We start from the raw sequence: 57,475 nt of genomic DNA, 5'->3' as shown, positions 1-57,475 counted from the left end.
ATATACGCATCTTTAATATTTCCCGCATGCCCGTAGAAATCGGCCAAATTGGTATAAGTCCAAATTCTTAACCCATCACCTCCGCGTTGTTCTGCAATAGTTTTGGCCTTTTCGAGATATTTAATTGCAGCCTCTAAATCGCCTTTATAATCGCTCCATTTCGCAAGGCGTATTAGGTAATTATAATCTCCTGTATTCTTTATTCTCCCCAAGAGAGTATCTGCTTTTGCATATTCCCCCAATTCCATATACACATCGAATAAAATCATTTCGGTGGCGCGTTTGTTCGAAATTCCTGCATAGCTTTCCTCTAATATTGTTTTAGCCTCTTTAAACCGGTGTTGTGAAATATAGTTGCGCGCCAATCCTCTTACGTACCCATCCTTGTTGTTTGCCGAAATTGCTATGGCTTTTTTGTACAATCTTTCGGCGGCATACAGGTTTTGTGCATCTCCCGTAGTAGTAAAAATAGTGGCATATGCGTTTGCCAAAGGTCCCAGCTCTCCTACTCCGGTACTATCTGCATCCAATCTATTATTCCAGAAGTTCATTTCTGTTACGGCTTCGGTATAGGATTGGTTATTGGATGTATTTAAAAATGAATTGTAATCCTGTGAATGGGTAACTTGTTCGTTGTGTTGTTTGTCACATGCAAAGCATAGTGATAAAGCTATAAATGATAGTAATAGTCTCATGTTAGTTATTTTTAAAAACAAGAAAAGAGCAATCGCTTGCCCTTTTCTTTCAAATTCTTGTGAATATTAATTATTAGGCGTTTCCAAATAAGGGAATCCCAGCGTAAAATCACGATCTCCGGAATCTACACCATCACTGGTAAGTTGTGGAGTACCGTTATTTCCGTCAAAACGAGTCCCGCTCATTCCACCAAACATTAATGTTAATGATATATCAATAACATCGTCGCTTAAGTTTCTACCCGTTAAGGCATTGGTACCATCGTAATACGTGGTAGGAGCATTTGGCGCTACTTGTATGGCATCAAATTGTGCCAATACTGTTGTAAACGTCGCTGCATCCAATCCTAAAATATTGGTTTCATAATCTAAATCGGCAGGATCGATACCCAGCGAAGCTGCGTATACATCGTGATAAAACTCTAATCTTTCCTGAAATCCAGCCTGGAAAGAAGATCTCCCGCTTACAATCGATCCGTTAAAATTATTCTTTATAGCGTTGCTACCTCCAAATACGGTATTAATACCGGGTCTTCCCATTATATCTTCCTGACTGTAGTTTCCGCTGAAATCTAAGGCTGTCACACAGGGAACACAAGCCGTTCCTCCACAGTCTACACCTTCTTCATCCTGATTTTGGATACCATCATCGCAGGTCTCCTGTAGGATTACATTTCCGTTGTCATCATCATCCGAACATTGTACAAAAAGTAGTGACGTGCAGATGGCAACAAATAGTATTCTAAATTTATATGTTTTCATTGTTTTCGTTTTTTAGTATTTTAATTATTGCTTTCTTTTTGCACTTACCCATACATTATAGGCGTCCGGTAATGCCCCCGGAGGAAATAAACCTGCGGCTACTGCAACGTGAGTAGGAGCTGTACCTAACATAGAATTAGGAATTTCAACAGCGATAGCCAATACATTTAAATCGGCGAAAAAGTCACTGGCCTGCCCCGGAGGTAGAAACCCTTCCGGTGCTACGGCTCCTGAAATTACCAGGTTAAAGCGATTAAAGTCGAAATAGAAAGCATCTCTACGCGGACCGGCAAAGTATTTAACACCACCAACATTTGCAGTTTGAACATCTGTACTCGTAGAAATCTTTACGGCAACCGGAGCTACTGAAGTTTCAACCACACTCCCTAATCCCGCTTGGGATGGAGCTACAGGGCCAAAAAAGTACATAGAGTCGCCTCTTTTGATGGCTTGAATTACCAAATCTTCTATAAAATCTCCGGTGTTATCGATATTGAATTCTATCAATACGTCTTCATCAAATTGGGCATTTTCGGTAACAGGACCCGGAGTTAAAGGGCCTTGAAGTGTCGCAATGAATACGGTTTTATTAGCATCATCACCTTCGAATGCATAGAAATCGGCGATATCCGTTGTGGTACCGGCAACATCTGGTGCATCAATGTGATCTGCAGCAATTAAAAATACAGAAAGCACGGCTAATCCCATCCCTCCTATCGCTGCAAAAATTTTTGTTCTTTTCATAATTGAAGTTTTTTAATTAATTATTTTTACTCGTTCATATTCATTTACGACGAAAGTACATAGTTGGTTTTTTAACAACAGTTAATCTTTTGTTAATGTAAATTTACAACTTAAAAGTTGACACAAAGTTACCAAAACACATGAACCCTTCCGCAATAGATTGGATTCCGAAGTATCTAAATGGCATTGAGCAAAAAATTCTCATTTCCTCTCATAAAGATAATGTACAATTTTACAAAGCATTAAAACACTCCGGCTTTATATACGGAGTGTCTGCCGATGCGGTTTTAAAAAAATCTGTTAGTTCCTTAAAATTAACCAAAGAAGAATACACCAAGATTAATCTCTTTCACACCTTACTGTTTACTTATTTTCAAAATAATCCCGAGGATGATTTTTCGAAAGCGATAGACACTATAAACGAGTTTTATAAAAAACTGGAAAAAGGAAAAACAGGCTTTTTAAAAAAACTATCCCTTTCTCAAAGTGCAACACAGCAGCTTGAAAACATATTGTCCTCCCGAATTCAGGAGACGAATTACCTCATTAAGAAAAACAATATTTCCTTACTTACCTATGCCCTGTTATATATAGATGTGTTGGTTTTTTCGAAATGGTTAACTACTGCCAAATCCATTAAGGAATGCGCCAAGCACCTGGAAAGTATGGTGATCTCATTTTCCTTTTTGGCCTTAAGATCCAAAAAGAAAAAGAACAAGTACGACCATTTGTTAATCGATTTGTTTGAATCGTCTTCCGAATATTTAATTGAAGAAGGCGCCAAGAAAGATCCGGTCACCCTTGAAAGCATGACCAACTTTGCTGCCTTGACACATCTAGAAAAGAAATACATTTTAGATTTATGTACGCTGGCCGTGTGGGATGATTATGTGATGGATGAAAACGAATACCAATACTTACAACAGCTGTCCGAAAAATTACAACTCGATAAGGGGGAAGTGACCGAAAGCTTGCAAGATTTGAAGCGCTTTTCAGAAAAATATACCGAAAGTATAAAGCTATTCGAGTACTCCAATCCGGTTAAACAGTTTTACAAACAATCTGCCGCCACAGTGAAACTCCTTATTTTACGTAATAAGAACCGTTTAATTAAAGAATTGGAAGAAAGTGGAGAGTTGTTGGTGCTATTGTCACATTCGACGGTTCGCGACCTCAACGCCGAAGAAAAGATAAAAGTTAAGGAGCAATTACTCGATATATGCAAAACTATTCCTTCGCTCACCATTTTTTTACTTCCGGGAGGAGCTGTATTATTACCGTTGTTGGCAAAATTTATTCCTAAGTTATTGCCTTCGGCTTTTAATGAGAACAGGATTAATGAAAATGATAAGAAATAGATTTACTCTAACCACACTTTAAAATCTTTTACACGCTCTCTCGCCACAATCACTTCTTGGTCTTTGTAGCTGTTCAGCTTTAATTGAAGTCGCGAATTGGTATACGAAATGATATCTTTAATGGCATTGATGTTAATAAAGTACTTTCTGCTTATTCTGAAAAAAGTTTGGGGTTCCAGTTCTTCCTCCAATTCTTCAAGGGTAGTATCCAGTAAATAATCACGTCCCTCTACAGTATGCGCATAGGTTCCTTTATTTTCACTGTAAAAGCACTCTATTTCATCTACAGAAATCATTTTAATATGCTGCCCAATTTTGGTTGTGAACCGCTTTTTGTATTCGCGTTCAACCGGATTGGAAAGTAGTTTTTTAATATCCTCGAAATTAAGTTGAACGTTATTGGCCTGTGGCTTTACTTTCTTATACTTTTCCACCGCGGCTTGCAACTCGTCATCGTCTATAGGTTTCAGCAGATAATCAATACTATTCAATTTAAATGCCTGAAGTGCATATTCATCGAAGGCAGTTGTAAATATTATGGCACTTTTCACTTCAACCGCATCAAATATTTCGAAGGAAAGTCCGTCACTTAACTGAATGTCTAAAAGAATAAGATCGGGGTGTGTGTTGTTATTAAACCATTGGATTGCTTCCGAAACGCTGTGAAGCATATGCTGCGTGGTCACGCCCAACTTTTCCAGCATACGCTGTAAACGCCTGGCCGAAGGTTTTTCGTCTTCTATTATTAGTACTTTCATAGCTATTGTTTGTTCCACTTATTGGTTCGTTTAAGTTCTTCTTCGTCTTTTTCCATAAACTCACGTATTTTTCGTTCTTCCCAGTTTTTAAAAAAACTGAATTTGTCTTGAAAAACATACAACCCGTGAAACAAGAGTCCGATTCCCCAAAAGAAAGGAGTGGTAAACATGGGCCAGGTAGGAACTTCAAAATTGAAATCAAAAAATCCATTGTGAAAAAGCCCCATATGCATTAGCAAAAGCAGGATGTTAATGACTATATAAACGGTTAGGTGAGAATAAAATCCTTTTATCTCTTTAATCTTTTTCTTTGCGCGTTTGTATTTAATTTTGTCTAAATCTTCCATTGTATTTGCATTTAATTCCAACGTTGGTCGGATTCATTTTCTTCCTTGGTGATAATATCTTTAATTTTCTTTTTCTCCCATTCCCTTAAGAAATCAAATCGGAATTTAAACACGAGTATCCAATGAATTAACAAACCAATTCCCCAGACAAATGTAATTCCGTAGGTATTCCAGTCCAACCAGCTTTGGAAATCGCGATTCTCAGTATAAATTTTAAAAATAGGAATGGTATTGGTCCTTATTAATAGCAATGGGATATTAAAAATAAGGTAGACCATCAAGTGGTTATAAAAACCCTTTAAACAACTCACGTGCTTTTTAGCGCGTTTGTATTTCAGCCTTTCTGAATCATTCATCGGTTCGAAATATTAGCTCCAGCGGTTGCCGGAAGAGGATTCATCATCCTTTTCCATAAATTCTTTAATTTTTCGCTCTTCCCAGTCTTTGCTCATATAGGGAAGCCATCCAAAAGCTTTAAATGCCTGAATTGCAATTCCAATTCCCCATCCAAAAGCAGCCCATAAAAACCAGGGATAGCTCCACTCGTTTGTGTAGTAATTTAGCGCTGCCAAAAAGCTTATAAATACGACATAAAACATCAGGCTGGTATAGAATTTCTTTATACAGGCAATTCGCTCTTTGGCTTGTAAAAAGCGTTTCTCTTTGTTAAAATCTTCCATTGTTATAATTCTTTAAAATCGTCTTTGTCCATTAATTCCCGCAACTTTCTATCTTCCCAATTTTTACCTAAAAACGGATTGTAATTAAACACCTCCATGGCATGACCCATCACTCCAAAGCCCCAACCGGCTATGGGAAATATAGCCCAAGGAAATCCGGTAGACTTGTAATTGAGAAAGATAAACACCGGAACCATAATTAAATAAATTGTAAGATGGACGTAAAATCCTTTTAACTCTTCTACCCTCTTTTTGGCGCGTTCGTATTTTTTTTCTGAAATATATGTCTCTTGTATATGCATGGCTTTTGTTTCTTGTGTTAGCATTGGTATTGCAATACTAAACTCTTTGTCATTTTCTTTTATCTGAACAGCTCTGTTGGTCAATAAAAAATACCGTTGTCTTATATTTCTAAGGCCTACTCCGCTGCTTTCTTTTACAACCTGTTTTGGCTGTACATTGTTCTTAATTACCAGATTGCCCTCCTCTTCAAAAATGGTGATATGCAGCTTCTTTGAGGGTGTCACCATATTGTGCTTTACGGCATTTTCCAACACCAACTGAAGCGCAAGCGGAATCACCTTTGCTTCAGGATTCGAAATATTGTTGGATATAGTAAACACAATACTGTCTTCAAATCGCATTTTTAGCAATGACATATACAATTCGGCAAACTTCAACTCTTCGGCTACCGTTACCAACTCTTTGTTCTTTTGTTCCAAAACGTAACGATATACTTTAGAAAGTGAGGTGGTGAACTTGGTAGCGGCTTCAGGGTTTTCTTCAATCAAACTGGTTAATACATTCAAACTATTAAAGAGAAAATGCGGATCCAACTGATTTTTTAAGGCGTCAAATTTTGCTGAAGCCGTTCCGGCAATGATTTTCTGTTCTTTTACCTTTCTTTCCTGTGTAAATCGGTAGTAATAAACTGCGTAAAAGATGGTAGTAATTACCGCCGAAATAATAAACGACACGTAATAATATTGCAATTTTTCATTCGTCAAAAACACCGAAAAAGTCTTCCCTTCTATAATCACTTCCGTAGTAAACCGAAGGAATAATAAACAGAGAATCGTAATTCCAATTCCTCCTAAAATACCCCGTGTAAGGTGGTGCGTTTTAAAAAGTTCTCCCTTGTATTTCTTCATTAAAAAGAAGATAAAGAATGCATTTGCCATATACAGCACCACCGAGTACAATTGGTTGTATCCAAACTCGGTAAAAAATTGTTGGATACTGTTTATACGGTACCCATTGAGATATTGTATAATTTCCAATACAATAAATATGAGGATCCCTAAAGAAAATGCTTTTCCAAACTCTTTTATTACTAACTTCATTTTGCTTATTTACACGTTTTTTCTGCCAGCATTTTGGCACGATCTTCCCCATAATTGGGATGAAAATCACTCTCAGGTTTAAAGGTACTAAAAAGTTCTATCGCTCTTTGCAAATCCTTGCAGTAGGGCTCCACAGATTGCCCGAAAAATTGCGCAGCTCCCATATCCCATTCTGCTTTCCCAAATAGGACATGCGGATTGTCGGGCGCTATTTGCAGAGCCTGCTGATACAACTGAGCTACTTTTCCGGAATACTTCATCCCGTATTGTTGTCCGTCATAGGCAATCCAGGCTGTGTACCATAAGGCTTCCATTACAAGAATCTCGGGATTGTCTTTTGAAATTCCCTTAGCAATACCCAGATATTCCTGCGCTTTGGCTAATTGGCCGGTGAATTTTGTCTTGTCCTTCTCTTCGAAGCTATAGATTGTATTAATCTGTGCTACATAATAGGAAGGTAACCAGTTATCCAGTTCGGCATTAGAGATGCGCTCAAATAAATTGGCTGCTTCCCAGGGTTTATCATTGCTCCAAAGCTCGAATGCCTTTTGCATTCCTTCTTCGTATTTGGTCTGACTAAATCCTGTGATAGAAATCACAATCGTAAAAAGTAAGGTGAGGTAAGTAATTACAGTGTGCATAGCTTGTTAGTTTAAATTATTATTCAAATATCTTTTAGATTGTACTCTTTTAAAAAAGGGAATTACCCAATTGTTGTTTTTAAAGGATGAAGTGTAGCATGTCGCTAAAGATTGTCCAACTGATTCTCGTTTCCGTCTTCGCTAATCGTCCAAAAGAAGCCTACAAAAAAGAATTGATCGGCTGCAGGTTGCAGGGCTCTTCGGCTAAAATTACCGCTGGCATCGGGTGTATTTGCATATTGGTATCCATTTACATTTTTAACCGCAAACACATTGTTTATAGAAAAATAAAGTATTTTTTGTGCCGAAATAAGATACGCCCAGTTAAGACTGGTACTGTGGTAATCCCTTGTTTTATTCTGAAGGAATCCCGATTCGTTCGGATTGGTATAAGTACGTCCGCTTGCGTACTGATGACTAAACCCTATCTGACTCTTCCAATCGTTTATCCAGTATTTTCCTACCACCGAAACATTGTGGGTGTTGACAAAGGAGGGAGTTGCAGCTATTGGATAATTCTGATATTCCCGTTCTGTGTCGAGCAATGAATAACTTATCCAATAATCTACATTCTTAATGCTTTCGTTATCGCGCCAAAAAAGATCAATTCCCTGTGCATAGCCTTCACCGTTGTTTGTGAAACTACTATCAAAGGATGGAAATTCGGTGTCGTAGGCAACTAAACTATTGTATTCTTTGCGGTAGGCTTCGGCTCTAAAAATTCGATTGTTTGCCGAATACTGATAATTTAAAATATAATGCTGCGTCTTTTGAGCTTCCAGATTGTTTTCAAATTTTAAAATATCACTATTGGGCTGCTGAAAGAAATCGCCGTAGGCCAATGACAACTGACTATTCTTCCCGGTTTTATAAGCTATCGAAGTTCTTGGCGAAACGGTAAGCGCTTCAAACAATTGGCTGTATTCCCCACGTAAGCCTAGTTTTACAGCAAACTGCTTCGAAAAAATAATATCTGTTTCGGCAAAGGCTGCTGTTATATTATTCTGAAAACCGAGGCGTGCATTAGTTGAAGGATCGTTGTATTTTTCAGAAAAATCTGTGCTAAATTGTTCGGCTCCAAAACTTAATTTCACACGATTGCTAAAACGTTTACGAAACTTAAGCTTAGCATGTACCGAATTTTCAGTATCATTTATTTTTAAATCAAAAATTCCAATTTTACTTTTCGAAAAAGTATAACTTCCGCCTGCAAATAGCTTCCAACTGTCTCCCAGCGGACTGCTATAACTGGTGTTTACATAAAAATTATTGTTATTCAATTTAAAGTGTACTCCTTCAGGCAGGTTGATGTCTTCCTGAGTCAATTCAAAATTAGTACCGTCGAAGGCAGCGTACATTTTAAAAAGTCCGTTTTTGGTTTTTTGCCTGAATACAGTCTCTCCCGCATAGCCTTCGAAAGGTTTTTCCCAGGTATTTCTATCGGGGAATAGCGCAACATAGGGTGCCAGGTTAATATAGGTAGCATTTACGCTCAGGGAGCTCTTGTCCCATTTTTGAGTATTGCCCAAACCACCACCCACTGTCATTACTGCTATATCGGTTTTTTCCTGATCGGGTTCGTCTATGGTATTCAGCAATAAGACAGAGGATAAAGCTTGGCCGTATTCGGCAGAATATCCCCCCGTTGAAAATGTAATTCCATCGAATAAAAACGGGCTGTAACGCCCGCGAGTAGGAATGTTATTGGTGGTGGGTGAATAGGGAGTAAAAACCCTGATTCCGTCAATAAATATTTGTGTTTCATCTGCTTCTCCACCTCTAACAAAAAGACGGCCGTCCTCCGAAACCGTAGTGGTTCCGGGAAGCGTTTGCAGTGCGCCTACAAAATCTCCCAAAGCACTCGCCGTTGTTACCACGTCCAGCGGTTTTAAAACAGAGACCTTGCTGTTGTCACTGGCTTCAAAGGTACCTGCCGAAACGACAACAGTATCGAGAGAATTTACATCTCCCCGAAGCTTTATGGAAAGACCCTGCATTTTGGAAACATCACTTGTAAAAATAAATGTTTCGAAAGATAAAAATGAAACTACTAGATTGTGGATTCCTGTTTCCGAAGTTTCAAAACTGAAGTTACCCCGTTCGTCGGTCGAAACTCCGTCGTAGGTTCCTTCCAAATAAACATTGGCGCCGGGAATTGGCGTTCCGTTGTTTTCCATAACCTTTCCGGAAATTGTAGTTTGACCGAGGACCGTATTTGGAAAAATTGAGATTAGTATTGTAAGGATAACAATTACGGTTATATATGATTTTGACGCTTGCATGTATTGGAAGGTTTTAGTTTACACAGCAAAAGTGAGTCTAACCGTTGTAATTTCAGAAAAAAGAAAACCCAGTTGTAAAATAAAAGGGATGAACTGTAAAAATTGAATTATAACGTTTCTTTAAAAAATTTGACTTTTAAAAACAGTATCTTCGAGGGTAGTTTTTAATAGAATTACCATGACCGATTCGCAAAAGATAGATACATACATTGCCAAGCATTCAAAGTGGAAACAAGAACTTCAGCAATTGAGAGAAATGTTTCATCAAACCGAATTAAAGGAAGAGGTAAAATGGGGCAGCCCAACCTATACCCTTAATGGTAAATTGGTAGCGGGTATGGCGGCATTCAAAAATCATTATGCACTTTGGTTTCATCAAGGTGTATTTTTAAAGGATTCTCACGGAAAATTAGTAAATGCTCAGGAAGGGGTTACTAAAGCTTTACGACAGTGGCGTTTTGAAAAAGAGGATGTCATCGAACCACATATTGTTTTACAGTATCTACAGGAGGCAATTGTAAACAGTATTGCGGGAAAAAAAGTAAAACCACAGCGAAAAAAAGGTGTGACTATCCCTCCTTTTTTAAAATTGGAGTTAAAAAAAAATACTACTCTGGACGCAGCTTTTAAGGCACTCACTCCGGGGAAACAGCGTGAATATGCCGAATATATCGGTGAGGCAAAGCGGGATGCTACAAAGCAAACGCGATTAGAAAAAATTACACCCATGATACTTGAAGGTGTAGGGTTACATGATAAATATAAAAACTGTTAATCGTTGAAAGCACCAAGGTTTAGGCAATATACTTTAAGGCAATTGTGGTTTTACACACGACGTGCGTTTTGGATATTGATTGCCTGGGTGATTATTGCCAATGCCCTTTTCTTTTACGAGTATTTTACGCTTATTAGTCATAACGTTCTAAGTTCCTCCTTCGATTTTAATCAGGCGTTTATCGCAAATTTGATAGTTGCCGTTTCTGCGGGACTTATTGGTGGTATAGTAACGGTAAATCTTATGGAGCGTTGGCTTCGTAAAAATGCTTTTTGGAAAGCCTTGGTATACATTACTATTGCATATTGCGTAGCTGCGTTGCTGGTGAGTACGTTTGGGGCGTTGTATTTTTATAGTGAGGAGCTTTCACTTCCTTTTTATCATACCGATGTGGTGTATCAAGTACAAATTTTCTTTGGCACCTGGCTGTTTATTAAAAATTTCATCGTTTGGCTTGTTGTGGTAATCGTCACACTTATTGTTTTAATTGTAAACGATAAGTATGGGCCCGGGGTGTTTCCGGATTACTTGATGGGACGCTATTTTATGCCAAAAAACGAACGCCGGATCTTTATGTTTGCCGATATTAAAAACGCCACCGGAATAGCGGAAGATTTGGGGGAAGAAAAATATTTTAATTTTCTGAAAGATTTCTTCAGGGATATAGCTCCCGCCATTGTTCAAACTCAAGGAGAAGTATATCAGTATGTAGGCGATGAAATTGTAGTTTCCTGGAAAATGAAATCGGGATTAAAAAACGGGAATGCACTGCTCTGCTTTTACAGCATGAAACAAATTATTAAGTTCAAAAAACGCAGATACCAGAAGAAATATGGTGTAAAACCCGAATTTAAGGCAGGTTATCATTTTGGTTCGGTAATGGTAGGAGAAATCGGCCAGATTAAACGCGAAATTGCATTTTCGGGAGATGTGCTTAATACTACTGCTCGTATTGTTTCTTTATGTAATGAACTAGGGGTAGATATTTTGGCCTCAAAGGAATTTGCAAATATGGCGTATAAATTACCTAAGGGAGTTTCGATGCAAGAAGTAGGTAAGGAAAAACTTCGCGGAAAAGCAGAAGAAATGGAACTGGTTACTTACAGTAGGAATGGTTCTTGATAGGCTATCTTCACTTAGTCATTGTCTCATTAAATCCTTTTACTATGAAAACAGATTTCTACACCAAAGCTGTATTAACTATTATTGCACTTTGTCTTACCATCAATGTTGTCAAAGAATTTGAATTAATTCCGGCTGCCTACGCTTCCGAAAACAAAGGAGCTGTCGAAACCTCAACAAAATACAGATTAGTCCCCATAAATGAATTTGACACCATGGACGTTCGCATTGTGGATATCAATACTTATGACGAGTTGAATGTCAACTTGAAAAGTGTAGATACCTACGACGAAGTAAAGGTGAATATTAAGAGTATTGACACCAGTGATGAGCTCGATGTCAACATCGATGAAATTGGTGGTGGATGGGTTAGCAACGGCGGTCCCATACGCGTAAAGGTAGAATAGTCTCAGGTACTACTTTTTCTTATTAAACGGACGAATAATTAAACGTGCGGCACGGTCGTAGTTAATATAGTTGTAGGTCCAATTAAAGAATGTCACTACCCTGTTTCGGAAACCCACCAAAAACCAAAGATGTACAAACATCCAGATAAACCAGGCAAAGGCACCACCTATGTGAAACTTGCTAATGTCGGCTACCGCCTTGTTTCGTCCAATCGTGGCTAAAGTCCCCTTGTCGAAATACGAAAATGGAAGCATTTCCTTATTTGCAAGCATACGTTTTATGTTTTTCCCAAGATGCTTTCCCTGCTGAATAGCGGGTTGGGCAACCTGAGGATGACCGTAAGGATATTTTTCTGAAGTCATTAGTGCAATATCGCCCAAAGCAAAAATTCCTTTGTATCCGTCAATTTCATTAAAAGTATTCACCTTATACCGATTGGCTTTTGCGACTACACCAGCCTCTATCCCTTTTACCGGCGCACCGGTAACACCGGCAGCCCAGATAAAGGTTGCTGTGGTAAAGCTTTTACCATCTTTGGTTGTCACTACCGTTCCGTCGTAATTTTCCACAAACGTATTGAGGTGTACTTTTACTCCTAACTTTTCTAACGCATTTTGAGCTTTTTTTGAGGCCTGCGGACTCATGGGCAACAGTACCCTATCTGCACCCTCCAATAAGTGCACGCACATATCGTTTTCATCAAGTTCGGGGTAGTCGTGTTTTAAAATCCCTTTCCTAAATTCGGCCAAGGCACCGGCCATTTCAACACCGGTAGGGCCTGCCCCGGCTATTACAAAGTTTAAAAGTCTCTTTTTTTCTTCGCTATTGTCCGAGATATCGGCTGCTTCAATGTTTTGCAACACCAAACTGCGAATGTCCAATGCCTGCGGAACGGTCTTCATAGGCATGCTGTTCTCTTCAATATTTTTATTTCCGAAGAAATTGGTACGCGTTCCCGTTGCGAGGACCAGATAATCATAAGAAAGTTTACCTATTGAAGTTTCCACATACTTTTCTTCAGCATTAATTGAGAGGACTTCAGCCAGTCTGAAATGAAAATCGGGATGCTTCCTGAATATCTTCCGAAGCGGATACGCAATAGAATCCGGTTCCAAACCTGCGGTGGAAACCTGATATAAAAGCGGTTGAAAAGTATGGTAGTTGTGGCGGTCAAAAAGAACGATTTGCAGGGGTGACTTTTGCAGTTGTTTGATAAGTGAAATACCTGCAAAACCGCCGCCTATGACAACAATTCGCGGAAGCTGTGATTTGGGAATATTCATGAAGATGTCTTATACTGCAAAGGTACGATTTGTGCGTTTAAAGGCCTATAAATCCTTTAATTTTTAGGATTTTTGTAACAAAGAAGAAAAGAGAAACACTAATTCGATAACCAACCAAGAACCATTGACCAAAGAACTTGAACATAGTTTTGTAACCCAGCTGGAAGAGAATCAAAACATTGTGCATAAAATATGTCGTTTGTACACCAATGACAGTGATTCGCACAAGGATTTGTTTCAGGAAATTACCATTCAATTATGGAGGGCGTTTCCGAAATTCAGAGGAGATTCAAAATTTAGTACATGGATGTATCGAGTTGCATTGAATACTGCGATTACGCTGTACCGAAAATCGAAACGATCTATCAAAACACAGGATTTTGAGGGTGTAAGTTTTAAAATTACATCTGAAGCCTATGACGATACCGTAGAAGAGCAACTTAAATTGATGTATAGTGCGGTAAAGGATTTGAATGATATAGACAAGGCCTTGGTATTTTTATATTTAGAAGACAAAAACTATAAAGAAATTTCACAAACACTGGGTATTACTGAAGTAAACGCCCGCGTAAAGATGAACAGAATAAAGGAAAAATTAAGAACAATTTTAAATCCGTAACCCCGATGGATGAATTAGAGTTATTAAAAAAGCAGTGGCAGACTAGGGAGATGGAATTCCCAAAATTATCCTACAAGGATATATACCGAATGTTATTAAAGAAGTCCTCTTCTATCGTAAAATGGATTTTCTTAATTAGTATAGGTGAAATTATCTTTTGGACCATTTTGGCATTTTTAGTCCCCGAATCCAGCAAAGAGCTTAACGAAGCCATCGGCTTAAAGACGGCCTTTCTGGTCATTAATATTATTAATTATACGGTTTTTGCCTTTTTTATATTTCTTTTCTATAAAAATTATCGCACCATACAAGTAACCGATTCGGTGGGAGGGCTTATGGAAACCATCTTAAATACCAGACGTACCGTTAAATACTTTGTAATTTACAATGTCGGAGTTTCTGTATTATTACTTATTGGGGTAAACCTGTTTTATTACACCAAGAAAGATGAATTGTACCAATTAATGACTGAGACTTATAAGGGCTACGCCGCCATTCCACCGGAAAGCTTTACGTCTGTCTTTTTTATTAGTCAGTTAATAGGTGGTATTATTATGATAGCGCTATTATTACTTTTCTATCGGTTAATCTACGGAATACTACTGAAACGTTTGCGCAATAATTACAGTGAACTTAAGAAGATTGAAATGTAGTTGGATGGTAATGAGTAATGAGTAATGAGTAATGAGTAATGAGTAATGAGTAATGGGTAATGAGTAATGAGTAATGAGTATTGAGTACTGAGTATTGAGTATTGAGTATTGAATAAAATACACTATTTTCTAATCGCTATTCGCAAATTACAGTCTACAGTTTTAAGTTTACAGCTTAAAGTATTCACCTCACGGCTCACAGCTCACAGCTCACTCTTCACGATTTGGGATTTGAAAACTCTAAGCTGTAAGCAAAATATTTTCCCTTTTTGGCTTTTCCTCTCTCCCTATTTCCTTTTGCCTAGTAACGCCACTGCCGTTCTTTGTTCAACTCCTCTTCGCTTAAAATTTCTTCCCTCGGAATTACCTTTAAAAACGAAGGATGTTGCTCGATAGCATATTCCAGCTTTTCGACGATCTGATCCATGGTATCATTTTCGTAGTCAATATCTAAGGGTTCTTTAATTTCCATGGATTGAAGAATTCCTTTCTTTTTGGTACGCAGCCCTTTTTTATCGAACGAACGTCTAAAGCCGTCTATAACTATAGGAACCACCAATGGTTTGTTCTTTTTAATAATGTGGGCAGTTCCGCGTCTTATAGGTTTCCATGGCTTGGTCGTTCCCTGCGGAAATGTAATCACCCAGCCGTCTTGCAATGCTTTTGAGATATTACTTACATCGCTCATCTTTACCTGCTTGTTTATATCCTGTCCTTTTTCACGCCACGTACGTTCAATACTAATAGATCCCGCATAGGCCAATAATTTAGGTAAAAACCCGGACTGCATAGTTTCCTTTGCCGCAACATAGTAAATGTTCAACTTAGGGTTCCATAGATAACCGATATTCTTAATATTGTCTTCACGGCCGCTCAACGCGGCATTAAACACATGAAACATGGCCACTACATCTGCAAAATAGGTTTGATGATTGGAAACAAACAATACGTTGTTGTCGGGGAGATTTTTGATGATTTCACTGCCGTCTATTTCAAGCGTATTGAATCCCTTAAAACGTCTGTGAGTAAGCGCCCCGAGAATACGAATCAACCATCGTTTTAAAAATAAAATATGTCCGAATGGATTTCGTTTAAAAAGCCCCATAAAAATTATTCCTTGTGAGTATTATTCAGTTTCATTAAAAAATAACCGAACTTCAAAGATACTAAAATTAGCCCTTTATTCCAGCTGCTTTAACAATTCACGCACCTCACTCAGCATCATGGCAGTTGCTCCCCACACCACGTGCCCGTTTAGCAAAAATGCGGGAACTTCAATATCGGTTGCGTAAGAAGTAGACAAAGTTTTGGTAATCAAAACACTGTCATCCATAAAATGCTTAAAGGGAACTTCAATAATGGCTTCTACCTCACTGGCTTCGGGTACAAAATTTGGGGTAGTAGTTGTAAAGCCCAAGAAGGGTTGTACAAAAAAGTTACTTGGCGGGATATAAATTTCGGTGAGTTCTTTTAGTACTGAAATGGCTTTGGCCGAAACACCAACTTCTTCCTCTGTCTCTCGTAACGCTGCTTCGAGCAACGACGCATCCCCTTCTTCCATTTTACCACCGGGAAATCCCACCTGCGCAGAATGCACGCCTTTATATGTTTTCCGAAGAATAAGCACCAAATAGGTTTCCATGGCTTCAGAAGGATAAAATAATGCCATAACACCCGCCTTTCTTGGATTTGTTTGCTGTCTGGCAATCTTTTTTAACTCCAATAATCGCTCAATGGGAGCCATTTTAAGCTGAATGGCTTCTCCCGGCAATTCCAAATTTGTTACTTTTACAATCTGTTTTTCAAAATCGTGAAAATGCATATTATGAGGTATCTACTGGGATTAGCAATTATATGGGTTGGTTTGTTCGCAAGTTGTGAAGATACTAAAAAGGCTTCCGAAGAAACAACTTCAATCGCTTCAAAAAAAGAAAAGGACAGTGTTATATCAAAAACAGAAAACGATAGTGTGCTATTAAAAACAGATTCCGTAGCAATTTCACAAAAATCTTCAAAAAATCCTCAAACCGAAATTACCAATGAAAATGCCGTTTCCTTTTTTACCGATTACGGCAATAATAATCCTGAAACATCTGCGACCATTCAGACCCAGCACGGAGAAATTGAAATCGCACTTTTCAAAGACACGCCTTTGCACAGAGCCAACTTTATTTATTTGGTAAAGCAGGGTTATTTTAATGGGACCTACTTTCACAGAGTGGTTAAAAATTTTATAATTCAGGGCGGGAACAGCGATAATGTAGCCACGGTACGTAAGCGCAATAAAATTGGAAAAACGTATCTACTACCGGCCGAGATAATTCCCGGAAGAAATCACACCTATGGCACATTAAGCGGTGCTAAAGAATACCGTGAAAACCCCGATAATCGCACCATGCCTTACGAATTCTTTATCTTTCTGGGACCGCAAACTTCCTCCGCACACCTCAACGAAAGCTATACTATTTTCGGGAAAGTCGTCCGAGGGATGGAAGTTGTGGAAAAAATTGCAAACCTACCCGCCGATGAAGGCGACTGGCCCTTGCAAAATGTCTATATAAAAGGGATTATTCTTCGGTGAGTTCTTTTTTGGTGTAAATACTGGGCAACGACAATTTAAAGACCACTGCCAGTAATCGAACAGTAATCACAATACTTCCCGAAATAATTACCACAAAATCTTCGGTTAGGGTCGTTTTCAGCAATAAAAAATAAGCGATTCCACCTAAAATACAGGCAGTGGCGTAAATTTCCTTTCTGAAAATAATAGGAATCTCATTACATAAAATATCCCGAATTACCCCTCCGAAGCAGGCCGACATAGTACCCAGAGCAATACAAATGATGGGTGGGAATCCCGCCGCTATCCCCTTCTCTACTCCAACTACCGTATACAAAGCAATTCCAATGGTATCGAACAAAAACAATGAGCGGCGTATATACCCCAACCACCTTCTTAATACAACAGCAAACACAGCCGATCCCAGAATAACATACACAAATGTAAGATTGCGCATCCAGGTAATGTCGGCATCTATCAAAACATCTCTAAGCGTTCCTCCACCCACCGCTGTGACAAAGGCAATGATTAATATCCCAAAGGGATCCATTCGTTTTTTTAGGGCAGTTAACACGCCCGAGATTGAAAACGAAATTGTTCCTAAAATGTCTATGATTAAAAATAAACTCACATGTTTCGTGTATAGTAGGTATAATCTTTAATGACCTTGTCCAAAAAACTAATTGGCGTTTCATCGGCGCTAAGGTCCATAACTTTTGCTACCTGATTGGATAATTTTAAAATTATATTGTGATTGCCGTTAAATTTGGCCTGGGTGAACACATTTTTTATGGTCTGCATTTCATGATCGGTAAACACAGTAACCTGCGGATAGGTAGGTTTGTAATCCTCCGGCAAATCCATCAACAGTGTTTCGGCAAAACTCACGGTTTTCTTTTCGGTAATAACGGTAGTAGTTGCGGCAATGTCTCCCAAACGTTGTCCTTTTCCGTTTAATAAAACCGTAACTACCGCCAATGCTCCACTGGTAATGCTAACATCGATAAGTCGCAGCAACCATCTTATAAAGTAATTGGAAAATGCCGGTTTAGATCCGTCCATCTTTACAACCCGTAGTTTCATCGCTGGTTTTCCCGGACTACGCCCGTTCCAAAAGGTTTCCCACAGCAAATGATACAGGAAAATTGGCAGTCCGAAGGTCATAAAAAGGATGAAAATAAATTCATCATCCACAAGATCCATCCATGAGAATAAAACAATAATCAAAATCACATAAATAACAATAATCGCCGAATCGATCAGGTAGGCCAAAATACGCTCTCCCACGCCTGCCACATTTTGCGAAATGTTGACATTTTGAGCGGTTTCTATTTGAAAATTATCCATTAAATATGTTTCTTTGAGGCTAAACAATTGCTATCCGATGCGCGAAGCTGCCTTTGCGAAACAAAATAAAGACAAATGGTTAAGATTTGAAAGTGTTCTTCGGAATAATGTTCAAATACATCCCGACGAACTGAGTGCGTTGTATATTGAAATTACAGATCATCTAAGCTACGCCAGAACATTTTATCCGCAGAGCAACACATTGCGCTATTTAAACGGCCTTTCGGCGCTGGCACATCAAAAAATATACAAGACTAAGCGCGAATCCAGAATGCGTTTTATAACGTTTTATACCAAGGAATTTCCCTTGTTTTTTTCACAATACCACAAGCAGTTGCTTATTGCCTTTATCACCTTTGTATTATTTGCGGTGATTGGAGCTTATTCTGCTGCGACAGACGGTAATTTTGTTAGACTCATTTTAGGCGACGGTTATGTAAATATGACGCTGAACAACATTGAAAAAGGAGATCCCATGGCGGTCTATAAAGAAATGAGCGAGGTGAACATGTTCCTGGGCATTACCATTAACAATATTAGAGTTGCGCTGTTGGCTTTTTCCTTCGGACTCTTTCTGAGTCTCGGAACATTGTTTATTTTAATGCGAAACGCGATAATGTTGGGATCGTTTCAGTATTTTTTTTACGATCAGGGTTTACTATGGGAGTCGGCACGTACTATCTGGATACACGGAACCATCGAAATTTCGGTAATCATTATTGCAGGTTGCGCCGGATTGGTGTTGGGTAACAGCATATTGTTTCCGGGAACCTATACAAGACGACAATCCTTTATTAGAGGTGCCAAAGACGGAATTAAAATTTTGTTGAGTACCATTCCGTTTTTTATCATTGCAGGGTTTTTGGAAGGTTTTGTAACTCGGCATACCGAAATGCCCGACTGGTTGGCAGTCCTTATCATTGGCGGATCTTTATCCCTTATTTTATACTATTATGTTATTTATCCTATTCGGCTAAAAAAGAAATATGAACGAGAAAGTACAGTTTAAGAAACAACGTGAGTTAGGAAATATTTTAACCGACACCTTTGCATTTTTAAGAGGCAGCGGCAAACAACTCTTCGGGCTCATTTTTAAAATTGCAGGTCCGGCCTTGTTGGTTTTGGTAATTGCCTATGTGTATTACATGCAGTCTACGCTGGGAAGCTTGGGAGGTATAGGATTAGGAGGATCTATGGAAAGCTTCACAGGGAATTTTATCCTTGCATTATTTCTGTTGTTGGTTTCAGCAATGGCCTATTATGCGTTGTTATATGGTACTGTTCTCCATGCCATAAAATCGTATGTAAAAAATAATGGGGTAATTTTAAATGAAGAAGTAACTGCTGGCGTAAAAGAAAACTTCTGGAGTCTCTTAGGGTTAAGTATTCTTGTCGCATTAATGGTTGGAGTTGGTTTAATTTTTTGTCTAATTCCCGGGATTTATCTGGCGGTAGTTTTGGCACTCACCTATTCTATTCATGTTTTCGAGAAACGAGACGTTACCGATAGCATCAGCTATAGTTTCAAACTTATAAAAAGCGAATGGTGGATAACCTTTGCTACCTTTTTGGTTATTGGAATCTTATACTATGTGATTTTATTAATCTTTCAGGTACCTCAATATATTTACTTCTTTATAAAAGGTTTTGCTATGTCCGAAACCGTATCGGCAGATACTGGTGAAATGTTCGATTGGGTATATATGGCGCTGAGTTCCATTGGAATTATCGCACAATACTTATTGCAGTCTATTTTGGCAATAACCACCGCCCTTATCTATTATAATTTAAATGAAAAGAAAAACTTTACCGGTACTATTGAAACCATTGAATCTATAGGCGATAGGGAGGAGTAATTATATGCTGAATCGAATTCTTTTTTTGTTTTTGCTCTGCTGTTTTTCTGAAGGACATGCACAGGATTCGCTTGAAGTGCCTCAGCCAACAAACTTAGCCGAAGCTTCGGTTGAAAAGAAGGTGCAATACGATACAGATAGTGAGGTAACTCCCATGGATTTCAATAGAGAAACCCTCGAAAATTTTAAAAATGACGAGGCCTTTGACTATACCGAGATTAAGCCAGACGAGGACAATTGGTGGGCACAATTTAAGCGGTGGCTTCGCGAATTATGGTATAAATTCTGGGATTGGTTGCTTCCCGATTATGCAAACAGCCCTTTTTGGTTTGCAGTAATTAAAGCCCTGCCTTACCTAATTATAGCAGGAATTATCTTTTTTGTTGTATGGTTGTTTTATCGCCTGAACCCGGGTGCCAAAATTTTAAAATCACAGGCAGCTCCCGACGTCTTTTTTACCGAAGAGGAGGAAATCATTAGGACCAAAGACATCAAAAATCTTATTCAAAAAGCCTTGGAAAATCATGATTATAGGCTTGCAGTGCGGTATTACTATTTATTAATTCTGAAAAAACTGAGCAACGCCGAACTCATTGAATACGAATTCGACAAAACGAATAGCGATTATATAGCTGAAATCCTTTCGGAAGACATCAACTTTCAGTTTAGAAAGGCAACGCTGCTGTACGATTATATATGGTATGGTAATTTTACTGTAACTGAAACCGACTACCAAAAGGCGGCACAGACCTTTACCAAACTCGAACACCAAATCCCTGAAGCCCTTGACTAAATTTCAAAAAATAGCGTTTTTGGCTCTCTTGCTTATGGTGGGAGCTTTGGTGTATTTGGAAGCAACCAAACCGGTTCCCGTTAACTGGTTTCCCAGCTATCACAGCGATGATAAAATTCCGCTTGGGACCTTTGTTATGTATAATTTGTTGGAAGATAGGTTACAATCAGATCTGCACGATGTAACCCAATCCCCTTTCGAAAAACTACAGGATTCAGGATTGAAAGGAACCTACCTATTTATTAATAATCAGCTAAATTTCGAAGAAGCCGAAATGGAGCGTCTGCTCAATTGGGTTTCAAAGGGAAACACCGCCTTTCTTTCCGCCAATTACCACAGCCGGGTATTATTGGACACCCTGCAGTTGGAAATGCAAAACGCATGGATTCCAAGCAGGTTGGGTACCAAACCCATGCTTCAGCTTGTAAATTCAAATTTCAAAGAAGAAAAACCCTATCACATTCCGCGTGACTTTCCGGTGCGGTATTTTAAAGAAATCGATACCCTATCCCACACCGTTTTAGGAGTTTCACAAGCTTTCAATGACACGCTTGAAATTACAAAACCACTGGTCAATTTTATCAAAGCTCCGGTAGGTAAAGGAGCGTTTTATATTCACAATCAGCCTGAAATATTTTCCAACTACTTTTTGCTTTCTGAAAATAATGCGACTCATACTCAAAATGTACTGTCGTATATTAATAATGACACCACAATTTTTTGGGACAAACACTACAAATCGGGGAAACGTGTAAATCTTTCACCGCTCTATCTCATCTTTAACAATAAATACCTCAAGTGGGCTTACTATTTTGTGCTCCTTGGAACCTTTTTATTTGTGCTTTTTGAAGGAAAACGCAAGCAGCGCAGTATCCCAATAATAAAACCGCTTACCAACAAGACCTATGAATACACCCGAACCATAGCAGGTATGTACCTGGACAAACGTGAAAATCATGAAATAGCCCAAAAACAGATTGCGCTATTCTTTGAGTTTATAAGAACCCGATTACGAATTTCTACTGAACAATTAAACACCCGTTTTTTTACGGCAGTAGCCGCACGTAGCGGCAATACTGTGGAAGACACCAAAAATCTGTTTACATTTATCGAAAAAATAAAACATCAGGCTACTACCTCACAGGAGGAACTGCTAAAACTGAACAACGAAATTACATCCTATAAAAAGAAAATCGATGGAAAATCCTGAAACACAAAACGAAGAACTTCACTTTAACAACCGAATTCCGTTGGACGAATTAAAAGCTGCCGTCGATGCCATCAAGGCACAACTGGGTAAAATAATTATCGGGCAGGAAGATTTTATCGAATTGCTTATTATAAGTCTGTTGGCCAGAGGTCATGTGCTTATTGAGGGCGTCCCGGGGATCGCAAAAACCATTACGGCCAAGCTGTTTGCCAAAACATTGAAAACAGATTTCAGCCGAATTCAGTTTACACCGGATTTGATGCCGAGTGATGTTTTAGGGACTTCGGTGTTGAATATGAAAACTTCAGAGTTTGAATTTAAAAAGGGTCCTATTTTTTCGAATATTGTCTTAATCGATGAGATTAACCGGGCACCTGCCAAAACGCAGGCTGCTTTGTTTGAAGTAATGGAAGAGCGGCAAATTACCATGGACGGACACCGTTATCTTATGGAATATCCCTTTATGGTGTTAGCCACACAAAACCCTATAGAACAAGAAGGTACGTACGCCTTGCCTGAAGCACAATTAGATCGTTTTCTTTTCAAAATAAAAGTGGGCTACCCTACTCTGGAAAATGAAATATCCATTTTAAAGTCGCACCACGATAGAAAGTTTGCTATTCCCGAAGATTTAATCGAAGGGGTTCTTACTCCGGAAGCATTGAAAACGTTCCGTGCGCAGGTGCAGGAAATTTTAATTGAAGAGAAAATTTTTGGCTATATCGCTCAAATTGTTGACAAAACTCGTAATCATCCACATTTGTACTTAGGCGGCTCCCCCAGAGCATCCTTGGCGATTATGAATGCTGCAAAGGCCATGGCGGCGATCAATGGTCGTGATTTTGTTACTCCGGACGATGTTAAACGAACTTTGGCGCCGGTACTGCGTCACCGGGTTATTCTTTCTCCCGAGCGTGAAATGGAAGGTATGACGCCCGAAACAGTAATCGATATGATAGCTCAATCCATAGAAATACCTCGTTAAGTGTTTAAAGCAATCAAATCCCTATACCTAACACCACGATTCTTTTACGTGCTGGCTTGCCTTTCGGTGCTGTTTTTGGTGTCTTATTGGTTTCCCGGATTGTACGGAATAGTTTGGGTACTGGTTCTAATTTTGATTGTTTTAATGATACTCGAATTAAGCATGCTTTACAGCATTCATGGCTTAAATGCCGAGCGAATACTACCCGAAAAATTTTCGAACAGCGATCAAAACGAGGTTTTGATTCAATTGAGTAATTCATATGCTTTTGTGGCTACAATTTCCATCATAGACGAATTACCGGTACAATTTCAGAAGCGGGATTTTTTCAGACAAATTTCGGTTCAGGGGAAGCATAGAAATACGTTTCAATATTCGGTACGTCCTGTAGAACGGGGTGAGTATGTTTTTGGGAATTTAAACTGTTATGTTTCCACTGTTTTAGGTCTCATTCGCAGACGCTATACCTTTAACAAGGCGCAAATGGTAAAGGTGTATCCTTCGTTTGTACAAATGAAGAAGTACGACTTTCTGGCCATCGACAACCGCTTATCTCATATTGGTCTTAAAAAAATAAGGCGAATTGGGCATACCATGGAGTTTGAGCAAATTAAGGAATACGTGATTGGTGATGATGTGCGAACCATCAACTGGAAAACTACAGCAAAACACAATCGGTTGATGGTGAATCAGTTTCAGGATGAAAAGATGCAACCTGTGTATTCCATAATCGATACAAGTCGTGTGATGAAGATGCCTTTTAACGGATTGAAATTGATTGATTTTGCAATTAACAGCGCGTTGGCCTTTTCGAACATCGCTTTAAAAAAAGGGGATAAAGTAGGTATGGTGGATTTTTCGAACAAAATTGGAAGTTTTCTTCCGGCGCAAGCCAAAAAGACCTACCTCAACACTATTCTGGATACCCTGTATAATGTGGATACCAAGTTTTTGGATTCAGACTTCGGGGTGTTGCAGTCTGTTGTAAAGCGAAAGATTACACATAGAAGTTTGTTGTTGTTGTACACCAATTTCGAACATATCTCATCCTTACACAGACAATTGCCCTATTTACAGGCCATATCAAAAAAACATGTGTTGGTTGTTATCTTTTTTGAAAATTCCGAATTACAACAATTAAGTGAAGCCGAAGCGACTACCATTCCCGAAATATTCGACAAAACCATCGCCCAGCAATTCGAATTCGATAAAAAACTCATGGTTCGAGAATTACAACAGCGAGGCATTCAAACCGTCCTTACATCTCCCGAAGACCTTACTGTAAACACCATCAACAAGTATTTGGAAATAAAGGCGAAGGGGATGCTTTAGGGATTTTAGAATTTAGAATTTAAAAATAGAAGTTAAATTAAACGATTCACTAATCACGGTTCACGCTTCACTGATCACTGCTCACTATTTGCGATTTTAGATTTTAGATTTTAGATTTTAGATTTTAGAAATAAAAGTTTAATTAAACGATTCACTAATCACGGTTCACTCTTCACTGCTCACTGCTCACTGTTCACTGCTCACGATTTACGATTTACGATTTGGGATTTGGGATTTGGGATTTGGGATTTGGGATTTGGGATTTGGGATTTGGGATTTGGGATTTGGGATTTGGGATTTGGGATTTGGGATTTGGGATTTGGGATTTGGGATTTGGGATTTGGGATTTTTATAGACAAAAACTTATTCTTAAGATAAATCAATAAATTTTATTTATGAATATTGTATTTTTGTCGAAACGATATGCGACATGACAATCACACAGCTTAAATATGTCCTGGCAGTAGCCGAGCACCAGAATTTTACAAAAGCAGCTCAAAAAACTTTCGTAACACAACCTACGCTGAGTATGCAAATCCAGAAGCTGGAGGAAGAATTGGATATCCAAATCTTCGACCGAAGCAAAAAACCTATAGAATTAACCGCAGTAGGTGCAAAAATTGTGAATCAGGCGAAGCATATTGTAAACGAAGCCGATCGTATGCAGGATGTGGTAGATCAGGAAAAGGGATTTATTGGTGGGGAATTTAAACTGGGAATTATACCTACAGTAATGCCCACTCTGCTTCCTATGTTTTTAAAAACATTTACCAACCGATATCCAAAGGTTCAATTAAAAATAGAAGAGCTCACCACAGATGAAATAATTCATAAAATTATAGACGGCCATTTGGATGCCGCTATTGCGGCAACACCCTTAAATCATGACAAGATCAAGGAACGGGCATTGTATTACGAGCCCTTTGTGGGTTATGTCCCGGAGAGTCACCGTTTGTATTCAAAAACGAAAATAGAGGGTTCCGATTTAGACTTGGGGGATATATTATTATTGGAAGACGGCCATTGTTTTAGGGACGGAGTAATTAATTTGTGCAAAGCCTCTAAATTAAATAAAAGTGATACGTTTCAGTTGGAAAGCGGGAGTTTTGAAACGTTGATCAAACTTTCCAACGAAGGGCTGGGAATGACGCTCCTTCCCTACTTACATACTTTGGATATTTCAGAAAAGCAAAAAAATCATTTACGCTATTTCAGCGATCCGTCACCGGCAAGAGAGGTTAGCTTAATTTACAGTAAGAGTGAACTAAAGCTGCAAATTATCAATTCGTTATACGATGTGATAGCAGCCGTTATAAGGGGTGCGATTGCCTTCCAGGACGTTAAGATTATAAGTCCGAGAAAGTAGTGCTACACTATCTAATTAAAAAACCCTCCTCGATTATCTCAAGGAGGGTTTTTTTATGGATTTAAATAGATTAAACACTGATTTAATTGGGGGTTCTGTTTGATTAGAGAATCAACCCAGATTTTAAGCTCCTCTATCTCGTAGGGAAGCAATCTAGTCATCGCCTTTTTCAACTCCTTACAGAACAAATTTACATCAAAACTTACTTTTGCAAGTACAGCCTTGGTGTAATCATACATTGCTCTAGCCATAGTTTAATTGAATTAAATGATAGGTTAAGTAGTGTTTGTAATAGGCAGTATTTTTAGGATTAAGCTGTCTAAAGATAACAAAAAAACCTATTGAAATGTCTTATAACTCTTAAAATTATCTTAAAGAAAATGTTAAAAACCAATCAAAAACGTGGTAAGTAGCGCAAATAAAGCCATTTAAATAAGTATTAAGATCTAATTTTAACAGTCCATTCAAATTCAAAACCGGAAACAATGTCTCCTGCCGCATCCTTACCCACAGATTTCATCCAACAGGTTTGACCTTCGCCCGACGCAATGGTTGCATTGATGGCTTCTTTTATTAGGATGCCATCTGTACATTCAAAAGTGATTCTTCCTTTTGCTTTTTTATTAAAAGTGGCTTTATTATTAGCCACCAGCATAGAAATTGGCTTGTTACATTCTTTTATATAACTCATTACCAAAGCGCCTGTGCTCAATTCGGCTGCCATGCCTTGCACTGCCCAAAAAATAGATTTAAACGGATTCTGATTGATCCAGCGATGTTTTACGGTGGTAGTACAACTTGTTTCTGAAATACTTTTAAGTCGGACCCCACAAAAAAAAGCCGAAGGAAGTTTGAGGAATAAGAAAGTGTTTATCTGACTAGGTTTTAGAGGCATTTCAGGAGAATTTCGGCTAAGATATTACATTTCTATTACTTCACCTAAATGTTAACATTTTGTTAAATTTCAGTACTATGCGTAACATAATACCTTTTTTTAAACATATATTTGTATAAGATTATAATGAACAATGGAAACAACAATTTCAGAAAATCAAAAAAACGTAGGAGCTTTAATACATCTCTCTACCTTTCTTAAGTACTTTTTTCCTTTTGCCAATTTTTTTGCGCCACTCTTATTGTGGACCTTTAATAAGGAGAAAGAATTTGTGGACAGTCACGGAAAGCAGGCAATTAATTTTCAGTTGAGTATCCTAATGTACACTGTAATTATCGGGCTCATTTGTCTCCCCTTCTTTATAATATTTGCCACCGATTTTATTTCGCTTATTGATGTAATCGATCACAGAGCACATGAAATTAGATTTTCAGAAATAAAAAACCTTGGCGGATATGCATTACTTTTTTGCTTAGTTGCCTTATTACTATTCGGGCTATTCGTTTTAGAATTATACGCCGTAGTATCTGCAACAGTAAAAGCCGCAAAAGGAGAGTTGTACAAATACCCTTTAAGCATACCATTTATTAAAACAACCATCGAAAATCAATCAAAAGATGAGCACACTAGTTAGTATTTTGTTAGCGGTAGTAATGAATCTACTATCGGGAGTAGGGTTTTCCAATGCAACTGTTGAAACTTCTAAGGCAGAAATAATTCACTGTGAAAATGGTTTACCCACTATTGAAGCGTATTACATCATCAAAGACGAACAGTTATTTCAAACAAATTAAACAAATGCAGAAGTACGCGATTTACCACCACAACAATGGAAATTCGGTAATTTGTATTTGAAAGATTAAAAACAAGTAAGACAGATGAAAATCGAAAACACAAAAGCGCAAATGCGAAAAGGAGTACTGGAGTTTTGTATCCTTTCCATTCTAAAAGATGGAGAAGCCTATACAAGTGACATTCTGGAAACTCTTAAAGACGCAAAATTGCTTGTTGTGGAAGGGACAATTTATCCGCTGTTAACCCGCCTTAAAAATGCAGGGTTATTAGCGTATCGCTGGGAAGAATCGACCGGCGGACCGCCACGCAAGTATTATGACCTTACCGAGACCGGTAAACTATTTTTAAAAGAATTAAACACAACCTGGAGTGAATTGCAACAGGCCGTAGATAGAGTAACTAGCGAAAAAACTACAAAATGAACAAGACAGTAAACATAAATTTAGCAGGCACATTTTTCCACATCGACGAAGATGCTTTCGGAAAATTATCACGCTATCTGGACGCGATAAAGAAATCGCTATCCGATCCACAGGGCGGTGACGAAATATTGCGAGATATTGAAGCGCGTATTGCCGAACTTTTTTCAGAAAAACTGGAAAGTAGTTCTCATGTTATCACCCTAAAGGAAGTGGATGCCGTCATTAAGGTGATGGGACAACCCGAAGATTATATGGTAGATGAAGAAATCTTCGAAGATACTCCTTCAACTGCCAAAACCAGAAAAAGCACATCGCACAAGCAACTTTTTAGAGATATCGACAATAAATTTATCTCGGGTGTATCCTCCGGTCTTGCACACTATGTAGGTATAGACGCTATTTGGATCCGACTTTCATGGGTGTTACTTACGCTATTAACCAGTGGAATTTTTATTGTAATCTATATCCTCTTTTGGATTCTGGTTCCTGCTGCTGAAAGTACTTCAGACAAGCTAAAAATGACAGGAGAACCCATCAATATTTCGAATATTGAAAAAAAGTTCAAGGAAGGATATGATACAGTTGCCGATAAAGTAAAAAGCGTTGACTATGACAAATACGGGGAAAGAGTAAAAAGCGGGACAACCGGTTTTTTCGATGCCCTCGGTAGTATCCTTCTAACAATCCTTAAAATATTTGTCAAATTTATTGGAGTGATTTTAATTATAATCTCTTTATCGACCCTCATCGGACTCATTGTTGGTTTATTCACCTTTGGCTCCATAGATCTTTGGGGACATGGAGAAGTAATGGATTACATTGCATTGGTAGATACCACAAATGCCCCAATCTGGCTTATTTCCTTATTAGTATTATTGGCGGTAGGTATTCCATTTTTCGTCCTCTTTATTTTGGGACTGAAATTGTTAATCGATAATTTAAAATCGATTGGCACGCCTGCAAAAATAATCTTACTGGCAGTTTGGTTTTTATCCATTATTGGACTGGGGATTTTAGGAATCCGTCAGGCAACCGAACAGGCGTATAACGGAGAATTTGTTGAAGAAACAGCCTTATCCATTCACACCGGTGATACCTTGAGATTGGCTATGGTCGCCAATAAGCACTACGAGTATAACGTGCGAAGAAGCGGCGGCGTGGAAATTAAGTACGATGAAAATGACGAAAAGATTATCTATTCCAACGATGTTCGACTTATAATTCGTTCCACTCGTGATTCTATTGGAAAAATAGTTGTGGAAAAAACAGCCGAAGGGAAAAGTTTGTTAGAAGCCAAGAAGAGAGCGGAAGCCATCAACTATAACTTTTCGGCGAATAATAATTCTGTTCTACTGGATGGCTATTTTTTAACCAACATAGACAACAAGTACCGAAATCAGGAGGTTCAGGTAATTATGTACTTACCTGTGGGAACGATTCTTTATGCCGAAGAAAATACTTACTCCTTCCATAGAAATAGCTCACACCATCGTGATATTCTAAACAACGGACAGGAATTTCATTACATTAGGATTCTTGAAAACAAAACCGAATGTCTGGATTGTCCTGTAAATGAAACCGAAGACTGGGAAGGTGATTCGTACAATGAAGACTGGGAAGATGAATTAGAAAGCGAATGGAATGACGACGGCGACGCGCATAATATTATCATCAACGAAGACGGTATAAAGATTAACGTGGCCGATGAAAAGGACACCTTAAAAATTAAAATAGGAAATTAACCATAAAATAGAATAGCATGAAATCAATCAATATCACAATCGCATTAATAACCCTCCTGGTACTGTCCTCCTGCAATTTTAATCTGCAACTGGGACAAGTAGACGGAAATGGCCATGTAACCACCGAAGAGCGGCCTCTAAACGGCCCGTTCCACGAGGTAAAAGGAAGTGCGGGTCTGGACGTGTATTTATCTGAAGGTGCCGAAGAAAAAGTAGTAGTTGAAGCCGATGAAAACCTGATGGAGATAATAGAAACCGAAATTCATAATGGAAGACTCACCATCACTACCACCGAAAGCATAGGAAGATCGAAAGCTAAAAAAGTACATGTTACCTATGTGAGTTTAGATAAAATTTTGGCTTCGAGTGGGTCCGATGTCATTGCAAATTCGGTGGTTAAAAGTGAAGTACTATCGTTGGATGCCAGCAGTGGTGCCGATCTTGAAGTGGAAATTTTCGCAAAGGAAGCCTATGTTGAAACCAGTAGCGGGGCCGATATAAAAGTGAGTGGAAAAGCATCATCATTATTTGCAGATGCTTCAAGCGGGAGCGACCTCAACGCCAAAAACCTGATGGTTCTTAATTGTAATGCAGATGCTTCGAGTGGCGCAGATATTACCGTAAACGTAAAAGAAAGTCTTAAAGCCGATGCTTCGAGCGGCGGCGATGTAAATTATTACGGAAACCCTTCCGCAGTGACTAATAACGGAAGTAAGTCCGGAAGCGTTCGTAAAATGTAAAAACAATTAATGCATAACCAACTCTGAAGAACTCCGAAGTTATTCCATGGCTTTGGAGTTTTTTTAACCACAAAAAACGTATAATCATGAAATTTATAAGTCTTTTCATTCTTTTACTATCGGCTTCTCTAATTGCACAGGTTGAGGAAACTTCCGAACTATTTAAAACATTAAAAAGCAAGGATAGCCTGCTATTCGATATTGGTTTTAACACCTGTGACCTGTCTCAATTTGAAGTATTGGTCACCGATGATCTCGAATTTTACCACGATCTGGGAGGTATCCTCAAATCGAAAGAAGCCTTTCTGGAAATTACAAAGAATGGTATTTGCAAAGAAGATGACTATGTTTCGCGACGTGAGTTACTTGAAGGTAGTTTAAAAGTATTTCCGCTATACAACAATGGAGTGCTTTATGGTGCCATACAGATAGGAGAACATCGCTTTTTTGAAAAACCCAAAGGAAAACCTGAAACCAAAGGCAGTACAGCAAAGTTTACACATCTTTGGTTATTCATAAATGAAGAATGGTTACTTTCGAGAATATTGAGTTTTGATCATGTAGCACCCTAAAATATTTTCAATTTCAGTTTTACACGTTAAAACCCTACATTATTGAAATATCTTCAAATATGCTGCGTTAAAAACAAAAACTCCTCATGAAAATAATTGTAGCGGTAATAACAGTATTACTATTTATTTCCTGTAATTCGAACGACGAAAGCACAAATGACGACAACCCCAATGCAAACATTGTCACCGATCTGCCAAAAGACACCTGGAAAATAACCTACTTTTTTTACGACAACTCCGACCAAACAAATTCCTTCTCAAGTTTTTCATTTAATTTTGATACTAACGGAACCGTAATTGCTTCCAACGACATTTTAAGTACCGCAGGAACTTGGTCTTATGAAGATGCTTCTAATGATTCAATAGATGACGACGGTATTGAAAATGACGAAGAGCTTATTCTGGTTTTTTCTGAATCCAATTTATTTAATGATTTGACAGACAATTGGCATATTACCATGGCTACGCAAAATAAAGTGGAACTTTTTGATGAAAGTAGCGACGGAACGATGCAGTTTCTCACTTTTACGAAGGAATAAAAAAAGCACTTAAATAGGATTATTCAAGTGCTCTATACATAGTATTGTAGAAGATAGGTTATGCGGTCACTTCACTATCCACCGATACTAAATAACGTTCTGCATCCAGTGCTGCCATACAACCTGTACCGGCTGCGGTAACTGCTTGTCGGTATTCTTTGTCCTGTACATCACCACTGGCAAAAACTCCCGGTTTGTTTGTTTTGGTAGATTTCCCTTTGGTAATTACATACCCGGTGGCATCCATGTCCAACTGACCTTTGAAAATGTCGGTGTTGGGTTTGTGCCCAATGGCAATGAATAGTCCGGTAATGGCTATTTCTTCCTTTTCTCCGGTTTCGTTATTAACCATACGTAATCCTTCAACTACCATATCACCTAGCACCTCATCAACTTCGGTGTTATAGCGAAGATCAATATTTTTGGTAGCAGTAACTCTATGTTGCATGGCTTTAGATGCCTTTAAATGATCCTTACGCACCAACATGGTTACCTTTTTACAAATATTAGCGAGATAAGTAGCTTCTTCGGCGGCGGTATCCCCTCCTCCAACAATCGCTACATCCTGACCTTTATAGAAAAAGCCGTCGCAAACGGCGCAGGCAGAAACTCCTCCACCTCGTAAACGTTGTTCACTCGGTAAGCCTAAATATTTTGCTGTGGCTCCCGTAGAAATAATAACGGTTTCGGCTTCTATATGTGTTGCATTGTCCACTGTAATTTTATGGATCCCTCCCATTTCATCGCTGAAATCTACTGCGGTTACCATCCCAATACGCACTTCAGTTCCAAAGCGTTCGGCTTGTTGCTGCAATTGCACCATCATGGTAGGACCGTCAATTCCTTCGGGATAACCAGGGAAATTATCAACTTCGGTAGTGGTCGTTAATTGACCCCCGGGCTCCATTCCTGTGTACATCACCGGCTTTAAGTCGGCTCTGGCCGCATAAATGGCAGCAGTATAGCCCGCAGGTCCGGACCCGATTATAAGGCATTTTATTCTTTCAATTGTATCAGACATAATTGTGTATTCTTCAATATTTTTAAGAATGTAAAAGTAGTAACTTTAAGTAGAACCTTACAGTAAAAGTTATTAAGAATGCTTATTAGTTTATCAAGAAGCGCTATCGTTTCTCTTCGGAAAAAAGCGTCCGGTTTTGGCTTTGTACTGCTTGTAATTAGAAAATGTTTTTTCCAGCAGCTTTTCTTCATGGCGGGATTTCAAATAGAAAGCAATTGACAAGGCTACCATAAGGAGGAGTTTTGCAACCGATTGCGAGTACAATGAAAAAGCCATCATTGCGATAATTAATCCCAAATAAATAGGGTGTCTAACATACTTGTAGATTCCCCTGAATACGATATTCGATTTCTTTGAAGCGGTCGAAAAAAGCGTTGCATTTTCGTTAAGATTGATAATTCCAAATAATATTACCAACAATCCAAACCCAATTACAATAAAGAAAAAGTAATCAACCCAGCCGGGAATACCTAGACCCAAATTATCTTCCCAATTAATAAAAAATAAAGTGAATAGTATAAATTGAACAAGCAGGTAAAAAATATCTTTTTTCAAGATTGAGGAGTTAACTTTTTGAGTAAAACGTAAGGCATTTCAAAAATAGGTCAATTTTTTACAAGGATAGTAACACATAACAGGTGTTTATTGAAAACTAAATAATTATTCGTTAAAACGCAGTTTTTTTCGATTATGTGTATTTTTTGATTGATTCCCGAAGTATCCAACATCTGTTTATTCGATTTTTTTTTGCAACTAATTTTAGTATCTTATTAAGAAATTTTGGAAGTACCTTTAACTACCTTAAAAACACCATTACCGGGCCGTTTATGAAAAATTATACCTTTTTAATTTCACTTTTCCTTTTAGGGGCTTTTACTAATACTTTTTCTCAAAAACTGAGTAATGAATACATCAAGGAGCAAATAGTAGTATATAAAAATGACCTTCGAGGACCATATAAAGATATACGATGGTTTTGCACCGATGGCAGTATACGGCAGCCCAAAGACCCTTGTCCTCAGAATATTGGCCCGGGTGTACAGCATGCACGATACAAGGAAAGTGTAGAAAATCTTGGAAAAAGAAATCATATTTTTCTTGGTCAGATTTTAGCTTACACCAAATCGGAAACGCTTTGGGATCCTTCAAATAATCATTCGCGGCTAAAACAATATCAACTCGGGAAATATCTGGGGTCAGTTGACAACGGTTGGATTCTCGAGAAAGCTCAGTTTTACAGAGGTGCCTTACAATCTGAAGATGAAGAAAAAGCCGGCATCGATTTTTACAAATGGTTGTTATCAAAAGACAACGAACTGGAACAAAAATTTTTCCTAATACGACAGTCATTAAAGGATGTTCCGCATAGCGGGGATGATAATTTGGCGCAACTTATGCGAAGTCAGTCCAAAGTAATTAGTGATATATATCCCGCCTTTATGGATCTGCGAATAAAAATTCACGGGCAACCCGATCTGGGAGATATTGAAAAGGTAAAAAAGTTTAAGTCTTCACATGGTACAAAAGCTTCGTCCAATGTTAGCAAGCAATTGGACGAATTGATAGTCACCATGACACAGTTCTACACTCCTTTCGATATTCCTTCCTTGCTAAAGAAAAACAGCAACTTAAAAGGCACTCCTCTTGGAAATAGTATTGAAACATATATCGTAAAAAACAACAATGAAACTAACCCCGCGGTGCTTATTCCCGAAACGGCAAGGCTTTTACAGGAGATTCGAATAGGCATCCTTACTGAAAAACGCGCCACGGCCCGATTGCAATTGTTGGATATTTCATTAAAGTTGGAAGAAATTATTTTTAAAACCGAGCCTCAATGGGTCCCGACTACGCTTCAACAATTATTGCAAAAAGTGTACTTTCTGGGCATGGGAACTGCAGGTGCAGGATATATAGAACAGTGGGAATGGCAACAACTTAAAAAAGTCCTGAAGCCTTCCGAAAATAACAACACCTTGGGGCAGCTTACCGCTGTGTTGGACGCGGCACGCAGTGAAGTAGAATGGAGTGCTGCTATGGTCAAGGCAAATTACCAGGATGTGGTTAACGAATATACCGTATTTGAACCTCAGGCGTATGCCTTTATCGATGATAAAATAAGAGGTTCCATCGCCTTGCATCTGGGTAAAAGCGTTGGGCAATTAGGTGATTTTATCGCGACCGAATCTTCTCTTACCAATAAGGTTTTATCCATTCCCAATCAGAGTTCAATACGTGGTTTAAATCCGGGGTATGCTTTTGGCGAATTGGTAGTAGTGTCGGGTTCTTCGGAAGAAATTGAAGTCTCATCCAATAAAATATATGTATTTGAACGTCCGCCATCCGATCTTAAACCGGTAGCGGGGATTGCAACTGTCGCCGAAGGAAATTTGGTTTCTCACGTTCAGCTTTTGGCGAGAAATTTAGGAATCCCCAACGCTGCGCTTTCCGATGAAAACTTACGAAGTCTTCAGCAGTACAACGGAAAACGGGTGTTTTATGCAGTTTCCAACAAGGGGAATGTTATCATAAAATTGGAAGCAGATATGACTTCCGAAGAAAAAGCGCTTTTTACAAAGAAGGAACGCAAGGAGGAAAAAATAGCTGTCCCAATTGAAAAAATTAGGCTGGACCAAAACAAAGTACTCAATTTGCGAGATGTGGATGCATCAGATTCAGGAACTACTTGCGGCCCGAAAGCGGCCAATCTGGGGCAGCTTAAACAAATGTTCCCCGAAAATGTAGTGGAAGGATTAGTTATTCCCTTCGGAATTTTCAGAGAACACATGGACCAAACCATGCCCGGACAAAACAAAACATACTGGAACTTTTTAAACGACATGTTCACTGAAGCCGAGAAAATGCGCAGTCGTAATATTCCTGATGCAGAAGTAGAAAATTATCAATTACGGGAGCTCGAAACGCTTAGAGCCGCCATAAAAAAAATGCCGCTCAAGGCAAGTTTTGTTTCTCAAATGGAAGAAGGTTTTAAAACTATTCTGGGAAAACCCATTGGACAAATCCCTGTGTTTCTGCGTAGTGACACCAATATGGAAGATTTAAAGGATTTTACCGGAGCAGGGTTAAATCTTACCCTATTTAATGTGGCAGCACGCGATAAAATTTTAGAGGGAATTAAAGATGTTTGGGCGTCACCTTATACCGAGCGCAGTTTTAAATGGCGCCAAAAATATTTATCGAACCCCGAGAACGTTTTTCCGTCTATTCTTGTAATTCCGAGTGTAGATGTAGATTACAGCGGTGTTTTAATTACAAAAGGTATTAGTTCCGGCGATGCCAACGATCTTACCGTAGCCTTTAGCCGAGGAGCCGGCGGTGCGGTAGACGGACAGTCGGCCGAAGCGTATTTAATTAGAATGGATGAAAGCTATGAGTTGTTGGCTCCTGCTCGGGAACCTTTTTACAACCGACTTCCACTCACCGGTGGAACTTCCAAACAGGCTGCGACTTTCGAAACCAGGATCCTTTCAGAAGCCGATATCAAACAAATTTGCGAGCTGGCTGAAAAAATCAGGGAATTACTCCCTCAGGTACATGAAGGTTATAATGGGGCTTACGATGTAGAGCTGGGCTTTAAAGATGGAAAACTGTGGTTGTTTCAGGTGAGACCCTTTGTTGAAAACAAGAAAGCCTTAAGCTCAGGTTACCTGGAATCGATTACCCCTACAACAGATACTAAAAAGGAAATTTCACTTTCAACAAAAATATAAGATGAAAAAAATATTATTAATACTCGGTGTCTTATTTATAACCGCCGGTTTTACCTCGATAAGCTTCTACCCTATCGATGGCTACGAATATACCGGCATTAAGCGATTAAAGCGTCTTGAACTTATAAAAAGCGGCGACATTAAAGATGGTACCGTACTTCCTCCCGGAGCCATGAAGTCTTTTACCGATATTCAGCTTAACCTGTTTGGAAGGCATCAGGACAGTGTTAATCAATTTTTACAAGTAGATGAACAGTTTCAACAGGATATCAATGGCTTATTTCGGGGGCTGGATAAAAGCTATTCCCTTACGGTCTTAGACATTACAGATCCCAATGCTCCAAAATATGCAGAGCGTAACATTAAGGCAGGTTATCAACCAGGAAGCGTAGGTAAACTGGCGGTACTTTACGCTTTATTCGTTCAATTGGCAAAAATATATCCCGACGCTTTTGAAGACCGAATTGCATTATTAAAAAATAAATCGGTTACCTCCGGAAAATGGGGTCTTACCGACTCGCATACTGTTCCTATTTTTAACGTTGAAACCAATAAATTAGTAAAGCGACAGGTAATCGCTAGTGATGTCTTTACCTTATTTGAATGGACAGATCATATGCTTTCCGTTAGCAATAACGGGGCAGCCAGTATCGTTTGGAGAGAAGTGCTGCTTATGCAGGCATTTGGTGATAAATATCCCGCCTTAACCGAAACTGAAGCTGAGGTCTATTTTAAAAATACTCCTAGAAAGGAATTGACCGATCTTTCAAATGACGTGGTGAACCTTCCGTTACGAGACTTAGGTATTACAAGTGACGAATGGCGTTTGGGAAGCTTTTTTACAAGTGGTGCCAATTATTATGTAGGTGATAAAGGCGGAAGTACCGGAACAGCCATCGGACTTATGAAATTCTTAATTCAATTGGAGCAAGGAAAGGTTGTCGATGCAAAATCCAGTCTGGAAATGAAGCGCCTTATGTATATGACCGACAGACGAATTCGGTACGCAAATTCATCTACTTTAAAAGATGCAGCGGTCTATTTTAAATCGGGAAGTTTGTATAAATGTGACAGAAGCAAAGGAGAAAACTGTGGGAAATACATGGGTAACGTTACCAATTATATGAATTCGGTTGCTATTGTGGAACATCCGGACAATCATTGTTATATGGTTGTTTTAATGTCGAATGTGCTTCGGAAAAATTCGGCAACAGATCACATGAATCTAGCGACCAGTATCGATAAAGTGATTCGGAAGTAAGATTGAAATTAGCTTTTTATAGTCGTCATTATTTCCGAAGCTTTTTTATGCACCTTTTCATTTGGGTCTTTTCGGGCCATTTCCAATAGCGGAATAAATCTTTGGTCACCTGTTTGCTCAATGAGGTACAACACGGCCAATTTTAATTTGAGATCTTTTCGGCTTAACAAGGCCTGGTAGCATTCTTCCTCACTGTATACCTTGAGGTTTAGTTTTTTAATTTTTTCTTCGGAAATAGTATCCAATAAAATCGATTCGGCAACGGGAATAAGCTCCTTCTTTAATTGATTGTCCAGAATATTGTCTAAAAATTCGATGGCATGAATACGTTGTTCCTCTTTCCCGTGCAAAATTGAATCGAGAATCGGGTCCATATCGTTGGGCGGATATTTTATTCCTAATAGTCTGAAAATTCTTTGCAGTTGTCGGTCCAAGCGTTGTTCCAGCAGGTGAATTAAGCCTTTTCTGGCTTCACTTTCTTCGGCAGTTTCGGGCTGTTGATTGGTTTTTTTATACTGAATAACAATTTGGGAATGAATTACCGAAAGTGTATTCTGGTACAAATGACATTCGTCCAAAACTTTATCAACTACAAAACGGTCTTTTACTTTCAACGATGAATAGCCCCATTTTAAGCGTTTTATAGCGTCAATTGCTTCAATTTTAACCGAATGCTCTGTCCCTTCCGTTAAATTGGTCAGAGCATTCATGGCTTTTTGGGAAGCAAATTTTTCAATTACTGTAATGCAATGAATAGCATCTTCTAGCTCTATAGTTTCATTTTTAATTTTTTCTGAAAGAATTTTAATCATCGGTTCCCCATAACTAAAAAGCGAATCTATTGCAGTTTGTCTCACTTCCTTTTCACTTAGTTTGGCAACTATAGGATTGATAAACTGTAAATCCAACGTTCTGGCAGCACTTCTTATAGCAGTTTCAAGAATTACCCTATCATCTGAACCCAGTTGCGCGGCTAGGGTGTCGTAGAAAGGCTCTAGTCGAGCGTTTCCTATCCCTTCTAAAACGGCCATCAACTTATTTTGTTTCTCCTCTTTAGATTCAAGCATTTCAATTTGCTGTAAAGTCGTTTTTATTCTCTGTTCAACATTAAAGCGCTCCTGCAATTTTTTATGATTTCTAACTTCCAGCGATAGTCCAATTAAGGCTGCATTTGTAATTGTGGAGTCCTCACTTTCGGCATATTTATTAAATAATTCTACAGGATCGGTATTGTAATTTTTCAGCAAATATCGAAATGCAGATGTAGTCACCTCCTGATCCTTATCGTGGACCATTAGCTCAATACTGTCACTAAGGTTTTCGGTTTTTAAAAAATACAAATTCTCAATTGCCAACGCCCTCACTTTGGCCGAAGTATGCGAAAGGAGACCTTTGATTGCCTGAAAAAAACGTTCATCCTTAACCGAGAGCGTTTTTTGCAACATATGCATAATTTGGCCCTGCGTACCGCTTTCCAGTACACGGTTTACCGTACCAACAATAGAAGTGACCGGTATCTCTTTTTTTATCTGTTTCTCCTTTTTAACGCCTGAAGTTTCAAGCAACTTTTTGAAGGAGGTTATATATTCTTTACGCAAATGGTATATAAAAAACAACCAGACCAATATGAGGACAACGATAATTAAACTGATATATGTGGAGGAGATATCGAGCGCATTTATAAAGAAAATAAGGATAAAACCGGCCAATCCTGTTGCTATGCTATCCACCACCACATCGGTGAACGTTTTGGTTTTTTTCTTGGTTTCAATAGGAATTGGAATAGAAAGTAATTCGGTTGCGGCTTTATTAACCGATTGTTTTAAACTTCCGTCAATTACTTTTATGAAAACGATTACCCATAATTGAGGGAAGAAAAGTAACACCAGTGAGCCAATTAAAATGCCGGATGGTAGCCAGAGTAACGATTTTCCTACTCCAAAAGTACCAACAATACGTTTGGTAAGAAATAACTGAATTAATAAGGAAATTACGCTCAATGTTGAAAACCAAAATCCAAAGAACGCGGCAAGTTCTTCAGGATCGGGGATTAATCTTGAAGCGTAGTCGCTGTACTGATAATCCACTAATTTTGCCACAAGTACGCTTATTCCAATCACAACTGCAATTAGGGTGAGCAGTCTTGATTCTTTAATAAGTTTTAATGCAGATTCGGGTCTGGAGCCTGATCGTTGAGACACCTGAAAGGTATTTAATTTCACAACTTCATGTTTCCAGATATATCTGGTAATTGGCAAACATCCCATTAGGAGAAATGCTGCTACAAACAGTAAGTTTTCGGCCTCCAATGTATTGGATAATAAGGAGGTCAAATATCCCCCGAAAATACCCCCGGCAATGGCTCCGGCACCAATAAATCCGAATACCCGTTTTGCCTCTCTCACATTGTAGACCAGATTAGCAAGTATCCAAAACTGTGAAGCAGTGAGTAATCCGAAAATCGCAACCCAAACATAGGGAATGTAAAGTATGAGGCCGCTGGCCAGATCAAAATTAAATAAGAACCCAAAAATTATCAGAGAAATTACAGAGCCCAAAATGGTTCTTTCTATAATAATATTAAGACTGTAATTTTCTAACATGCGATTGTAAAAGTAGGATCCTACTATTGCCATTATTGCCGTTAATACATATCCAAGAGGCAGTGCGTCTGAAGTAAGTTCGGAAAGAAATAAAGAATTTACTGTAGGCTTTACAATCAGTAAAGTGGTAATTAATAAGAATATATTAAGCTGTAATAAAAGGGTTTTTTTAAGCTCTTCCTCTTTTAAATCGAAAACTTGCAGAATATACTTTTTGAGGTTTATAATTCGGAACATTCAAATAGTGGATTAGCTGTTTTGTTTACTTCAAAAACGTTTCAATCTATAATTCCTTTCTATGGAATAATATATTTAAATGGAAGTACCGCCTTTTATTATACGATAAAGATACTGTAATTTACAAATTGAGAACAACCTTATAAAACTAAAAAAAGGAGATATAACATCTCCTTTTCAGCAATTAATTAGATAACTAACTTTTATGTTTTTTGTTGAAATTTTCTTTATCGTGTGCTTACTAAAGTGGGATTATTTAAAGCTCTTTCCACAGGTTTTACCAGACTTCTAATGATGTTTTCACCGTTAGGATCATCTATCAATGCAACTAATATATAACGTCTGTTTGGTTCCTTACCCCAAACTAAGATAGAATCTGAATGAAAGTTCTTCCAGGATCCCGATTTACGAAACAATCGAGCAGCAGGAGCAATTTTCTCCAGTGTATTAACAAACTTGTGATGTAGTTCGGGGTTTTCTAAAATTTTGAGCATTTGCTTAGACCTGTTTTCGTTTACCAACTTACCATTGGCCAAAAGATAATAGAATCTGCAAACCTGCGTTACAGATGCAGCATGACTTAAATTTTTAATAGGCTCTCTGTTAGTATCGCCTCCGCCGCCGTATCGTTTTCCAACCCATAAACCACCTCCGGTTTCTTCGTTATAAAATTCGTACTTAGGATTGGTCATAACAGATCCTATTCTTTCATAGCCCACACGGTCTATCATTCTGGTAGCAGCTGAATTGCTCGACTTACTAATCATTATTCGCATATCAGCCTTAACCTCAGCGGTTTCAACTAAGTCGCCACTATCGATAGCATCCATGGCAGTTAATAAAATCGCAATCTTTGGCAAACTGGCAGCATACATCATGTGATTCCCATTAATTCTGGCAAACTTTACATTGTCGGGATCGCTAAGGTCTACTACTCCCACCGCCATTTTCTTTTGGGACATTAATTTTTTCCACTGCGGATTGCTTTTTAATTCCTTTTCAAGATTAGACTGTAAATCTAAATCTACAAGATCCTGCAAAGGTTGAATTTTGGAGTCGGCAATTTTAATAGGCAACTGATTTTGAGCAAGAAGCGTTCCTGCAAAAAGCATCAGTAATAAGAAAGGAAAAAGGCTTCTTTTCATTTGATTGTTAGGGGTTTAAAACATGGCAAATGTACATATTCTAATGAACCGATATTGTTAAATTTTAAAAATCGTAAAAATTGTTAATTTGTAACATATCCGCTCTTTTATAACGTAAACTTTCTTCATTATTGTTAAATTTTGAAGAGGAAAGCGTTAAAATTTGCAAAGATTAATCATGTCCTACGAATTATTTAATGCGATGAATTACAGAGTTTTAACTTTTAAAAAGATATTTAGCATATAATCGATTACAATTGATACTTTTAATAGTTTTATGGTGATTAAAAATTTGTTTGTGTTATGCTTACCTCCAAAGATTTAAATTATGACATACAACGGCTCGTTAATAGCTAATATAAAGGAATTAGTATCCCTCACCGAAGCGGATGAAGCAAAAATTGTAGAAAAATTCAGTGAGAAAAAATTAATAAAAAAGGAGTTCCTTCTCCAAAAGGATGAAATCTCTTGTCATATGCGGTTTATTGCTCAAGGTGCATTAAGGAGTTACTATATGGACGAACAAGGCAAGGATCACATTCTGCAGTTAGGAATAGAAAACTGGTGGATTAATGACCTCTTCAGTTATCTTACCCAAACGCCTGCAAAGCATTATATTCAGGCTGTTGAACCTAGTGTTGTATTGCAGATTCACCGCGAAGATTTGGAGAACTTGTACACGACTGTCCCTGTGATGGAACGATTTTTTCGATTAAAGATTCAACGGGGATATACTTCCTTGCAAGAGCGAACCATAAATAGCATGAGTGAGTCTGCTGAGGAGCAATATTTAAATTTCATATCAAAATACAAACAACTTGAACAACGGTTTCCACAATATATGATTGCTTCTTATCTGAATATTACTCCCGAATTTTTAAGTGCCCTTCGAAAAAAATTGATATACCGATAGCCTTCTTAATCTAGCTTATCTTTTTTGCGGAAGCGATAGATGAATTTTGTACATATCTAAAAATAGAATAGTACAAATGAAAAAAATAATCGTATTTACCGGAAGCAATAGCAGCAATTCCATTAACAGGCAATTGAGTCTTTATACAGCCTCAAAACTACCTGAAGGGATGGCGGAAATCATCAATCTCAACAACTTTACAGTACCGCTATATAGCGAAGACTTAGAAAGAGCAGAGGGTATTCCCGCACCAATAGTACAACTGCATGCGCTCTTTAAAGAGGCGAATGGGTTTATCATTGCATCCCCTGAACACAACGGATTACTTCCGGCATTTTTTAAAAATACTATCGACTGGTTGTCACGTGTAGATCGGAATATTTTTCGGGATAGGCCAGCATTGTTGCTTAGCACTTCAAATGGAGGTTATGGCGGACAATTTGGTTTAAAAATTTTGGAATCCATTTTACCAAGATTTGGGGCTCAAATTGTGGGAAGTTTTTCCCTGGGGAATTTTAATGAAAATTTTGATACCACCACAGGAAGCATCGTCAACACAATCGAAATGCGCAAACTCGAAATAGAAATGGAGCGATTGGTTACTGCTGTAGAGGGAGAAGTGTTGAACACCGTAAATTTTTAGCACCTGCCTGTGTTATAAAACTTTAAACGCTTCTCGGTCGATGCGTTTTATGCAATAAACCAGCGCTATTCTAGAAATAGATACTTAATTTCTTATTCAAGATTAAGTTTTTTGAATTCATTGAAATCTATTTTTGAACTCAAAATTTTTAAACATATAATTATGAATTCAAAGTCAAAACCCGGGTATTGTTTATTCGACAACGTAAGCATCGAAGATGTAAATAAACTTGAAGAATACAAACAAAAAGTGTTTCCTATAGTTGAAAAATACAATGGAACCTATACAGTAATTGGCGGACCATTACGACATATTGAAGGAAACTGGAAGCCACATTATTTGGTCATGATCGAGTTTCCAAGCTATGAACTAGCAAACAAATGGTATGATTCTGAAGAATACATGGAATTGAAAATGCTTCGGCATTCCGCAGGACAGTACAATGCCGTAATAATGGAAGGATTTTAATAGCTCAAATATCTTCGGGGAATTAATAAATAAATTTTCAGTTTAAATTATTTATATGGAAAATGCAGCGCATGATTCGAAAAAATGGAGGACAATCTTCCTATTGTATATGATTTTTTCAAGTTTAGTTCTCATTGGTCTTGTTATTTCGGTATATCAATTATCCAATCAAAAAATTATACGGGCAGAAGGTATTGTAATACATGACAGTGACAATACCGATCGTATTCTTATTGGAGCCCCTATTCCTTTTTCTTATGACAGAGTCCGAACCGATACGTCGAAGGTTAGAAAATACTGGGGAGTTAAATACGGTGAAGAATACATGAAGGCTTATAATAATTATCACCACGGAACCAATGGAATAATTGTCTTAAATAAAGAAGGCTTTGACAAGGTAGTTTTGGGAGAAAACCTTACAGACCCTAATACTGGAAAGCGAATCGCAGAGATCACCGGAATGGTATGGAATGATGATTTGGGTTATGAGCGAGGCGGTGCCGGACTCAATAAACTTTTCGAAAACCAAAAATACCGAACCGGCTTCGGACTCGATGACGAAGGAGGCGAGGGTTTGCATTCCGTTATTCTAGAGGACGGTTCTAAATTTATAAGAATTGCATATAATGAGGGTTATTTGTTAATAGGTAGAGCCAATGCCAATAATCCGTTTTTTCAGAATAAAGAAGAGTTTGTTGGAATCATGGTTAGAGACACAAAGGACAGTTTAATCTATAAGACAAACTTTCTTTCTCCTCAGTAAATCGCCATAGAATCATCATTTTTTCAAGTTAAAAAAGGTCTCAATAAGCGCCTGCAGAAATTGAGACCTATTTGTCATTTTTACCCATAATTTGTCGCATTTTTTCCCGTTGATCGTCTTAAATTCGATTCCCGATTTTTCATATTTACCATTCTGTTAAAAAACCGGCAGAAAGAATATTTATTTGAGCAACTAGGTAAAGTTCGATTCAATAATAGTGTAAAAGTGATGCTCCAAATATTTGAATTAATTCTAAATCACATCCCCGTCAAGAGTAATCTTGCAAATATCCCTTTTACAATTTCCATAAGACAGTTACAACTGGAACAGGATGTGGATGTATTGGTAATTGATAAATTGATTGCTTACAGCATTTTGGGTATTGGTTGTTTATTCTTTGTTATTCTTGCATTTCTTGTTACACATTTCGTAGTAAAGTACAAAGATCAGAAGTTGGGTCATCATTATTATAAACAGAAAACCACTTCTGAACTGGAAGCTTTAAAGCAGGAATGTAAGAAACTGAATATACAGTTGGAGCTTAAAATTAAAAAAGCACAGCTTGAAAAAGAGAGATTAGTTTCAGAAATAGATCAGAAAAACAGAAGCCTTTCGGCCAAATCGTTGTATGTGTCGGAGCGAAATAATTTATTTGAAGGTTTTTTGGAATCCCTTTCTGCTACTCCGATAATAAGAGATCACAATAGAATAAAAGAAGAAATCCACAATTTAAAATTTGTTCTTAAAACTGATACCGGATCTGAACAATTTCTGAAACACTTCGAAGATGTCAATCCCATGTATTTGGCAGCCCTAAAGCAGCGACATCCCAAATTGAATGCCAACGATATGCGCTATCTCTCGTATGTCTATATGAATTTAACTTCAAAAGAAATAGCCTCCATCCTAAACATTACTTCTGAAGCATCACGGAAAAGACGTGAGCGTATATCAAAAAAAATGGGAATTGGTGACAGCGTCCAACTGTACAAGTATTTAATTGAAATTAATGCTTCGTTTTTAAACTAAAAAAAAAACATCCCCTTTACGGAGATGTTTTCGACCTAGCTAAAATGAACCCAATTTAACTACTACTTACTTCAGTTTTATAAATTTTTGAGTGCTCGAATTTCCTTTGGTATCGGTGCCTTTCAAAATATAGACGCCTTCAGCCAAAGATGAAATATCGATTGGAGTCTTCCCTGTGAAGTCGCCCTGAACCTGCTTTATTCGAATCCCCAGCTCGTTGATAATCTGAAATTCGGATAGGGTATTACTGCCTGAATCGAGTGTAACAGCATTAATTGCAGGAACCGGAAACAAACTGAACATATTGGAAACCGGTATATACTCCCCTCCCCCTAAGATTGAAGGATCCTGAAAGATATAGGCTGAACCTGCTCGATCTATCTCGTTCTCACCGTTCTCGTCATGATCTTCGAAAGGGGCTCCCACAATAAGCTGATTATTAGTAAGGGCTAAACACCAACCAAAATAATCGTCTAAGGCGATATCTGTAGCCTGAATGTGCTGAATCATTTCCCAAACACCGGAAGAATTACGTTTATAAAAATGCACTTCACCTAATTCGGTTGTGCCAACATGGGGAGAACCAACTGCCAAATAATCCCCTTCCAATTCCATTGAATAGCTATAATGCGCATTTGGAATTGGTGCAGTGCCTTCAATTTTTTGCACTTCATTCCAGACCCCGTTGCTATCCATTTCAAAAATATAAGCAGAGCCGGAATATGCATTGGAACCATACGCTCCCACTACAAGAATTTCTCCCTCGAAAGCCAATGAATTTCCAAAATAGTCTTGTGGCTGACCATCGGAAGCCGATATTTTCTGAATGTGACTCCAATCGCCATTGCTATCTTTTTTATATATATGAGCGGCTCCTCTTAAGCCGTCTTCTTCACTGGCACCGGCTATGATATAATCTCCATAGATAGCGACACCAATTCCAAATACATCAAACGCCGAGGGATTAGGACTCAAGACCTTTTGCTTTTCGATCCAGTTTCCGCCCTCCTTTTCAAAGATGTAAAAACTTCCCGTCCAATTATCATCACCGGGAGCACCACATACAATGGTATCGCCTTGAAAATCTAAGGTGGTATGGTTCATCCCCAATTTGTCATCCTGAGCATAATCACTGGCCACTATTTTATGAGTGTACTCCCAGGAATTCGACCCGTCATTTTCGTAAATATAAATGGCACCCGTTCTGAAAATTCCATCCACATCGGCTCTGCCCGCTGAAACAATTACGCGTTCTTCTGAAATCTTTACAGTACCACCGTATTCAGCTCCGAAATTTGGATCGAAGGCGGTAAGCGTCTGTAGTAATTGCCATTCTCCGGCACCATTTTTCTCATAAATATATGCAGCGCCTGAAGCGAACGTTTCTCTGGGTGCTCCCACTATGGCATATCCATCCATAATATCTACGCCTGTACCGTATTCGGCTCGATCTTCTCGGTTGCCGCTAACAATTTTTTCTGTTTCGCTAAATTGTGCCTTAATTGTTGTGAAGCAAAAAAGGAACAAACTGAATATTGCTATTCTATTTCTCATTTTAAGTTGTTTAGTTATTGATTATTATGATACTATTTTTTTACAATCTTAAAGGTTTTAGTCTGTTCATTCTCTAGAACTATTTTCAGCAAATAGGTTCCTGAAGCGATTGTACTAACATCCCATCTTCCGTTAGATTGGGAGATTGCACCTATAAGTTTACCCGATAAATCGTAGATATTTACCGATTTTATATCCTCATACCCCTTAATCGATATAAAGTCTTCGGCAGGTAAGGGATAGATAACCATGTTTTCGATGTCATTATCAACAACACCCAAAAGTGATTCACAATAGCCGCCTACGGTAAATACCTGATGGTAACCCTCATTCATTACCCACGAATTTCCATTGTCGAAAGAAGTGTATGAATATCCTCCTGTTCCGCCCTGAGAAGTTCCCTCCCATAGAAAAGCATCGGTTGCATATACATGCGGAACTATTTCAATAAAATAACGCCCTTCAGTTAATGAAACCGGGGAGTCGAAATCGAAATAAAGTTTCAGTACAGGGATAAAAGGTGGAACACCACTCCAAGGCCAATAGTCGAAAAATTGTTCTTGTGTAGGTCCCAACTGCTCAAAAGTATGTAGCACATCTCCCGGAGCGTCGTTAATAGAACTTCTAATTTTAATTGTAGCGTTATTGATACCCGGCCCCATACTCATTACAAACAAATCGAAATGGGCTAAGGTGAAAATTGTATTCGCTTCAACAATAAAATCATCCACTACTCTATAGGTGAGTAAGTCGGCACCTTCTTCATGGCCATTAGTTACATCACCTTGTTCACAAGGCGCTCCTGTATATGGAAATTCTTCCCCACTCTCTATGCAATCGCCGAGAATTGTCATCACGTAATCTCCATACCCAGTACCTTCCCAGGTAATCCCTTGATCGAAAGAAATGTAATCGAAAACACCGACCGACTGATTGAGTCCATCTGTTATTTCCCACCAAACTCCTCCGGGACCGCCTGGCACTCCTGCGGCTTGCATGAAGTATTTACCTCTTTCAAATGTTACCGAATTTGGCAGGTCTATAGTTACTTCGTATACTGACAAATCGGGGTCTATTTCATAAATCTCTATCTGACTTATAGGTACAAGGTTTGGAAAATCCTGAATTACTTCGAATGGAAAACCTGATGCTTCGGTCCAAAAAGTTAGATTGAGGTGAGAAAGGTCGGAGCTCCCCTTAACTACGTTCATCTTTACCTGAGTCGCCGTAAAAATTGTCCCAAATGGGACGTCAAAATCGGTTGCCCCGGCATATTCCCAGTTGCCACCGCCTGTCTCTATGTTTACACCGCTGCCGCTGTTTTCTGTTATAATTCCATAAGAACACAAATCCTTTGCCGTTTGTGCTTTGCTAAAATGTGATATCAATAATAAGGTAAATAGTACTATTCTTTTCATAATCTCTGATGTGGGTTAAAAATTTATATTAAACATATTACTAGGCAATCGATCTACAGCCTTTTTTTTTCGGAAATAATCCCTGAGTGACCTTTTCGTTTAACAGTCCTTAAAACCTGATCGTGATAACTTAAAACCAGGTTGATATAAGGAATACAGAATGTAAGAGGGATGATCTTGTTTTTTGATATTGTCTTCAATGTGTTGTATTAAAAATTTGGAATGAATTACTTTAAAACTCGTTTGTATATCACCTTACCATTCTTTAATTTTATTTGCAAAAAATAAATCCCGGCGTCGTATTCAGATAAATCCAATTGATTTCTGAATTGGCCATCTATTAATTTCTGCCCGGTAAGAGTATACAACTGCACGGTTTCCACTGTATCCATCGGAGCTTTTATGGTTAATAGATCGTTCACAGGATTGGGATATACAATTATATCTATTCGACTTCCGGTCACATCACCTATTCCAAGTATCGGTGAACAGTCTGCATCAAGATGGTATTGCGCCTCGAGATCCACCCAATAAAACCAAGGCTCATTATTTCCACTGGAAATAAGCGGAAGCCCAATAACATCTGAAGCATCGGGCGATACACTCCAGGCTTTGGCATCTGTACTTACTTCCATCCAATATTTTTCAGAAATATCACCGCTTAACTCAATTGGTGTCTCCGGCACTATTGTAACATCTCTTATATATCCAATCTCAAACTTTATAAAATGTAAAGTGTCCATGGCCGTAATGGCCGAATTGGTGACCTCACTAATTAAATCACCGGGAAAACCATTCTCATCCTTATAGAACTTAAAATGAAAATAGGTTGGTTCGGGATAACTTCCTGCCGTAATATTAATGGTGTTAATTGTAAGCAAAGTCTGTGGAGCAACATCAATATCAACTGCGATTCGATGATTTATAGAGCCGCCAAAATAAAGACCGTTGTCCAAATTCTCATGTTTCACGGTAGTGTCACAATCTCCAATTTGCGGATTGCTGCTTCCTATATTCGCTACTTGCGCTGTGCTTCCTAAAACCGGACCGTACTTTGACTGGTTGCTATTTTGACCAAACATTGACCATGAGCCACAAGCCAATAAAAGTATGAGTAACATACATGGTTTAAGATTCGAAGAATATTTTGAACTTTTTGTGAGCGAGGTTATGTTGTGAATTGATAAGAATATGTAATGTTTCTTCATGATTGTAGATTAAAATTTCGTTTGTAAATATTTTAAAAAGGCGCTTCTCCACGAAAAAATCAATCGGAAATAATGCGACATTTTTAAGCCAAAGTGCGACATTCTAACTCCTGTTCAATAAACAACCGCTCAAAGTGAATCCAAAGACTAGGATCAACATAGTATTGAAACAAATTTAAAAACCGAAAATGTCAAATTGGAGATAAGTCGGGATCTGCAGCCGAGTTTTAATTTTAATAACGCTCAGCGATTGAAAAAGGATTTGCAGAATCCAAAGAAACCCTCAGCGCAAATCAAAAAGTGAACACTTCGTGCTCTTCTTTATTATTGCTACAAGGGCAACAATAATACAGGATTTATAGAATCCTTATAAACACTCTTTGCAAATGGAAAGCAAGCATCTACGATGCTGCCTTTATATTGCTACAAGGGCAACAATAATACAGGATTTATAGAATCCTTATAAACCCTCAGTGCAAATCAAAAGGGGAACACTGCGTGTTCTAACATTTTTTTATTTCTCCAAGGTCACGGAAGAAAAAGGATTTATAGAATCCTATTACCTCGCAAATGTTGCAAACAGTTGTCCGGCACTACCGTGTCTGGTCATTTTTATTTGCTGATTTTTGCTCAAGCTTCGCTTGCCTAAACCACAAATAAAAATATCCAGTGTTTAAAACACTGGACATCTGTTTGTCGGGATGACAGGATTTGAACCTGCGACCACACGGCCCCCAGCCGTGTACGCTACCGGACTGCGCCACATCCCGAATTACTATTGTTAAAGATAAACCATTATGTGGAGCAGTTTATCCTGAGCTTTGCGACAACGGAGCAATTGTCGAAGGGCCACATCCCGAATTACTATTGTTAAAGATAAACCATTATGTGGAGCAGTTTATCCTGAGCTTTGCGACAACGGAGCAATTGTCGAAGGGCCACATCCCGAATTACTATTGTTAAAGATAAACCATTATGTGGAGCAGTTTATCCTGAGCTTTGCGACAACGGAGCAATTGTCGAAGGGCCACATCCCGAATTACTATTGTTAAAGATAAACCATTATGTGGAGCAGTTTATCCTGAGCTTTGCGACAACGGAGCAATTGTCGAAGGGCCACATCCCGAATTATTATTTATTTCTGTACATTCAATTAAGTACTATTGGCAATTCCCTTTCGAAACCTTCAAGTGGTGCAGTTTACACTGAGCACAGTCGAAGTGCCACATCCCGATTAACAGCTTGCGCTGTATTACTCATGAAAAAATGAGCGCTGCAAAACTAATGAAATAAAAAAGGCTGTCAAATAAAAATAAGTTCATTTCTTAACTTTTTTGTTTAGTCTGAAAGATCAATCTCGTATCGCTTTAAATCATGAAGTGGCTCATCAAAAGCGGAAAACTGTGCTTTCATACCTTTTTTTATTTTCACATCATGAAATACTTGGTAAGTTCTAGGATTACTCGCCCCGCTCGTGATCCTGAAGTGGGAACGTTGCTCATCAAAAGCCGAAAGCTGTGCTTTCATACCTTTTTTTATTTTCATATCATGAAATACTTAGTAAGTTCTAGGATTACTCGCCCCGCTCGTGATCCTGAAATGGGGATGTTGCTCAACAAAAGTCTAAAAGCTGCGCTTTTGTGCCTTTTTTTATTTTCACTTCATGAAATACTTGGTAAGTTCTAGGATTACTCGCCCCGCTCGTGATCCTGAAGTGGTAACGTTGCTCATCAAAAGCCGAAAGCTGTGCTTTCATACCTTTTTTTATTTTCACTTCATGAAATACTTGGTAAGTTCTAGGATTACTCGCCCCGCTCGTGATCCTGAAGTGGGAATGTTGCTCATCAAAAGCCGAAAGCTGCGCTTTCTTACTTTTTTTATTTTCACTTCATGAAATACTTGGTAAGTTCTAGGATTACTCGCCCCGCTCGTGATCCTGAAGTGGTAACGTTGCTCATCAAAAGCCGAAAGCTGTGCTTTCATACCTTTTTTTATTTTCACTTCATGAAATACTTGGTAAGTTCTAGGATTACTCGCCCCGCTCGTGATCCTGAAGTGGTAACGTTGCTCATCAAAAGCCGAAAGCTGTGCTTTCATACCTTTTTTTATTTTCACTTCGCCTTGTAAACTTCGTTTACAGCTTGTGAAAATAAAAAAAGCCAAACAAAATTGTTTGGCTTTTGATGGTCGGGGTGGCAGGATTCGAACCTGCGACCTCCTGCTCCCAAAGCAGGCGCGATAACCGGGCTACGCTACACCCCGAGGTGTAAACCTTTATTTTACTATCATCTTTATTCCCAATTCAGACCAATTGCTTACTGCAAGTAGACCGAAAACCGGGCGGAGTTTATACCGTGCTTGACACGGTACTACACCCCGAAAAAGAGTTGCAAAAATAACCAAATTTTAACCGCTCGCAAGAAACTTATTGCTTTTTAATTTTAAAAACCAAGGACTGCTATTTCACGTACATAGTAATGTTAGACAGTCTATTTTATTGTAATTAGCCAAATAGACCGACATCCTTAATTCTCCCCGCAAAGGCCTCGATAATATTTATAATTGAGGCTTTTTATTTGCTTTCAATTTTAGTATCTTTTCCTACAATAAAAGAGCTATGAAAAAAAGTATCGTCTTGTGTATGGTTTTTACCTTTTTTATTGCTTGCGCTCAGAAAAAAAAGGAGGATATAGCCATTTCTTCGGAAGCAAGAACCTATTCAATCGAGTCGGTTGTTGAAAATTTATCGAATCCCTGGGGAATGACCTGGCTTCCCGATGGAAGTATGCTAATTACTGAAAAAAGTGGCACCCTCATCCATTTCCAAAACGGAAAAAAAAACAACTATCGATAATGTTCCCGAAGTCTATAATCGTGGACAAGGCGGGCTACTCGATATCGAACTACACCCCAATTACAAGGAAAACGGATGGATCTACATTACCTTCGCTTCTTCCGAAGGGGAAGGCAATGGTGGAAACACGGCCTTGATACGATGTAAATTGGAAGGTAACGCACTTACCAATATCGAAAAATTATACAAAGCCTCTCCCAATACCACCAGCGGACAACATTTTGGCTCCCGAATTGCCTTCGACAAAGAAGGCTACCTCTATTTCTCCATTGGGGAACGTGGTGACCGGGATGTAAATCCGCAGAATATCACCAGAGATGGCGGAAAAATTTACCGACTCAATGATGACGGCAGTATCCCGCAAGACAACCCTTTTATAAACGATTCAAAAGCAATAAAAGCAATTTATACCTACGGAAACCGAAATCCCCAAGGGATGGCAATTCACCCCGAAACCGGAAAGGTCTGGATCCATGAACACGGTCCCAAAGGAGGTGATGAAATAAACATTATTAAAAAAGGTGCGAACTACGGCTGGCCCGTTGTTTCATATGGTGTGAATTACAGCGGCACAAAATTTACCGAAGAAACGTCACGACCCGGAATGGAACAACCCATCTATTACTGGACTCCTTCGATTGCGCCTTGCGGAATGGACTTTGTAACCGGAAACAAATACCCCGATTGGAAAGGGCATCTCCTAGTGGGTTCATTGAAATTTAATTATGTCGAACTCGTTAAATTAGATGGCGAAATGGTAATTGACCGTGAAAAGATTGCCGAAGACATAGGACGCGTACGAAATGTAAAAATGGGCCCGGACGGCTATATCTATATTGCTCTTGAAGGCCAGGGTATTGTAAGAATTATTCCGAATTAGTTATGAAGAAATTATTTTACTTAGCATTGATAAGTCTACTATTTATGGCTTGTAATGATTCAACTAAAATTAAAAATAAGGTAAAACTCGGCCCCATTTCGGTCACCGAAACTCCCCTATCTGAGCTTGAAAAAAGTATTGAACGCGGTGCCGTTGTCTATGAAGACTTCTGTATGCAATGCCATATGACAAACGGAAAAGGTGTTCCCGGAAACTTCCCTCCTCTGGCGGGCTCCAACTGGCTTACGGAGAAAAGAAAAGAGAGTATTCATTCGGTAAAATATGGACAACGAGGCGAAATTCAAGTCAATGGAGTGACCTATGACGGTATTATGACTCCCATGGGATTGAGCGATGCGGAAGTCGCAGATGTTCTCAACTATGTAATGAATTCATGGGATAATAAACAGGCCAAAATGGTGACTGTAGAAGAGGTTACAGCTGTTGAGAAATAATCGGTAAGTGGAAACCTCTAAATGCTAAATCTCATTACCTTTGTCAAAACCCAATTTTTATGCTCATAATTGGCATCGCCGGTGGAACAGGAAGTGGAAAAACAACAGTAGTTCAACAAATTATTGAAGAACTTCCCAGAGATGAGGTGTGTGTAATTTCGCAGGACTCCTACTACAAAGATACCAGCCATTTATCGTATGAAGACAGGGTTAAAATTAATTTTGATCACCCGCAGGCTATCGACTTTTCACTGCTGGTAAGTCATTTGAAGGAATTGCGTAGCGGAAAACCATTCGAACAGCCTGTCTATTCATTTGTAGAACACAATCGAACCGGAGAAACAGTTACTACCTACCCAAAAAAGGTGATCATCGTGGAAGGAATATTAATCCTTACACATCCCGAAATAAGGGATTTATTCGATATCAAAGTATTTGTGCATGCAGATAGCGACGAGCGTCTTATAAGAAGATTAAAGCGAGATATTGCAGAACGGGGCCGAGATCTGGAAGAGGTTTTAAATCGTTATCAAACGACCTTAAAACCCATGCATCAGCAGTTTATAGAACCCACAAAGGAGTTTGCTGATATAATTATTCCTACCAATCGTTACAACACGGTAGCTGTGAATCTAATTAGAACCATTATTCATCAAAAACTGGGATAGGAAGTGAAGTTTTCTGAGATCATACGAAACAAATGGGTAAAGCGGCTTGGAACGACCTATATTCTTATCCTCCTGCTTTTTATTGTCTGGATGCTATTCTTCGACACCAACTCGTTTTTAATTCATAAAGAATTAAACGACGATATCGACGCGCTCGAAAACAATAAGGAGTTTTACAAAGAGGAAATTAAAAATGACAAAGCCTTTATTGAAAAGATGAATGACAGCGATGAAATTGAAAAATTTGCAAGAGAAAAATACTACCTGAAAAAAGAAAACGAAGATATTTTTTTAATTGAACACGAAGACAGCCTGAAAAAAAAGAAGAAGGATGAGTGAGTTTTTATTTGATGAATTTCAGCCTGTTTCCGCCAAACAGTGGAAGCAGAAAATACAATACGACTTAAAGGGAGCCGATTATAATGAAGCTCTGGTTTGGCAAAGCAATGAAGGAATTCATGTTAAACCCTTTTATCACAATGACGATTTTAAAGAGGACTTCTCCCCTGTCCCGGGCCATCCCGAATCCTGGAAAATTGGTCAACATGTATTTATAGACGATGAGGTAATCGCAAATCGAATCGCCTTAGATACCATTGCCCGCGGTGCCGAAGCTATTGTATTTACTTCGGAAGGACCCTTTGCTATTGAAAAAGTGTTTTCCGGTTTTCCTTTTGAAAAAACCACAATTTATTTTGAATGGCGCTTTCTTTCCGAAGAATTTATTCTTCAACTAAAGCAATTTCTATCCGCAAAAAAGGCTTCGGTATTTTATAATATCGACCTTATAGGAAATCTTACTCGTTCGGGAAACTGGTTTCAGAACATGAACAGGGACCATGAAATTTTGGAAGTTCTCCTTCAAAAAAATCCTTCCGAAAATATACTGAGTATTGACACCACCGGCTATCAGAACTCAGGAGCCAATATCATACAACAACTTGCCTACGGATTGGCACATGCCAATGAGTATTTAAATCACTTTCAGAAAAACCCTTCCTTAAAATTCAACTTTCAATTTGCAATAGGGAGTAACTATTTTTTTGAAATTGCAAAAATTAGAGCCTTTCGAAGAATATTTGCTGTTTTAGCAAAAGAATACAGTATTAATGAAACCTGTCATCTTACCGCCTTCCCTTCCAAAAGAAATAAAACCTTATACGATTACAATGTGAATATGTTGCGCACCACCACCGAATGTATGAGTGCTGTTATTGGTGGCGCAAATACAATTTGCAACTTGCCTTACGATGCAATTTACCACAAGAGCAACGAATTTGGCGAGCGTATTTCCCGAAATCAGTTGCTTATTTTAAAGGCTGAAAGTTATTTCGATGCCGTTAGCAATCCGGCAGACGGAACCTACTATATAGAAAGCCTTACTACCGAATTAGCCGAAAAAGCCTTAGCACTTTTCAAAGAAATTGAAACAGCCGGCGGATTTCTGAAGCTGTTAAAAGAAAGTACCATTCAGCGAAAAATTTCAGAAAGTGCTCAAAAAGAACAACAGCAATTCGATACCGGAGATTTAATATTGGTGGGCACAAATAAGTACCAACATCCCAAGGATCTCATGAAAGAGAATCTCGAATTATTTCCTTTTCTGAAAATAAAAAACCGCAAAACAATCATACAACCTATTATTGAAAAGCGACTGGCTGAGAAAGTTGAACAAGAAAGATTAAATAATGAATAACATGAAAAAAATAGCAGTATTTCTGGTATTAGGAATCCTCACAACTAGTTGTAACGAGAAATTCGATTACAAATACAAAGACAAAGCGCAGGTTGTTTCTTGTCCGGGGGCTGATAATGCACTATTGAATGAAGCTCTTTTTAGCTTCGAAAACGATATTGCTTCCTTTTACAATCAGGATAATTATCCTCTCGGAAGTCCTATGTTCTTTGAATTTGGTTACGCCAATTATATGTATACGGGCGCTACAGCGGAAGCAGATTTTAAAAATATGGTCTCGCCGTATACGTTACAAATACTCGAAAAACTAAAAAAAGAGAAGCAACTGTGGGAAAAAAGCTCGAAGGAAACTACTCTTAATTATAAAAGTGAATTTGTGCAATGCCTCATTGAAAATATAAAGAATCAAGAGATTAAGCAAAAAATACAAACCTTATTGGACGTAGATTATCTGAATCCTGCCTTCATGGCCGAGTTCTATCGTGTAAATAGTGTCGATGCGCTGGACGACAAGTATTTTGCTTTATTTATTGCATTGGAAACGTACTATCCACGCTTGATGAAGATAGAATTTACAGCGTTGGAAACTGTTGAGTAAAAAGTATGATTACGCACTAAAACCAACAATTAAAATGCGTGAGGAGGCACTTGAAGATATTTTAGGATTGGCCTTTACCAATTATTTAGTGCCGGAAGGAATTATTATAATGTATTAGAATGAGTAGAAAAAATATCCAACATATAAGCTTACAATCGGCGGAAGTTGCGAAAAAAAGTGCTGAGAAAACTACTTTTTTAACAGCTGAAGATATTCCGGTTCAAAAAAAATATGTCGCAGCCGATGTTTCAAATTTGCAGCATCTCGATTTTGTTGCCGGAATAGCACCCAATCTTCGTGGACCGTATGCTACTATGTTTGTTCAAAGACCCTGGACCATTCGACAGTATGCCGGTTTTTCTACCGCCGAAGAGAGTAATGCTTTTTACAGACGCAATCTGGCCGGCGGCCAAAAAGGATTATCCGTAGCCTTCGATTTGGCGACGCACAGAGGATACGACAGCGATCATGAGCGTGTTGTTGGTGATGTTGGAAAGGCAGGAGTTGCTATAGACAGTGTAGAGGACATGAAAATTTTGTTCGATAAAATTCCGTTAGACAAAATGAGCGTGTCGATGACCATGAATGGGGCCGTTTTACCCATCATGGCTTTTTATATTGTCGCGGCCGAAGAACAGGGGATTTCATTTGACGCGCTTTCAGGAACCATTCAGAATGATATTTTAAAGGAGTTTATGGTTAGGAA

Annotated in this window: 61 protein-coding genes, 2 tRNA genes and 1 pseudogene (2 of these 64 running past the window's edge); 36 read left to right on the top strand and 28 right to left on the bottom strand. The window is 38.5% G+C overall.

The features are described 5' to 3' along the window. From ATE92_RS10045 to ATE92_RS10035, 3 genes are all read right to left on the bottom strand, one after another. On the bottom strand, positions 1–695 hold the 5' portion of the coding sequence (locus ATE92_RS10045) for a lipopolysaccharide assembly protein LapB (RefSeq protein ID WP_100803580.1). It extends 586 nt beyond the left edge of the window; only the first 695 of its 1,281 coding nucleotides appear in the window; its start codon is at positions 693–695; its stop codon lies beyond the left edge, outside the window. Positions 696–761: 66 nt separating this feature from the next. Then, a complete protein-coding gene (locus ATE92_RS10040; RefSeq protein ID WP_100803579.1) occupies positions 762–1,457 on the bottom strand; it encodes a DUF4331 family protein in 696 nt (231 codons plus the stop codon). A 24-nt stretch (positions 1,458–1,481) separates the two neighbouring features. Beyond that, positions 1,482–2,201 carry a DUF4331 family protein gene (locus tag ATE92_RS10035; RefSeq protein WP_100803578.1) on the bottom strand — a complete coding sequence of 240 codons (720 nt, stop codon included), beginning with the start codon at positions 2,199–2,201 and terminating at the stop codon, positions 1,482–1,484. Positions 2,202–2,341: 140 nt separating this feature from the next. Between ATE92_RS10035 and ATE92_RS10030 the strand changes: the two genes are divergently transcribed. Then, positions 2,342–3,559 carry an LETM1-related biofilm-associated protein gene (locus ATE92_RS10030; protein ID WP_100803577.1) on the top strand — a complete coding sequence of 406 codons (1,218 nt, stop codon included), beginning with the start codon at positions 2,342–2,344 and terminating at the stop codon, positions 3,557–3,559. A gap of 2 nt (positions 3,560–3,561) precedes the next feature. Here the strand turns inward: ATE92_RS10030 and ATE92_RS10025 are convergent, their stop codons facing one another. The 7 genes from ATE92_RS10025 to ATE92_RS09995 all read right to left on the bottom strand — a co-directional run bounded on the left by ATE92_RS10025 (position 3,562) and on the right by ATE92_RS09995 (position 9,610). Beyond that, positions 3,562–4,317, bottom strand: coding sequence for a LytTR family DNA-binding domain-containing protein (locus ATE92_RS10025; RefSeq protein ID WP_100803576.1), 756 nt, complete (start codon positions 4,315–4,317; stop codon positions 3,562–3,564). 2 nt (positions 4,318–4,319) lie between these two features. Then, positions 4,320–4,664, bottom strand: coding sequence for a 2TM domain-containing protein (locus tag ATE92_RS10020; protein ID WP_100804412.1), 345 nt, complete (start codon positions 4,662–4,664; stop codon positions 4,320–4,322). A gap of 11 nt (positions 4,665–4,675) precedes the next feature. Further along, positions 4,676–5,020 carry a 2TM domain-containing protein gene (locus tag ATE92_RS10015; protein ID WP_100803575.1) on the bottom strand — a complete coding sequence of 115 codons (345 nt, stop codon included), beginning with the start codon at positions 5,018–5,020 and terminating at the stop codon, positions 4,676–4,678. A gap of 12 nt (positions 5,021–5,032) precedes the next feature. Next, a complete protein-coding gene (locus ATE92_RS10010) occupies positions 5,033–5,344 on the bottom strand; it encodes a 2TM domain-containing protein (RefSeq protein WP_100803574.1) in 312 nt (103 codons plus the stop codon). Positions 5,345–5,346: 2 nt separating this feature from the next. Further along, a complete protein-coding gene (locus ATE92_RS10005) occupies positions 5,347–6,687 on the bottom strand; it encodes a 2TM domain-containing protein (protein ID WP_100803573.1) in 1,341 nt (446 codons plus the stop codon). Between the two features lie 5 nt (positions 6,688–6,692). Further along, the gene (locus tag ATE92_RS10000; RefSeq protein WP_100803572.1) at positions 6,693–7,328 is read right to left on the bottom strand and encodes a hypothetical protein; all 636 of its coding nucleotides are present in this window, start codon (positions 7,326–7,328) and stop codon (positions 6,693–6,695) included. A gap of 104 nt (positions 7,329–7,432) precedes the next feature. Continuing rightward, a complete protein-coding gene (locus ATE92_RS09995) occupies positions 7,433–9,610 on the bottom strand; it encodes a TonB-dependent receptor (protein WP_100803571.1) in 2,178 nt (725 codons plus the stop codon). A 178-nt stretch (positions 9,611–9,788) separates the two neighbouring features. Here ATE92_RS09995 and ATE92_RS09990 point away from each other — a divergent pair, with 178 nt between their 5' ends. Genes ATE92_RS09990 through ATE92_RS09980 form a run of 3 tightly spaced genes read left to right on the top strand, consistent with a single transcriptional unit; the run spans position 9,789 to position 11,914 of the window. Beyond that, positions 9,789–10,385, top strand: a complete 597-nt coding sequence (locus ATE92_RS09990) for a YdeI family protein (protein ID WP_100803570.1) — start codon at positions 9,789–9,791, stop codon at positions 10,383–10,385. Positions 10,386–10,427: 42 nt separating this feature from the next. After that, complete coding sequence (locus ATE92_RS09985; RefSeq protein ID WP_157809611.1) at positions 10,428–11,507, top strand: adenylate/guanylate cyclase domain-containing protein; 1,080 nt, start codon at positions 10,428–10,430, stop codon at positions 11,505–11,507. A gap of 44 nt (positions 11,508–11,551) precedes the next feature. Then, complete coding sequence (locus ATE92_RS09980) at positions 11,552–11,914, top strand: hypothetical protein (protein WP_100803568.1); 363 nt, start codon at positions 11,552–11,554, stop codon at positions 11,912–11,914. A gap of 9 nt (positions 11,915–11,923) precedes the next feature. Here the strand turns inward: ATE92_RS09980 and ATE92_RS09975 are convergent, their stop codons facing one another. Next, complete coding sequence (locus ATE92_RS09975) at positions 11,924–13,198, bottom strand: NAD(P)/FAD-dependent oxidoreductase (RefSeq protein WP_100803567.1); 1,275 nt, start codon at positions 13,196–13,198, stop codon at positions 11,924–11,926. A gap of 124 nt (positions 13,199–13,322) precedes the next feature. On the opposite strand from ATE92_RS09975, the gene ATE92_RS09970 reads away from it, so the two are divergent. Both ATE92_RS09970 and ATE92_RS09965 read left to right on the top strand, forming a co-directional pair. Next, entirely contained in the window at positions 13,323–13,817 is a 495-nt protein-coding gene (locus ATE92_RS09970; RefSeq protein WP_100803566.1) for an RNA polymerase sigma factor, read from the top strand. Positions 13,818–13,822: 5 nt separating this feature from the next. Continuing rightward, positions 13,823–14,470 carry a hypothetical protein gene (locus ATE92_RS09965; protein WP_100803565.1) on the top strand — a complete coding sequence of 216 codons (648 nt, stop codon included), beginning with the start codon at positions 13,823–13,825 and terminating at the stop codon, positions 14,468–14,470. 301 nt (positions 14,471–14,771) lie between these two features. Here the strand turns inward: ATE92_RS09965 and ATE92_RS09960 are convergent, their stop codons facing one another. Both ATE92_RS09960 and ATE92_RS09955 read right to left on the bottom strand, forming a co-directional pair. Further along, a complete protein-coding gene (locus tag ATE92_RS09960; RefSeq protein WP_100803564.1) occupies positions 14,772–15,575 on the bottom strand; it encodes a 1-acyl-sn-glycerol-3-phosphate acyltransferase in 804 nt (267 codons plus the stop codon). 75 nt (positions 15,576–15,650) lie between these two features. Then, on the bottom strand, positions 15,651–16,292 hold the full coding sequence (locus ATE92_RS09955; RefSeq protein ID WP_100803563.1) for a CoA pyrophosphatase: 642 nt from the start codon (positions 16,290–16,292) through the stop codon (positions 15,651–15,653). 3 nt (positions 16,293–16,295) lie between these two features. Here ATE92_RS09955 and ATE92_RS09950 point away from each other — a divergent pair, with 3 nt between their 5' ends. Next, positions 16,296–17,051, top strand: a complete 756-nt coding sequence (locus ATE92_RS09950) for a peptidylprolyl isomerase (RefSeq protein WP_100804411.1) — start codon at positions 16,296–16,298, stop codon at positions 17,049–17,051. Here ATE92_RS09950 and ATE92_RS09945 read toward each other — a convergent pair. Both ATE92_RS09945 and ATE92_RS09940 read right to left on the bottom strand, forming a co-directional pair. Then, positions 17,038–17,661, bottom strand: a complete 624-nt coding sequence (locus tag ATE92_RS09945; RefSeq protein WP_100803562.1) for a trimeric intracellular cation channel family protein — start codon at positions 17,659–17,661, stop codon at positions 17,038–17,040. The genes ATE92_RS09950 and ATE92_RS09945 overlap by 14 nt on opposite strands. Next, entirely contained in the window at positions 17,658–18,377 is a 720-nt protein-coding gene (locus ATE92_RS09940) for an RDD family protein (protein WP_100803561.1), read from the bottom strand. The genes ATE92_RS09945 and ATE92_RS09940 overlap by 4 nt, the downstream gene beginning before the upstream one ends. Positions 18,378–18,414: 37 nt before the next feature. Here ATE92_RS09940 and ATE92_RS09935 point away from each other — a divergent pair, with 37 nt between their 5' ends. The 8 genes from ATE92_RS09935 to ATE92_RS09900 all read left to right on the top strand — a co-directional run bounded on the left by ATE92_RS09935 (position 18,415) and on the right by ATE92_RS09900 (position 25,919). Then, complete coding sequence (locus tag ATE92_RS09935; RefSeq protein WP_100803560.1) at positions 18,415–19,386, top strand: stage II sporulation protein M; 972 nt, start codon at positions 18,415–18,417, stop codon at positions 19,384–19,386. Next, positions 19,364–20,233 (top strand): hypothetical protein, encoded by an 870-nt coding sequence (locus ATE92_RS09930; protein ID WP_100803559.1) that lies wholly within the window; start codon positions 19,364–19,366, stop codon positions 20,231–20,233. The genes ATE92_RS09935 and ATE92_RS09930 overlap by 23 nt, the downstream gene beginning before the upstream one ends. A gap of 4 nt (positions 20,234–20,237) precedes the next feature. Beyond that, positions 20,238–21,026, top strand: coding sequence for a DUF4129 domain-containing protein (locus ATE92_RS09925; RefSeq protein WP_100803558.1), 789 nt, complete (start codon positions 20,238–20,240; stop codon positions 21,024–21,026). Positions 21,027–21,045: 19 nt separating this feature from the next. Continuing rightward, a complete protein-coding gene (locus tag ATE92_RS09920; RefSeq protein WP_157809610.1) occupies positions 21,046–22,236 on the top strand; it encodes a DUF4350 domain-containing protein in 1,191 nt (396 codons plus the stop codon). Beyond that, positions 22,223–23,221, top strand: coding sequence for a MoxR family ATPase (locus ATE92_RS09915; RefSeq protein WP_100803556.1), 999 nt, complete (start codon positions 22,223–22,225; stop codon positions 23,219–23,221). The genes ATE92_RS09920 and ATE92_RS09915 overlap by 14 nt, the downstream gene beginning before the upstream one ends. Then, positions 23,222–24,553, top strand: a complete 1,332-nt coding sequence (locus tag ATE92_RS09910) for a DUF58 domain-containing protein (protein ID WP_100803555.1) — start codon at positions 23,222–23,224, stop codon at positions 24,551–24,553. Positions 24,554–24,781: 228 nt separating this feature from the next. Continuing rightward, positions 24,782–24,931 (top strand): hypothetical protein, encoded by a 150-nt coding sequence (locus ATE92_RS14045; RefSeq protein ID WP_157809609.1) that lies wholly within the window; start codon positions 24,782–24,784, stop codon positions 24,929–24,931. A gap of 52 nt (positions 24,932–24,983) precedes the next feature. Continuing rightward, positions 24,984–25,919 carry a LysR family transcriptional regulator gene (locus ATE92_RS09900; RefSeq protein ID WP_100803553.1) on the top strand — a complete coding sequence of 312 codons (936 nt, stop codon included), beginning with the start codon at positions 24,984–24,986 and terminating at the stop codon, positions 25,917–25,919. Between the two features lie 53 nt (positions 25,920–25,972). On the opposite strand, the gene ATE92_RS14160 is transcribed toward ATE92_RS09900, so the two are convergent. After that, positions 25,973–26,170 (bottom strand): hypothetical protein, encoded by a 198-nt coding sequence (locus ATE92_RS14160; protein ID WP_100803552.1) that lies wholly within the window; start codon positions 26,168–26,170, stop codon positions 25,973–25,975. A 188-nt stretch (positions 26,171–26,358) separates the two neighbouring features. Beyond that, entirely contained in the window at positions 26,359–26,814 is a 456-nt protein-coding gene (locus tag ATE92_RS09890; RefSeq protein ID WP_100803551.1) for a DUF4442 domain-containing protein, read from the bottom strand. A 133-nt stretch (positions 26,815–26,947) separates the two neighbouring features. On the opposite strand from ATE92_RS09890, the gene ATE92_RS09885 reads away from it, so the two are divergent. The 7 genes from ATE92_RS09885 to ATE92_RS09860 all read left to right on the top strand — a co-directional run bounded on the left by ATE92_RS09885 (position 26,948) and on the right by ATE92_RS09860 (position 31,624). Next, a complete protein-coding gene (locus ATE92_RS09885; RefSeq protein ID WP_100803550.1) occupies positions 26,948–27,448 on the top strand; it encodes a DUF4870 domain-containing protein in 501 nt (166 codons plus the stop codon). After that, on the top strand, positions 27,432–27,608 hold the full coding sequence (locus ATE92_RS14040) for a hypothetical protein (protein WP_157809608.1): 177 nt from the start codon (positions 27,432–27,434) through the stop codon (positions 27,606–27,608). The genes ATE92_RS09885 and ATE92_RS14040 overlap by 17 nt, the downstream gene beginning before the upstream one ends. An 84-nt stretch (positions 27,609–27,692) precedes the next feature. Beyond that, a complete protein-coding gene (locus tag ATE92_RS09880) occupies positions 27,693–28,031 on the top strand; it encodes a PadR family transcriptional regulator (RefSeq protein ID WP_100803549.1) in 339 nt (112 codons plus the stop codon). Next, positions 28,028–29,773, top strand: coding sequence for a PspC domain-containing protein (locus ATE92_RS09875; RefSeq protein ID WP_100803548.1), 1,746 nt, complete (start codon positions 28,028–28,030; stop codon positions 29,771–29,773). Before ATE92_RS09880 ends, ATE92_RS09875 begins: the two co-directional genes overlap by 4 nt. A 17-nt stretch (positions 29,774–29,790) precedes the next feature. Next, positions 29,791–30,513, top strand: a complete 723-nt coding sequence (locus ATE92_RS09870) for a head GIN domain-containing protein (RefSeq protein ID WP_100803547.1) — start codon at positions 29,791–29,793, stop codon at positions 30,511–30,513. A gap of 86 nt (positions 30,514–30,599) precedes the next feature. Beyond that, on the top strand, positions 30,600–31,085 hold the full coding sequence (locus ATE92_RS09865; RefSeq protein WP_100803546.1) for a nuclear transport factor 2 family protein: 486 nt from the start codon (positions 30,600–30,602) through the stop codon (positions 31,083–31,085). An 86-nt stretch (positions 31,086–31,171) separates the two neighbouring features. Beyond that, positions 31,172–31,624, top strand: coding sequence for a hypothetical protein (locus ATE92_RS09860; RefSeq protein WP_100803545.1), 453 nt, complete (start codon positions 31,172–31,174; stop codon positions 31,622–31,624). Between the two features lie 58 nt (positions 31,625–31,682). On the opposite strand, the gene trxB is transcribed toward ATE92_RS09860, so the two are convergent. Beyond that, complete coding sequence (gene trxB, locus ATE92_RS09855; RefSeq protein ID WP_100803544.1) at positions 31,683–32,645, bottom strand: thioredoxin-disulfide reductase; 963 nt, start codon at positions 32,643–32,645, stop codon at positions 31,683–31,685. Between the two features lie 93 nt (positions 32,646–32,738). Next, a complete protein-coding gene (locus tag ATE92_RS09850; protein ID WP_157809607.1) occupies positions 32,739–33,200 on the bottom strand; it encodes an isoprenylcysteine carboxylmethyltransferase family protein in 462 nt (153 codons plus the stop codon). Positions 33,201–33,472: 272 nt separating this feature from the next. Here ATE92_RS09850 and ATE92_RS09845 point away from each other — a divergent pair, with 272 nt between their 5' ends. Together ATE92_RS09845 and ATE92_RS09840 are read left to right on the top strand one after the other, a co-directional pair. Then, positions 33,473–36,376: a PEP/pyruvate-binding domain-containing protein gene (locus ATE92_RS09845; protein WP_100804410.1), complete on the top strand. Its 2,904-nt coding sequence runs from the start codon at positions 33,473–33,475 to the stop codon at positions 36,374–36,376. A 1-nt stretch (position 36,377) separates the two neighbouring features. Beyond that, positions 36,378–37,637: a serine hydrolase gene (locus ATE92_RS09840; RefSeq protein WP_100803542.1), complete on the top strand. Its 1,260-nt coding sequence runs from the start codon at positions 36,378–36,380 to the stop codon at positions 37,635–37,637. Between the two features lie 8 nt (positions 37,638–37,645). Here ATE92_RS09840 and ATE92_RS09835 read toward each other — a convergent pair whose 3' ends face one another. Both ATE92_RS09835 and ATE92_RS09830 read right to left on the bottom strand, forming a co-directional pair. Further along, complete coding sequence (locus ATE92_RS09835; RefSeq protein WP_100803541.1) at positions 37,646–40,477, bottom strand: Npt1/Npt2 family nucleotide transporter; 2,832 nt, start codon at positions 40,475–40,477, stop codon at positions 37,646–37,648. 227 nt (positions 40,478–40,704) lie between these two features. After that, positions 40,705–41,622 (bottom strand): serine hydrolase, encoded by a 918-nt coding sequence (locus ATE92_RS09830; protein WP_100803540.1) that lies wholly within the window; start codon positions 41,620–41,622, stop codon positions 40,705–40,707. Between the two features lie 328 nt (positions 41,623–41,950). Between ATE92_RS09830 and ATE92_RS09825 the strand changes: the two genes are divergently transcribed. The 5 genes from ATE92_RS09825 to ATE92_RS09805 all read left to right on the top strand — a co-directional run bounded on the left by ATE92_RS09825 (position 41,951) and on the right by ATE92_RS09805 (position 45,438). Beyond that, entirely contained in the window at positions 41,951–42,535 is a 585-nt protein-coding gene (locus ATE92_RS09825; RefSeq protein ID WP_100803539.1) for a Crp/Fnr family transcriptional regulator, read from the top strand. A 76-nt stretch (positions 42,536–42,611) separates the two neighbouring features. Then, entirely contained in the window at positions 42,612–43,178 is a 567-nt protein-coding gene (locus tag ATE92_RS09820) for an NADPH-dependent FMN reductase (protein ID WP_100803538.1), read from the top strand. A 162-nt stretch (positions 43,179–43,340) separates the two neighbouring features. Next, positions 43,341–43,646, top strand: coding sequence for a DUF1330 domain-containing protein (locus ATE92_RS09815; RefSeq protein WP_100803537.1), 306 nt, complete (start codon positions 43,341–43,343; stop codon positions 43,644–43,646). A 55-nt stretch (positions 43,647–43,701) separates the two neighbouring features. Further along, complete coding sequence (locus ATE92_RS09810) at positions 43,702–44,409, top strand: hypothetical protein (protein WP_100803536.1); 708 nt, start codon at positions 43,702–43,704, stop codon at positions 44,407–44,409. A 228-nt stretch (positions 44,410–44,637) separates the two neighbouring features. After that, entirely contained in the window at positions 44,638–45,438 is an 801-nt protein-coding gene (locus ATE92_RS09805) for a hypothetical protein (RefSeq protein ID WP_100803535.1), read from the top strand. Positions 45,439–45,504: 66 nt separating this feature from the next. Here the strand turns inward: ATE92_RS09805 and ATE92_RS09800 are convergent, their stop codons facing one another. The 7 genes from ATE92_RS09800 to ATE92_RS09770 form a co-directional block, all read right to left on the bottom strand. After that, entirely contained in the window at positions 45,505–46,992 is a 1,488-nt protein-coding gene (locus ATE92_RS09800) for a T9SS type A sorting domain-containing protein (protein ID WP_100803534.1), read from the bottom strand. Between the two features lie 32 nt (positions 46,993–47,024). After that, positions 47,025–48,410 (bottom strand): T9SS type A sorting domain-containing protein, encoded by a 1,386-nt coding sequence (locus ATE92_RS09795; RefSeq protein WP_100803533.1) that lies wholly within the window; start codon positions 48,408–48,410, stop codon positions 47,025–47,027. Between the two features lie 227 nt (positions 48,411–48,637). Then, positions 48,638–49,531, bottom strand: coding sequence for a T9SS type A sorting domain-containing protein (locus tag ATE92_RS09790; RefSeq protein ID WP_157809606.1), 894 nt, complete (start codon positions 49,529–49,531; stop codon positions 48,638–48,640). 783 nt (positions 49,532–50,314) lie between these two features. Next, a tRNA-Pro gene (locus tag ATE92_RS09785) sits at positions 50,315–50,388 on the bottom strand. Between the two features lie 568 nt (positions 50,389–50,956). Beyond that, a complete protein-coding gene (locus ATE92_RS09780) occupies positions 50,957–51,163 on the bottom strand; it encodes a hypothetical protein (protein WP_100803531.1) in 207 nt (68 codons plus the stop codon). 225 nt (positions 51,164–51,388) lie between these two features. Continuing rightward, the gene (locus ATE92_RS09775; protein ID WP_100803530.1) at positions 51,389–51,781 is read right to left on the bottom strand and encodes a hypothetical protein; all 393 of its coding nucleotides are present in this window, start codon (positions 51,779–51,781) and stop codon (positions 51,389–51,391) included. Positions 51,782–51,802: 21 nt separating this feature from the next. After that, a tRNA-Pro gene (locus ATE92_RS09770) sits at positions 51,803–51,880 on the bottom strand. A 355-nt stretch (positions 51,881–52,235) separates the two neighbouring features. Between ATE92_RS09770 and ATE92_RS09765 the strand changes: the two are divergent. The 7 genes and pseudogenes from ATE92_RS09765 to scpA form a co-directional block, all read left to right on the top strand. Further along, positions 52,236–53,352, top strand: a pseudogene (locus ATE92_RS09765) (PQQ-dependent sugar dehydrogenase). 2 nt (positions 53,353–53,354) lie between these two features. Further along, the gene (locus ATE92_RS09760) at positions 53,355–53,807 is read left to right on the top strand and encodes a cytochrome c (protein WP_100803529.1); all 453 of its coding nucleotides are present in this window, start codon (positions 53,355–53,357) and stop codon (positions 53,805–53,807) included. A gap of 59 nt (positions 53,808–53,866) precedes the next feature. Further along, positions 53,867–54,475: a uridine kinase gene (gene udk, locus ATE92_RS09755; RefSeq protein ID WP_100803528.1), complete on the top strand. Its 609-nt coding sequence runs from the start codon at positions 53,867–53,869 to the stop codon at positions 54,473–54,475. 3 nt (positions 54,476–54,478) lie between these two features. After that, entirely contained in the window at positions 54,479–54,814 is a 336-nt protein-coding gene (locus ATE92_RS09750; protein ID WP_100803527.1) for a septum formation initiator family protein, read from the top strand. Next, the gene (locus ATE92_RS09745) at positions 54,807–56,171 is read left to right on the top strand and encodes a methylmalonyl-CoA mutase subunit beta (protein ID WP_100803526.1); all 1,365 of its coding nucleotides are present in this window, start codon (positions 54,807–54,809) and stop codon (positions 56,169–56,171) included. Before ATE92_RS09750 ends, ATE92_RS09745 begins: the two co-directional genes overlap by 8 nt. 1 nt (position 56,172) lies before the next feature. Then, a complete protein-coding gene (locus tag ATE92_RS09740; RefSeq protein WP_157809605.1) occupies positions 56,173–56,769 on the top strand; it encodes a hypothetical protein in 597 nt (198 codons plus the stop codon). Positions 56,770–56,888: 119 nt separating this feature from the next. Then, positions 56,889–57,475, top strand: partial view of a methylmalonyl-CoA mutase gene (gene scpA / locus ATE92_RS09735; RefSeq protein WP_100803524.1) — the 5' end (the start) only. It continues 1,549 nt past the right edge of the window; the window shows 587 of its 2,136 coding nt (coding positions 1–587); the start codon lies at positions 56,889–56,891; the stop codon falls past the right edge of the window.

This window comes from Ulvibacter sp. MAR_2010_11 (genome assembly GCF_002813135.1).
In the GTDB taxonomy this organism is placed as follows: Bacteria; Bacteroidota; Bacteroidia; order Flavobacteriales; family Flavobacteriaceae; genus Altibacter.
The sequence above is the reverse complement of the archived record's forward strand: the minus strand, read 5'-3'. Positions and strand labels throughout refer to the sequence as shown.

Coding starts and splice junctions, on each gene's coding strand:
- ATE92_RS10040 (WP_100803579.1), bottom strand. CDS start 1,457: ATGAAAACATATAAATTTAGAATACTATTTGTTGCCATCTGCACGTCA.
- ATE92_RS10035 (WP_100803578.1), bottom strand. CDS start 2,201: ATGAAAAGAACAAAAATTTTTGCAGCGATAGGAGGGATGGGATTAGCC.
- ATE92_RS10030 (WP_100803577.1), top strand. CDS start 2,342: ATGAACCCTTCCGCAATAGATTGGATTCCGAAGTATCTAAATGGCATT.
- ATE92_RS10025 (WP_100803576.1), bottom strand. CDS start 4,317: ATGAAAGTACTAATAATAGAAGACGAAAAACCTTCGGCCAGGCGTTTA.
- ATE92_RS10020 (WP_100804412.1), bottom strand. CDS start 4,664: ATGGAAGATTTAGACAAAATTAAATACAAACGCGCAAAGAAAAAGATT.
- ATE92_RS10015 (WP_100803575.1), bottom strand. CDS start 5,020: ATGAATGATTCAGAAAGGCTGAAATACAAACGCGCTAAAAAGCACGTG.
- ATE92_RS10010 (WP_100803574.1), bottom strand. CDS start 5,344: ATGGAAGATTTTAACAAAGAGAAACGCTTTTTACAAGCCAAAGAGCGA.
- ATE92_RS10005 (WP_100803573.1), bottom strand. CDS start 6,687: ATGAAGTTAGTAATAAAAGAGTTTGGAAAAGCATTTTCTTTAGGGATC.
- ATE92_RS10000 (WP_100803572.1), bottom strand. CDS start 7,328: ATGCACACTGTAATTACTTACCTCACCTTACTTTTTACGATTGTGATT.
- ATE92_RS09995 (WP_100803571.1), bottom strand. CDS start 9,610: ATGCAAGCGTCAAAATCATATATAACCGTAATTGTTATCCTTACAATA.
- ATE92_RS09990 (WP_100803570.1), top strand. CDS start 9,789: ATGACCGATTCGCAAAAGATAGATACATACATTGCCAAGCATTCAAAG.
- ATE92_RS09980 (WP_100803568.1), top strand. CDS start 11,552: ATGAAAACAGATTTCTACACCAAAGCTGTATTAACTATTATTGCACTT.
- ATE92_RS09975 (WP_100803567.1), bottom strand. CDS start 13,198: ATGAATATTCCCAAATCACAGCTTCCGCGAATTGTTGTCATAGGCGGC.
- ATE92_RS09965 (WP_100803565.1), top strand. CDS start 13,823: ATGGATGAATTAGAGTTATTAAAAAAGCAGTGGCAGACTAGGGAGATG.
- ATE92_RS09960 (WP_100803564.1), bottom strand. CDS start 15,575: ATGGGGCTTTTTAAACGAAATCCATTCGGACATATTTTATTTTTAAAA.
- ATE92_RS09955 (WP_100803563.1), bottom strand. CDS start 16,292: ATGCATTTTCACGATTTTGAAAAACAGATTGTAAAAGTAACAAATTTG.
- ATE92_RS09950 (WP_100804411.1), top strand. CDS start 16,296: ATGAGGTATCTACTGGGATTAGCAATTATATGGGTTGGTTTGTTCGCA.
- ATE92_RS09940 (WP_100803561.1), bottom strand. CDS start 18,377: ATGGATAATTTTCAAATAGAAACCGCTCAAAATGTCAACATTTCGCAA.
- ATE92_RS09935 (WP_100803560.1), top strand. CDS start 18,415: ATGCGCGAAGCTGCCTTTGCGAAACAAAATAAAGACAAATGGTTAAGA.
- ATE92_RS09930 (WP_100803559.1), top strand. CDS start 19,364: ATGAACGAGAAAGTACAGTTTAAGAAACAACGTGAGTTAGGAAATATT.
- ATE92_RS09925 (WP_100803558.1), top strand. CDS start 20,238: ATGCTGAATCGAATTCTTTTTTTGTTTTTGCTCTGCTGTTTTTCTGAA.
- ATE92_RS09915 (WP_100803556.1), top strand. CDS start 22,223: ATGGAAAATCCTGAAACACAAAACGAAGAACTTCACTTTAACAACCGA.
- ATE92_RS09900 (WP_100803553.1), top strand. CDS start 24,984: ATGACAATCACACAGCTTAAATATGTCCTGGCAGTAGCCGAGCACCAG.
- ATE92_RS14160 (WP_100803552.1), bottom strand. CDS start 26,170: ATGGCTAGAGCAATGTATGATTACACCAAGGCTGTACTTGCAAAAGTA.
- ATE92_RS09890 (WP_100803551.1), bottom strand. CDS start 26,814: ATGCCTCTAAAACCTAGTCAGATAAACACTTTCTTATTCCTCAAACTT.
- ATE92_RS09885 (WP_100803550.1), top strand. CDS start 26,948: ATGGAAACAACAATTTCAGAAAATCAAAAAAACGTAGGAGCTTTAATA.
- ATE92_RS14040 (WP_157809608.1), top strand. CDS start 27,432: ATGAGCACACTAGTTAGTATTTTGTTAGCGGTAGTAATGAATCTACTA.
- ATE92_RS09880 (WP_100803549.1), top strand. CDS start 27,693: ATGAAAATCGAAAACACAAAAGCGCAAATGCGAAAAGGAGTACTGGAG.
- ATE92_RS09875 (WP_100803548.1), top strand. CDS start 28,028: ATGAACAAGACAGTAAACATAAATTTAGCAGGCACATTTTTCCACATC.
- ATE92_RS09870 (WP_100803547.1), top strand. CDS start 29,791: ATGAAATCAATCAATATCACAATCGCATTAATAACCCTCCTGGTACTG.
- ATE92_RS09865 (WP_100803546.1), top strand. CDS start 30,600: ATGAAATTTATAAGTCTTTTCATTCTTTTACTATCGGCTTCTCTAATT.
- ATE92_RS09860 (WP_100803545.1), top strand. CDS start 31,172: ATGAAAATAATTGTAGCGGTAATAACAGTATTACTATTTATTTCCTGT.
- trxB (WP_100803544.1), bottom strand. CDS start 32,645: ATGTCTGATACAATTGAAAGAATAAAATGCCTTATAATCGGGTCCGGA.
- ATE92_RS09845 (WP_100804410.1), top strand. CDS start 33,473: ATGAAAAATTATACCTTTTTAATTTCACTTTTCCTTTTAGGGGCTTTT.
- ATE92_RS09840 (WP_100803542.1), top strand. CDS start 36,378: ATGAAAAAAATATTATTAATACTCGGTGTCTTATTTATAACCGCCGGT.
- ATE92_RS09835 (WP_100803541.1), bottom strand. CDS start 40,477: ATGTTCCGAATTATAAACCTCAAAAAGTATATTCTGCAAGTTTTCGAT.
- ATE92_RS09830 (WP_100803540.1), bottom strand. CDS start 41,622: ATGAAAAGAAGCCTTTTTCCTTTCTTATTACTGATGCTTTTTGCAGGA.
- ATE92_RS09825 (WP_100803539.1), top strand. CDS start 41,951: ATGACATACAACGGCTCGTTAATAGCTAATATAAAGGAATTAGTATCC.
- ATE92_RS09820 (WP_100803538.1), top strand. CDS start 42,612: ATGAAAAAAATAATCGTATTTACCGGAAGCAATAGCAGCAATTCCATT.
- ATE92_RS09815 (WP_100803537.1), top strand. CDS start 43,341: ATGAATTCAAAGTCAAAACCCGGGTATTGTTTATTCGACAACGTAAGC.
- ATE92_RS09810 (WP_100803536.1), top strand. CDS start 43,702: ATGGAAAATGCAGCGCATGATTCGAAAAAATGGAGGACAATCTTCCTA.
- ATE92_RS09805 (WP_100803535.1), top strand. CDS start 44,638: ATGCTCCAAATATTTGAATTAATTCTAAATCACATCCCCGTCAAGAGT.
- ATE92_RS09800 (WP_100803534.1), bottom strand. CDS start 46,992: ATGAGAAATAGAATAGCAATATTCAGTTTGTTCCTTTTTTGCTTCACA.
- ATE92_RS09795 (WP_100803533.1), bottom strand. CDS start 48,410: ATGAAAAGAATAGTACTATTTACCTTATTATTGATATCACATTTTAGC.
- ATE92_RS09790 (WP_157809606.1), bottom strand. CDS start 49,531: ATGTTACTCATACTTTTATTGGCTTGTGGCTCATGGTCAATGTTTGGT.
- ATE92_RS09780 (WP_100803531.1), bottom strand. CDS start 51,163: ATGAAAATAAAAAAAGGTATGAAAGCACAGCTTTCGGCTTTTGATGAG.
- ATE92_RS09760 (WP_100803529.1), top strand. CDS start 53,355: ATGAAGAAATTATTTTACTTAGCATTGATAAGTCTACTATTTATGGCT.
- udk (WP_100803528.1), top strand. CDS start 53,867: ATGCTCATAATTGGCATCGCCGGTGGAACAGGAAGTGGAAAAACAACA.
- ATE92_RS09745 (WP_100803526.1), top strand. CDS start 54,807: ATGAGTGAGTTTTTATTTGATGAATTTCAGCCTGTTTCCGCCAAACAG.
- ATE92_RS09740 (WP_157809605.1), top strand. CDS start 56,173: ATGAAAAAAATAGCAGTATTTCTGGTATTAGGAATCCTCACAACTAGT.